At 36.7% G+C, this 57,671-nt stretch carries 46 protein-coding genes (2 of these 46 cut by a window edge); 23 read left to right on the top strand and 23 right to left on the bottom strand.

Going from position 1 to position 57,671, the window contains the following annotated elements; translation table 11 throughout:
- The 7 genes from FBT53_RS00255 to FBT53_RS00285 all read left to right on the top strand — a co-directional run.
- Window positions 1-1,049 carry the 3' portion of a sugar phosphate isomerase/epimerase gene (locus FBT53_RS00255; RefSeq protein ID WP_136949165.1) on the top strand. Its footprint begins 4 nt before the window's first position, so 1,049 of the gene's 1,053 nt are visible here — the last part of the coding sequence; the start codon falls outside the window, past its left edge; it ends in the stop codon at window positions 1,047-1,049.
- The gene (locus tag FBT53_RS00260; RefSeq protein WP_136949166.1) at window positions 1,046-1,786 is read left to right on the top strand and encodes a DUF1080 domain-containing protein; all 741 of its coding nucleotides are present in this window, start codon (window positions 1,046-1,048) and stop codon (window positions 1,784-1,786) included. The genes FBT53_RS00255 and FBT53_RS00260 overlap by 4 nt, the downstream gene beginning before the upstream one ends.
- 7 nt (window positions 1,787-1,793) lie before the next feature.
- On the top strand, window positions 1,794-2,609 hold the full coding sequence (locus FBT53_RS00265; protein ID WP_136949167.1) for a DUF1080 domain-containing protein: 816 nt from the start codon (window positions 1,794-1,796) through the stop codon (window positions 2,607-2,609).
- Window positions 2,610-2,680: 71 nt separating this feature from the next.
- The gene (locus tag FBT53_RS00270) at window positions 2,681-3,538 is read left to right on the top strand and encodes a YicC/YloC family endoribonuclease (RefSeq protein WP_136949168.1); all 858 of its coding nucleotides are present in this window, start codon (window positions 2,681-2,683) and stop codon (window positions 3,536-3,538) included.
- Entirely contained in the window at window positions 3,535-4,134 is a 600-nt protein-coding gene (gene gmk / locus FBT53_RS00275) for a guanylate kinase (RefSeq protein ID WP_136949169.1), read from the top strand. Before FBT53_RS00270 ends, gmk begins: the two co-directional genes overlap by 4 nt.
- Window positions 4,134-4,721, top strand: coding sequence for a nicotinate (nicotinamide) nucleotide adenylyltransferase (nadD, locus tag FBT53_RS00280; protein WP_136949170.1), 588 nt, complete (start codon window positions 4,134-4,136; stop codon window positions 4,719-4,721). The genes gmk and nadD overlap by 1 nt, the downstream gene beginning before the upstream one ends.
- Before the next feature lie 63 nt (window positions 4,722-4,784).
- The gene (locus tag FBT53_RS00285) at window positions 4,785-7,262 is read left to right on the top strand and encodes a zinc-dependent metalloprotease (RefSeq protein WP_136949171.1); all 2,478 of its coding nucleotides are present in this window, start codon (window positions 4,785-4,787) and stop codon (window positions 7,260-7,262) included.
- Between the two features lie 79 nt (window positions 7,263-7,341).
- Here the strand turns inward: FBT53_RS00285 and yiaA are convergent, their stop codons facing one another.
- Window positions 7,342-7,797 carry an inner membrane protein YiaA gene (gene yiaA, locus FBT53_RS00290; protein WP_136949172.1) on the bottom strand — a complete coding sequence of 152 codons (456 nt, stop codon included), beginning with the start codon at window positions 7,795-7,797 and terminating at the stop codon, window positions 7,342-7,344.
- Between the two features lie 155 nt (window positions 7,798-7,952).
- On the opposite strand from yiaA, the gene FBT53_RS00295 reads away from it, so the two are divergent.
- The gene (locus FBT53_RS00295; protein ID WP_136949173.1) at window positions 7,953-9,419 is read left to right on the top strand and encodes a hypothetical protein; all 1,467 of its coding nucleotides are present in this window, start codon (window positions 7,953-7,955) and stop codon (window positions 9,417-9,419) included.
- Here the strand turns inward: FBT53_RS00295 and FBT53_RS00300 are convergent.
- Window positions 9,403-10,116, bottom strand: a complete 714-nt coding sequence (locus FBT53_RS00300; RefSeq protein WP_136949174.1) for a DUF6503 family protein — start codon at window positions 10,114-10,116, stop codon at window positions 9,403-9,405. The two genes, FBT53_RS00295 and FBT53_RS00300, sit on opposite strands and share 17 nt — an antisense overlap.
- Complete coding sequence (locus FBT53_RS00305; RefSeq protein ID WP_136949175.1) at window positions 10,109-12,388, bottom strand: inorganic phosphate transporter; 2,280 nt, start codon at window positions 12,386-12,388, stop codon at window positions 10,109-10,111. The genes FBT53_RS00300 and FBT53_RS00305 overlap by 8 nt, the downstream gene beginning before the upstream one ends.
- Window positions 12,389-12,548: 160 nt before the next feature.
- Here FBT53_RS00305 and dgt point away from each other — a divergent pair, with 160 nt between their 5' ends.
- On the top strand, window positions 12,549-13,907 hold the full coding sequence (gene dgt / locus FBT53_RS00310; RefSeq protein ID WP_136949176.1) for a dGTP triphosphohydrolase: 1,359 nt from the start codon (window positions 12,549-12,551) through the stop codon (window positions 13,905-13,907).
- Here dgt and FBT53_RS00315 read toward each other — a convergent pair.
- Together FBT53_RS00315 and FBT53_RS00320 are read right to left on the bottom strand one after the other, a co-directional pair.
- Window positions 13,904-14,980 (bottom strand): DUF3078 domain-containing protein, encoded by a 1,077-nt coding sequence (locus FBT53_RS00315; protein WP_136949177.1) that lies wholly within the window; start codon window positions 14,978-14,980, stop codon window positions 13,904-13,906. The two genes, dgt and FBT53_RS00315, sit on opposite strands and share 4 nt — an antisense overlap.
- On the bottom strand, window positions 14,964-16,763 hold the full coding sequence (locus FBT53_RS00320) for a 1-deoxy-D-xylulose-5-phosphate synthase (RefSeq protein WP_240729721.1): 1,800 nt from the start codon (window positions 16,761-16,763) through the stop codon (window positions 14,964-14,966). Before FBT53_RS00320 ends, FBT53_RS00315 begins: the two co-directional genes overlap by 17 nt.
- Before the next feature lie 225 nt (window positions 16,764-16,988).
- Here FBT53_RS00320 and FBT53_RS00325 point away from each other — a divergent pair, with 225 nt between their 5' ends.
- Window positions 16,989-18,074, top strand: coding sequence for a hypothetical protein (locus tag FBT53_RS00325; RefSeq protein WP_136949178.1), 1,086 nt, complete (start codon window positions 16,989-16,991; stop codon window positions 18,072-18,074).
- 88 nt (window positions 18,075-18,162) lie between these two features.
- Window positions 18,163-18,612, top strand: a complete 450-nt coding sequence (locus tag FBT53_RS00330) for a nucleoside deaminase (RefSeq protein ID WP_136949179.1) — start codon at window positions 18,163-18,165, stop codon at window positions 18,610-18,612.
- A gap of 53 nt (window positions 18,613-18,665) precedes the next feature.
- Here FBT53_RS00330 and FBT53_RS00335 read toward each other — a convergent pair whose 3' ends face one another.
- From FBT53_RS00335 to aspS, 5 genes are all read right to left on the bottom strand, one after another.
- Window positions 18,666-18,857, bottom strand: a complete 192-nt coding sequence (locus FBT53_RS00335; RefSeq protein ID WP_136949180.1) for a cold-shock protein — start codon at window positions 18,855-18,857, stop codon at window positions 18,666-18,668.
- Between the two features lie 79 nt (window positions 18,858-18,936).
- Window positions 18,937-19,197 carry a hypothetical protein gene (locus FBT53_RS00340; protein ID WP_136949181.1) on the bottom strand — a complete coding sequence of 87 codons (261 nt, stop codon included), beginning with the start codon at window positions 19,195-19,197 and terminating at the stop codon, window positions 18,937-18,939.
- A gap of 76 nt (window positions 19,198-19,273) precedes the next feature.
- On the bottom strand, window positions 19,274-19,930 hold the full coding sequence (locus tag FBT53_RS00345; RefSeq protein WP_169630291.1) for a hypothetical protein: 657 nt from the start codon (window positions 19,928-19,930) through the stop codon (window positions 19,274-19,276).
- Window positions 19,931-20,126: 196 nt separating this feature from the next.
- Window positions 20,127-21,908, bottom strand: a complete 1,782-nt coding sequence (locus FBT53_RS00350; RefSeq protein ID WP_136949183.1) for a chloride channel protein — start codon at window positions 21,906-21,908, stop codon at window positions 20,127-20,129.
- Between the two features lie 56 nt (window positions 21,909-21,964).
- Window positions 21,965-23,713, bottom strand: a complete 1,749-nt coding sequence (gene aspS, locus FBT53_RS00355) for an aspartate--tRNA ligase (RefSeq protein WP_136949184.1) — start codon at window positions 23,711-23,713, stop codon at window positions 21,965-21,967.
- A 285-nt stretch (window positions 23,714-23,998) separates the two neighbouring features.
- Here aspS and FBT53_RS00360 point away from each other — a divergent pair, with 285 nt between their 5' ends.
- Window positions 23,999-24,349, top strand: coding sequence for a toxin-antitoxin system YwqK family antitoxin (locus tag FBT53_RS00360; RefSeq protein WP_136949185.1), 351 nt, complete (start codon window positions 23,999-24,001; stop codon window positions 24,347-24,349).
- Between the two features lie 51 nt (window positions 24,350-24,400).
- On the opposite strand, the gene FBT53_RS00365 is transcribed toward FBT53_RS00360, so the two are convergent.
- The 6 genes from FBT53_RS00365 to FBT53_RS00390 form a co-directional block, all read right to left on the bottom strand.
- Window positions 24,401-27,895, bottom strand: a complete 3,495-nt coding sequence (locus tag FBT53_RS00365; RefSeq protein ID WP_136949186.1) for an efflux RND transporter permease subunit — start codon at window positions 27,893-27,895, stop codon at window positions 24,401-24,403.
- Between the two features lie 3 nt (window positions 27,896-27,898).
- Window positions 27,899-29,092: an efflux RND transporter periplasmic adaptor subunit gene (locus tag FBT53_RS00370; RefSeq protein WP_136949187.1), complete on the bottom strand. Its 1,194-nt coding sequence runs from the start codon at window positions 29,090-29,092 to the stop codon at window positions 27,899-27,901.
- Between the two features lie 14 nt (window positions 29,093-29,106).
- A complete protein-coding gene (locus tag FBT53_RS00375) occupies window positions 29,107-30,444 on the bottom strand; it encodes a TolC family protein (protein WP_136949188.1) in 1,338 nt (445 codons plus the stop codon).
- The gene (locus FBT53_RS00380; RefSeq protein ID WP_136949189.1) at window positions 30,445-31,050 is read right to left on the bottom strand and encodes a TetR/AcrR family transcriptional regulator; all 606 of its coding nucleotides are present in this window, start codon (window positions 31,048-31,050) and stop codon (window positions 30,445-30,447) included. It lies immediately after the preceding gene.
- A 191-nt stretch (window positions 31,051-31,241) separates the two neighbouring features.
- Entirely contained in the window at window positions 31,242-31,667 is a 426-nt protein-coding gene (locus FBT53_RS00385; protein ID WP_136949190.1) for a hypothetical protein, read from the bottom strand.
- Between the two features lie 10 nt (window positions 31,668-31,677).
- On the bottom strand, window positions 31,678-32,199 hold the full coding sequence (locus tag FBT53_RS00390) for an RNA polymerase sigma factor (RefSeq protein ID WP_136949191.1): 522 nt from the start codon (window positions 32,197-32,199) through the stop codon (window positions 31,678-31,680).
- A gap of 135 nt (window positions 32,200-32,334) precedes the next feature.
- Between FBT53_RS00390 and FBT53_RS00395 the strand changes: the two genes are divergently transcribed.
- Window positions 32,335-33,309: a polyprenyl synthetase family protein gene (locus tag FBT53_RS00395; protein WP_136949192.1), complete on the top strand. Its 975-nt coding sequence runs from the start codon at window positions 32,335-32,337 to the stop codon at window positions 33,307-33,309.
- A 32-nt stretch (window positions 33,310-33,341) separates the two neighbouring features.
- On the opposite strand, the gene FBT53_RS00400 is transcribed toward FBT53_RS00395, so the two are convergent.
- The 4 genes from FBT53_RS00400 to FBT53_RS00415 form a co-directional block, all read right to left on the bottom strand.
- Window positions 33,342-34,481 carry a lycopene cyclase family protein gene (locus tag FBT53_RS00400; RefSeq protein ID WP_136949193.1) on the bottom strand — a complete coding sequence of 380 codons (1,140 nt, stop codon included), beginning with the start codon at window positions 34,479-34,481 and terminating at the stop codon, window positions 33,342-33,344.
- A 24-nt stretch (window positions 34,482-34,505) separates the two neighbouring features.
- Complete coding sequence (locus FBT53_RS00405; protein ID WP_136949194.1) at window positions 34,506-35,444, bottom strand: TerC/Alx family metal homeostasis membrane protein; 939 nt, start codon at window positions 35,442-35,444, stop codon at window positions 34,506-34,508.
- Between the two features lie 143 nt (window positions 35,445-35,587).
- Window positions 35,588-36,037, bottom strand: coding sequence for a thioredoxin fold domain-containing protein (locus FBT53_RS00410; RefSeq protein ID WP_240729723.1), 450 nt, complete (start codon window positions 36,035-36,037; stop codon window positions 35,588-35,590).
- Between the two features lie 47 nt (window positions 36,038-36,084).
- Window positions 36,085-38,436, bottom strand: coding sequence for a TonB-dependent receptor (locus FBT53_RS00415; protein WP_136949196.1), 2,352 nt, complete (start codon window positions 38,434-38,436; stop codon window positions 36,085-36,087).
- 159 nt (window positions 38,437-38,595) lie between these two features.
- Between FBT53_RS00415 and FBT53_RS00420 the strand changes: the two genes are divergently transcribed.
- The 10 genes from FBT53_RS00420 (at window position 38,596) to FBT53_RS00465 (ending at window position 54,743) form a co-directional block, all read left to right on the top strand.
- Window positions 38,596-39,252 (top strand): metal-dependent transcriptional regulator, encoded by a 657-nt coding sequence (locus tag FBT53_RS00420; RefSeq protein WP_136949231.1) that lies wholly within the window; start codon window positions 38,596-38,598, stop codon window positions 39,250-39,252.
- Window positions 39,253-40,074 (top strand): ZIP family metal transporter, encoded by an 822-nt coding sequence (locus FBT53_RS00425; RefSeq protein ID WP_136949197.1) that lies wholly within the window; start codon window positions 39,253-39,255, stop codon window positions 40,072-40,074.
- A 123-nt stretch (window positions 40,075-40,197) separates the two neighbouring features.
- Window positions 40,198-41,013: an AraC family transcriptional regulator gene (locus FBT53_RS00430; RefSeq protein WP_136949198.1), complete on the top strand. Its 816-nt coding sequence runs from the start codon at window positions 40,198-40,200 to the stop codon at window positions 41,011-41,013.
- Between the two features lie 67 nt (window positions 41,014-41,080).
- Window positions 41,081-43,555: a TonB-dependent receptor domain-containing protein gene (locus FBT53_RS00435; RefSeq protein ID WP_136949199.1), complete on the top strand. Its 2,475-nt coding sequence runs from the start codon at window positions 41,081-41,083 to the stop codon at window positions 43,553-43,555.
- Window positions 43,556-43,680: 125 nt separating this feature from the next.
- Complete coding sequence (locus tag FBT53_RS00440; RefSeq protein WP_240729724.1) at window positions 43,681-44,709, top strand: endo alpha-1,4 polygalactosaminidase; 1,029 nt, start codon at window positions 43,681-43,683, stop codon at window positions 44,707-44,709.
- 130 nt (window positions 44,710-44,839) lie between these two features.
- A complete protein-coding gene (gene pelF / locus FBT53_RS00445) occupies window positions 44,840-46,375 on the top strand; it encodes a GT4 family glycosyltransferase PelF (RefSeq protein ID WP_136949200.1) in 1,536 nt (511 codons plus the stop codon).
- Window positions 46,375-47,976 carry a hypothetical protein gene (locus FBT53_RS00450; protein ID WP_136949201.1) on the top strand — a complete coding sequence of 534 codons (1,602 nt, stop codon included), beginning with the start codon at window positions 46,375-46,377 and terminating at the stop codon, window positions 47,974-47,976. Before pelF ends, FBT53_RS00450 begins: the two co-directional genes overlap by 1 nt.
- Before the next feature lie 13 nt (window positions 47,977-47,989).
- Complete coding sequence (locus FBT53_RS00455) at window positions 47,990-48,769, top strand: endo alpha-1,4 polygalactosaminidase (protein ID WP_136949202.1); 780 nt, start codon at window positions 47,990-47,992, stop codon at window positions 48,767-48,769.
- 9 nt (window positions 48,770-48,778) lie between these two features.
- A complete protein-coding gene (locus FBT53_RS00460; protein ID WP_136949203.1) occupies window positions 48,779-50,761 on the top strand; it encodes a hypothetical protein in 1,983 nt (660 codons plus the stop codon).
- Complete coding sequence (locus tag FBT53_RS00465; protein WP_136949204.1) at window positions 50,745-54,743, top strand: DUF2194 domain-containing protein; 3,999 nt, start codon at window positions 50,745-50,747, stop codon at window positions 54,741-54,743. Before FBT53_RS00460 ends, FBT53_RS00465 begins: the two co-directional genes overlap by 17 nt.
- Here the strand turns inward: FBT53_RS00465 and FBT53_RS00470 are convergent.
- The 3 genes in view from FBT53_RS00470 to FBT53_RS00480 are tightly spaced (at most 24 nt apart) and all read right to left on the bottom strand, a layout consistent with a single transcriptional unit that may run on beyond the window.
- Window positions 54,740-55,219 (bottom strand): hypothetical protein, encoded by a 480-nt coding sequence (locus FBT53_RS00470; RefSeq protein ID WP_136949205.1) that lies wholly within the window; start codon window positions 55,217-55,219, stop codon window positions 54,740-54,742. The two genes, FBT53_RS00465 and FBT53_RS00470, sit on opposite strands and share 4 nt — an antisense overlap.
- A gap of 13 nt (window positions 55,220-55,232) precedes the next feature.
- Window positions 55,233-55,991, bottom strand: coding sequence for an SDR family NAD(P)-dependent oxidoreductase (locus tag FBT53_RS00475; protein ID WP_136949206.1), 759 nt, complete (start codon window positions 55,989-55,991; stop codon window positions 55,233-55,235).
- A gap of 24 nt (window positions 55,992-56,015) precedes the next feature.
- Window positions 56,016-57,671, bottom strand: the 3' portion of a protein-coding gene (locus FBT53_RS00480; RefSeq protein WP_136949207.1) for a S41 family peptidase. The gene runs 1,563 nt beyond the window's last position; only the last 1,656 of its 3,219 coding nucleotides appear in the window; its start codon lies beyond the right edge, outside the window; the stop codon is at window positions 56,016-56,018.

Here is a 57,671-nt window from a genome sequence, read left to right on the forward strand (position 1 = left end):
AAACAATAAAAGGCCCGGCAGTATTCTTGGCGCAATTTGTAGACAGTAAGGCACCTTTTAATTCTCTAGATGGCCTATGCGAATGGGCTTCTGGATTGGGGTATAAGGGCATCCAAATTCCTACTTGGGAAAACTTTTTAATTGATTTGGACCAAGCTGCAGAAAGTCAAGCTTACTGTGATGACTTAAAAGGAAAAATTAATTCTTATGGCTTGGAGATTACGGAATTGTCTACCCACTTGCAAGGCCAGTTGGTTGCCGTAAACCCTGCGTATGATAGTATGTTTGATGGTTTTGCACCAGAAGCGGTACGTAACAATCCTAAAGCAAGAACGGAGTGGGCAATAGATACGGTAAAAAAAGCAGGTACAGCGAGTAAAAGATTAGGCTTAAATTCTCATGCTACATTTTCTGGCGCATTACTTTGGCACACGGTTTATCCTTGGCCGCAACGCCCAGCAGGCTTGGTAGAAAAGGGTTTTGATGAATTAGCAAAACGTTGGCTGCCTATTCTTAATCATTTTGATGAAAATGGGGTAGATGTTTGTTATGAAATTCACCCAGGAGAAGATTTGCATGATGGGGTAAGCTTTGAGCGCTTTTTAAAAGCAACGGGTAACCATAAGCGTGTAAATATGTTGTACGATCCAAGTCATTATGTATTACAACACTTAGACTACATCACCTTTATAGATTATTACCATGAATTTATAAAAGCCTTCCATGTTAAGGATGCAGAATTCAATCCAACCGGAAAACAAGGAGTGTACGGCGGGTATTCTGATTGGATAGACCGCGCGGGTAGGTTCCGTTCTTTAGGTGACGGTCAAGTAGATTTTAGCGCAATATTCTCCAAACTTACCCAATACGGTTGTGATGTTTGGGCGGTTATGGAATGGGAATGTTGTATGAAAAGTCCTGAGCAAGGAGCAAGGGAAGGGGCACCGTTTATACAAAAACATATTATTGAAGCTACGGAGAAAACTTTTGATGATTTTGCTGGCGGAGACGTAGACGATGCCTATTTAAACAGTATTCTAGGGTTATGAGAAATTGGTTAATTGGAGCAGCTTTTTTAGCTGTGGTAGCCTGTAAGCAAGAAAAGAAAGAAGACCCGGTAAAAGAAGCGGTTGAGGAAGTATCCCAAGAAGTGGCAGCGCCAAACTGGGAGGTGTTATTTGATGGTAGCTCTTTTGATGCGTGGCATTATTACAATGGCGGAGCGGTTACAGAGCCTTGGAAGATAGAAGATGGTGCTATGGTATTTTACCCGTCTAAAGAACGTAATGGCGAAAGTTATAATCTGGTGACCAATAAGGAATACACTAACTTCTTATTACAGTTAGAATGGAAAGTGGTAGAAGGCGCGAATAGTGGAATTTTCTATGGAGTAAAAGAAATAGAAAAATTTGGACAGCCGTACCAAACGGGACCAGAAATTCAGGTGCTAGATGATGAAAATCATCCAGACGCCAAGAATGGAACCAGTCACCAAGCTGGCGCTCTATACGATATGGTTTCACCTTCAGAAAAAACGGTAAATCCTATAGGCGAATGGAATACAGTAGAGCTTTTGGTCAATCACAATACCAATCAAGGCTACGTAATCCAGAATGGGGTAAAAGTAGTAGAGTTTCCTGTTCATGGCGACGCATGGGATGAAATGATAGCGAATTCTAAATTCAAAGGTTGGGAAGGTTTCGGTACTTACCAAACAGGAAAAATAGGGCTACAAGACCATGGAGATCAAGTAGCTTACAGGAATATCAGAATAAAAGAATTATAACCTAATTATGAATAAAATTAAAATAAGTCTGCTGAGTTTAGGGGTGCTATTGGCTGCTTCTTGCAATGAAACTCCGAAAACGGACAAAACTGTGGCAGGGGAACAAGAAAAAGTAACCTCGGAAATGGATAGGGGTAAGGAGCCTACCAAACCAGAAGAGACGGAGATTTATGAACCTGTGCCGCCAAAAGTTACGGTATCTGAAAATGGAGTGCCTAGTGATGCCATTGTACTTTTTGATGGCGAAAATCTTGAGAATTGGGTTAGTAGTAACGATGAAAGTTCAGCAGCGAAATGGCATGTTAATGAAGATGGTTCCATGACGGTAAATGATAAAACAGGTAATATACAAACCAAACAAAATTTTGGTAGTGTACAACTACATATAGAATGGAAATCTCCATCAGAAATTCAAGGGGAAAATCAAAGTAGGGCCAATAGTGGTGTTTTTTTGCAGAAACGCTATGAAGTACAAGTGTTAGATAATAATGACAATCCAACCTACGTTAATGGGCAAGTAGGTTCAATCTATAAACAATCTGTGCCATTGGCAATGGCCTCTAAACCATCCGGAGAATGGAATACCTATGACATTATTTACCACGCACCAGAGTTTAATGCAGCTGGTGACAAGACTAAATCGGCTACCATTACCGTGCTTCACAACGGAGTGTTAGTCCAAGACCATTTTGAGATAGAAGGGACATCAGAATATATAGGGTGGCCAAAAAATATAGCACATGGTAAAGCGCCAATTATGCTGCAAGACCATGGCGATAATAGCCGTGTTAGCTATAGAAACATTTGGGTTAGGGAACTATAGCTTAGATTCTGGCAAGGGTAATAAATATACAATTCTATATTAGTTACCTTTGCCAAAATTTACCAACTCACATGATTCAATCCATGACCGGTTACGGAAAGCACTCACTACAACTTTCCAACAAAAAGATTACCGTAGAGCTTAAATCCCTCAACAGTAAAAATCTAGATATTAATGCGCGTATACCGCAAGGGTATAGAGAAAAAGAGTTAATACTAAGAAAGCAAATTGCAGATGCTCTTGTAAGAGGTAAAGTAGATTTTGGCTTATTTGTAGAAATTACAGGGGAAGAAACCACGGCAGAAATAAATGCAGGAGTAGTAAAAAAATACATGGAGCAACTTAATGCCATTGCTAGTGGCGATGACGTTAAGTTGTTAGAGTTAGCATTACGCATGCCAGACACCCTCAAGACAGATAAGGAAGATATAGATGAAGATGAGTTTCTTAAGATTCAAGAAGCGTTAGAAACAGCTTTGAACAATATCAATACGTTTAGGTCAGAAGAGGGTAAGGTGCTAGAAACAGATTTTCAGAATAGAATAAATGCAATTCAGGATTTATTAGCGCAAGTTAAAGCTATAGACCCAGAACGCTTAGGGAGTATTAGAGAGCGTTTAGAAAGGGCTGTTGCAGATTTGCAAGCAGATGTAGATGCCAATAGATTTGAGCAAGAATTGATTTATTATTTGGAAAAGTACGATATCACGGAAGAAAAAGTGCGCTTAGCCAATCACTTAGATTACTTTACAACCACAATGGCATCCGCAGATAGTAATGGTAAAAAATTGGGTTTTATAGCTCAGGAAATTGGTAGGGAAATCAATACCATTGGTTCTAAGGCCAATTATGCGCCCATGCAACAGTTGGTTGTTCAAATGAAAGATGAGTTAGAGAAGATTAAAGAACAATTATTGAACGTACTATGACAAAAGGTGGCAAGCTTATCATATTTTCAGCCCCTTCCGGTAGTGGTAAAACAACTATTGTAAGGCATTTGTTGCAACAGCCAGAGTTAAACTTGGCGTTTTCTGTTTCCGCAACATCTCGTGCACCTCGCGGTGAGGAAAAAGATGGGATTAACTACTATTTTATTTCTGCGGAGGAGTTTAAAAAACACATTAAACAAAACGATTTCTTGGAGTGGGAAGAAGTCTACAGAGATAACTTCTACGGTACGTTAAATAGTGAAGTAGAGCGATTATGGGCAGAGGGCAAGAACGTTATTTTTGATATAGACGTGGTTGGTGGTTTGCGTATCAAGAAAAAATATCCGGAACAGACGTTGGCGGTATTTGTAAAACCACCTAGCGTGGACGAACTCAAAATTAGGCTTAAAAAGCGCAGTACGGAAAGTGAGGATAAGATAAACATGCGTATTGCAAAAGCTTCGGTAGAATTGGCTACGGCGCCACAGTTTGATAAGATAATCAAAAACTACGATTTAGATACCGCCCTGCAGGAAGCACACCGCATGGTGGCAGAGTACGTAGGGGTAACCGCTAGCATAGATTCTGATAAATAATGAAAAAAGTTGGGCTTTATTTTGGAACGTTTAATCCCATACACATAGGCCATTTGATCATTGCGAACCACATGGCCGAATTTTCTGATTTGGACGAGGTTTGGTTTGTAATTACCCCTCAAAGTCCGTTCAAGGTTAAGAAGTCTCTTTTAGATAACCACCATAGATTGCGAATGGTAGAAGAAGCTATTGAAGACAATTACCCTAAGTTAAAGGCAAGCACCATCGAATTTAATCTGCCGCAACCCAATTACACGGTAGATACCCTTGTGCATTTAGGCGAAAAATATGGAGATAAATACCATTTTTCTTTGATGATGGGAGAGGATAATCTTAAAAGCTTCCACAAGTGGAAGAATTATGAGGTAATCCTAGAATACCATGATGTATATGTATATCCTAGAATTTCTGAAGGTGTGGTAGAACATCAATTTATAAATCACCCAAAAGTGCATCGGGTAGCGGCTCCTATTGTAGAAATTTCCTCAACCTTCATCCGTAAAAACCATAAACTGGGTAAAAATATTAAGCCTTTACTTCCTCCAAAAGTTTGGACCTATTTAGATGAGATGAATTTTTACCGTTAATATTTAGTTTTATTTAACTATTCTAGAGTGTTTTTCCTTTCTCAAAAGTTTCATATTTGAAAGATGAAAAATGTTCTACTACTGGGATTAGCTTGTCTTTTCCTAACCAACCAAACCCTAGAAGCTCAAAAAAAGAATAAAAAGAAGAAGAGCCAACAAGAAACTACTACTCCTACTAAGAAACCAAAAAACGGTATCAAAACTTACAAGGAGGTGATTACCAAAGATGCAAAAACAGATGATGGTATTTTTAAGGTGCATCAAGTTAATGACGCCTATTTTTACGAAATTCCCTTTGCTAATTTAAACCAAGACATGCTTTGGGTAAGTAGAATTGCCCAAATACCCAATGGTTTGGGTGGCGGTTATGTAAATGCAGGCTCTAAAACCAATGAGCAAGTGGTACATTGGGAGCGCTTTCAGAATAAAATATTACTTAAGATAAAATCCTACGTTAATGTAGCAGAAGAGGGTAAAGCTATACGTAATTCCGTTAAGGTAAATAACTATGAACCTATTCTGTATGCTTTTGATATCAAGACATTTTCTAAAGATTCTACTGCGGCTGTAATTGATGTTACAAAATTTTTCACCTCAGATGTGCCAGCAATAAGTGGTTTGTCTGCACGGTTACGAAAAACATACAAGGTTAAAAAATTAGATAGTGATCGTAGTTTTATCAATAGCGTAAAGAGTTTTCCTAAAAACATAGAAGTAAAACAAGACTTTACCTATGTGGCATCAGAACCGCCAACAGAGGGCAGGGCAGAGACCATTAGCCTACAAATGAATCAGAGTATGATTCTTTTGCCAGAAAAACCGATGCAACCTCGTTTGTATGACCCTAGAGTGGGGTTTTTTACGGTAAGTCAGTATGATTTTGGTTCCAAAGAATTAAAGGCAGATTACAAAACCTATATCCGTAGGTGGCGTTTGGAGCCTAAAGACCCTGAGGCCTATGCTAGGGGAGAATTGGTAGAGCCTATTAAACCTATTGTATATTATTTGGACCCAGGAACGCCCGAAGAATTGCAAAAGTATATTAAACAAGGAATAGAAGATTGGCAGAAACCGTTTGAAACTGCTGGCTTTAAAAATGCAATTATAGCTAAATATGCACCAACTCCAGAAGAGGACCCAGATTTTAGTCCAGAAGATATACGTTATTCTGTGGTGCGTTATGTAGCTAGTACTACCAGGAATGCGGTAGGGCCAAGTGTATCAGATCCACGTAGTGGGGAGATAATAGAAAGTGATATTATTTGGTATCATAACCATTTAAGAAGTTACCGCAACCGGTATTTGTTAGAAACGGCAGCGGCCAACCCTTCTGCTCGTACCTTAGATACACCAGCAGACGAAATTGGAGAGATGATGCGTATGGTTATTGCTCACGAGGTTGGGCATGCCCTTGGTTTTCCTCATAATATGGCTGCCAGTTATGCGTATCCTGTAGATTCGCTTCGTAATGGGGTGTTTACACAAAAAAATGGTATAGCAGCTAGTATAATGGACTATGCACGCTACAATTATGTGGCACAGCCTGGAGACGAGAATATTCGTTTTATACGCCAAATGGGCCCTTATGACCATTATGCTACCAATTGGGGATATAGGTACTTGCCAGAAGCTTCTTCGCCAGCAGAAGAAGTGCCTACTCTAGATCAATGGATTTTAGCAAAGGCAAACGACCCTGTCTATAAATTTGGAAGACAATCAAGTAGGTTCGACCCACAATCACAAACAGAATGTATTGGTGATGATCCCGTATTGGCCAGCACCTATGGACTTAAAAACTTAAAGTATGTAGCCGAGCATTTGCCAGAATGGACATCTGACCAAACCAATGATTATACCGATTTAGAAGAACTGTATGGTGAGTTGTTGGGAGTTTATAGTCGTTTTACGGGTCATGTAACCACAACCATAGGGGGTGTTTTTGAAAATTTGAAAAAACCCAACCAAGAAGGAGTAGTATACAGTGCTGTGCCAAAAACGCAACAGCAAGAAGCTATGCGTTGGCTACACAAAAACGTATTTAATACGCCAGATTGGTTGCTTATAGAAGATGCATTGCCCAATATAGACCATGCGGGTTATTTTGAAACCTTACGCAGCGTACAAGCTAGGCAGCTGAATGCCTTGTTGAGTTTTGATAGACTAGGCAGGCTTATAGATAATGAAGAAAGGGGAGGGTACACAGCTTACGATATGTTAAAAGAGCTAAGAGCTGGTCTTTTTAAAGAGGCTGCACAAGGAAAAAACGTTAGCCTATACCGAAGAAATTTACAACGGAGCTATGTAGACCGCATGCAGTATCTAATGACGGAAGAGGACAAAGGCTACAATTATTCCAGACCTGGTTTTGAAAGTAAACTCGTGTATAATGTAAATACATCTGATGTTACGGCTTTGGTACGTGGAGAGTTAGAAACACTTAAAAGACAGCTAAATGCCGTTAAGAATAATGGTTCTACCTTAAGCCATTATCATTACAAGGACCTAATAGCTCGCATAGACAAATTGTTGGCCGTAGATTAGGTTTATGTTTATAAAGAGATAGAGCACCTTTAGTGTAGCTTGCAAAGCACTAAAGGGGCTCTTGTATTAGTAATTGTCACTACTTTTCTGAATCATCATAATATTTCATATCCCTTGTATTCTTTTGTACCGCAACGGCGGCAAAAATACTTAGGGTGTAAGACATACCGTAGAATCCTTTTTCACTCAATTCCATATCTGCATTCCATAATCCTATCACTAAAAGGATAATACTTGCAAAGGTGGTAAACCAGCTAATGCTGTAGTAAGCATCCGTAACGGGTAAACCCTCTAGCCTGTCCCGAACACTTTTTTGAACGGAGACCACAGAGAATAGGCCAAATAATAATAACGTAAAATAATAGCCTTTTTCGTTTAGCCAAAGAGATGAATTCCATAAGCCGATACAATACGATGCCATGCCGATACTCAAAGCTGCCCAGGAGGCAGAAATAAATGCTGGAGATGGTTTTAGGGTAAATTGGTTTTCTTTTCTGGTTTTTACTTCTTTGTTGTTTTCTAAAGTATTTTCCATAACTAAAGTTTATAAAATTAGTATGGGGCAAATCTATTTTAGGACCACGCACTACGCAATGGTAATATTTTTACTATACTTACGATATAATTATTAATATTTATTCTTTTTTATACTATTAATAGGAGTTGATATTTTAAAAAACTTACGAATTAATGGAGTTAAAAATACTCGTAGATAGTCTTTCTGAACACGAATTGCATGAGTTTTTGCAGTATTTAGCAAAGAAGAATAGGCGTACAGATATAAAAAATATTACACTAGTAAAGTTTTTGGCCAAAGGCGATGTAACCAATTTAGATGTTAAGCTTTATGGTAAAGGCAATAAAAACGCTTTTTATGTGCTTTGTGCTAGAGTACAAGAGGCATTGATAGAATTTATTGGGAGTTATGGTTTTGAGCATGAAAGCGCAGAAGACTTTCATGCTTTGAAATATTTATTAGCTGCGCGAATACTATTTGAAAAAGGAGCTATTAAAATGGCTAGTAAAGTACTATTGAAATCCGAAAACCTTGCCAACACCATTGATGCCTATCCTATCTTGGCAGAAGTAATACAGACCAAAATACAATTTGCGCATCTGATACCAGATTATTCTTTATCTAGCTTAGTGCTAGAATTGGAAGCAAACAATAAAAAACTGCAAACAGCAACACGATTCAACATCGCTTACGCTCAGATTAGGGCACGATTAAAAAATGATAATTCACCAGAGGTATCTAAAGAACTGCAGCAGATTTTTACCAATCTGGATCTTGTTCTAGAAGAGGATTTAAGTTATAAATCGCTTTATCAATTAATGACCATAACGGCAACAGAAGCCAATCTGCAACGTAATTTTTACGCTATATCACCCTATATAGAACAACTTTTTATCGCACTTAAAAATAAAGGAGAAGTTCCCGCCAAATACAGCTATTATTATGTACGCATGCTGCACTTATTGGCACTATCTTTTTTTAGAAATAAAGAATTCAAAAAGTCGGCTAATGTGTTGTCTGAATTAGAAGATGTTTTGGTAGGCTTAAGTGCTGTAGAGCAGAAATCTTTTCTTAAAAATAGAACACTCCTCAAAGGACTTTTACTTCTCTATACTGGAAAAGTTATGGAGGCAGAAATACTGCTAAAAGGTCTTTCTACCACTTCTTTAGATGTAAAATTGGTGTTGGTTATGTGTCTTTTTCAACAAGGGAAATACAAAGAAGTTTATCGAGAATTGCGCTTACTTAAAAAATCTGATAATTGGTACGAAGAACGTGTGGGTTGGGCGTGGGTGCTCAAAAAGAATATCATAGAATTATTGACGCTTATAGAACTACAAGAACATGATTTAGTGCACGCTAAAGGGCAACAATTTAGGCGTAAGTTTAAAAGGAAATTGGTAGCGGTACAAGAAGAACGTGTGTTGACATTTATAAGATTGGTGTTGGCGTATGCTGAAAACCCTAGTTTGGCCACTACTCCAGATTTTGAGGCTAAAGTAGAAAACGCGTTTGATTTTAAAGGGCGTAGGCAAGAAGATATCTTTGTAATGAGTTTTTATGCGTGGCTAAAATCAAAATTAACCCAACAAGAACTCTATGCGGTAACCCTAGACTTGGTGTCTAATTTGGATGGCTAAGAATATCCGTGCCTAAGAATTTATCATCTTTATTGTAATACCATTTGCGTGTTTTGGGCATTTTAATACCCTTAAATGTTTCAATACCAGATAAAAGAATGTATTCGCCATCATTATCTGCCTCTTTGTGGTAAAACTGATATACTTCCATGGCATAGGTGGTAGGGTCAAAATAAAAATACCAAGTGTCTTTACCTACTACAGCATCATAGGTCACCTTTAAAACTAAATACGTTTTGCCTTTAAATGTTTTGGTAGCCACCTTGGGGTCTAGGTTAGTGCCAGGGTCTTTTAATTTCATTGGCAAGCCATATAGGTAGGTGTAGTAATCCTTCATCATAAAAGCGCGGTCACAATCTAATCTGTAGGTTGCTTTTTCTTCTTCTGTAAAGTTGCGTTTACCATTAAAACTAATGTTGCAATTATCTTGTTCTATTTGGTATTGCGCAGTGTTTTCCTCTTTTTTTACCGTAAGATTAAACACCTCTTTTGGTAAATTTAGATAGATAATACTTTCTCGAGAAGAATTATTTGGGGTTTCCATAACCACTTTTAGGCTGTCTTTAAAAGTGGGCCATTGGCCGTTTGGGTCATGATATGCAATAGCTTTATCTAATAATTCTGAACCCGTAATCGATTGTGATTGTACCCCTAAAACACCACATATAAAAACAGCAAAGTATAGAATTTTATGCATTTTGTGGAATCTTAGCAGGTTCAATAGTGCTATCGTGTTCAAAATAATAAAGTTCCATCAGCTTCATTGTGGCTTTGATAATATCTTTGGTCTCTGTTAACAAAGAAAAATACAATGTAGTGTTTTTTGGACTGGATTCTTCCGTTCTAGTTCTTGCGACCTGTTTTTCTATTTTTTGGTCTATCAGTGTAAAAAGTTCTTCTTTACGGGCCAATAAAGGGCTTAATTTATCAAAAGAACGTTCTGTAAATACTTGAGCTGTGTTGCTAAATAAAGACTCTAACTGTTGGTCTAAATCCTTCAGCTCTTTAATCTGATTGTATTTTAATTTCTTGTGGTTATTATTAACGTGTTTGTAACCAACTTTGGCAATATGTTCTAGGGACTGTGAAACATCTTGTAAGCTACCCAATAAATTGATATAAAAATTAGACGCACCACCAACACTAGATTCGTCTAAATTTTTGATAAAATAAAAAATGTTGTTCTGTAAGCTTTCTATTTCTGCAGACATTTTTGCCACCTCTTTATGATTTCTACGAAGTGATTCTAAGTCGTGCCTAGCCAAACCGTTTATAGCTCCTGTATATATTTTATTACTTCTAGAAATCATGTTGCCAATGTTGTCAGCACTTTCTTGGATAACCCCTTGTATGGAACTGCTCTCTGCTTTTCTAAGGCTATCTTCGGCTTTAATTTCTTTAGATTTTTTATTGTGAGCCATGTAGTTGCGTAGTAATAATACTGCTGCTGCAACCAATAGAATTATCAAAGCAACAAAACCACCAATATGTAAGATGTAAGCTATAATGGCTGCTGCGGTAAACGCAGAAAAAGCAGTAAAAAACCAACCTCCAATAACATTAAGAACACCTGCTACTCGGTATACCGCACTTTCTGCTCCCCAAGCACGGTCTGCAAGAGAAGTACCCATAGTCACCATAAAAGTAACGTAGGTGGTGCTCAAAGGCAATTTCATAGAGGTTGCTAATGAAATAAGGATGCTCGCAACCATCAAGTTTACGGAGGCTCTCACCATATCAAAAGCAGGCATATCTTGTGCTTTTTGCTTAGGTAAGTATGTTTTAGGCATTTTAAAACGTTCATCAATTTTTTTAACTAAACTAGGAGGTAAAGCGGCCATGACGTTGCTGCTCGCAGTTATAGATAATTTTACAATTTGCCTAGATAGATAATTGGGTTGAAAGCGTTCATCACCCTCGTCTTGTCTTGCTAGGTCAACACTGGTTTTTACAACACTACGTGCCTTAGAAGATAACCAAAGGGTAACCACCATAATGCCGCCAGAAAGTAAGAGTAAATAGGGTTTTGTGCGTACTGCGGCGGTTAATCCTTCCATCGTAAATTTAGCAGGATCTACACCAGAGCTACTCCAATCTTGGTAAGATTGTAAGGCAGCAATAGGTACTCCAATAAAATTGACCAAGTCATTGCCAGCAAAGGCCATAGCTAAAGCAAATGTGCCCAGAATAATAACTATTCTGTAAATATTCCATTTAATTACTAACGCAGCTGCCCAAGAAATAAGCGTCCAAATTGCCAAGTTGGCAAGTAAAAACAAGAAAGTATTGGCGTTAATCATTGCCATAAAAGAAGGGTCAAAAATGGCAGCACTTTTAAGGCCTTTGACCAAAATAAAGTAGACAATTGCGGTAATAGCTATACCGCCAAAAATGGCTTCTACCCATTTAGGTTTCTTGTTAAAATCAAAAGAAATAAGTATTCTAGTGACATACTGTACTAAGGCACCAATACTAAAAGCTACCACAACAGAAAGTAAAATACCAAAAATAATTTCGGTGGCTTTTTGCGTATTAATGTAATTTACTAATTCTGAAAAGCTACCGTCTGCACCTGCTATTTTTATTAAAGAAACGGCCACCGCAGCTCCAAGTAATTCAAAAACAATGGATACCGTGGTAGAGGTTGGCATACCAAGCGTATTAAAGAAGTCTAGCAGTAAAATATCGGTAATCATTACTGCCATGAAGATGATCATGATTTCTGCAAAGACAAATTCGGTAGGATTAAATATTCCTTTCCTGGCTACTTCCATCATGCCGCTAGAAGACATGGCACCAAAGGCTACGCCAAGACTAGCAACTATCATCACCGTTTTAAAAGAAATGGCTTTAGAGCCAATCGCAGAGTTCAAAAAGTTTACAGCATCATTACTAACCCCAACCACTAAATCGGTTATGGCAAGGATAGCCAATGCAACAACCATAAACAAGTAGATATTCTCCCCCATCTTAATAATTCAAATAGGGCAAAATTGCTATTATAAATCGGCATACAGGTTAATAAAACGTTACGATATAGGCTGGTTTTGAGCTTTATGGTAAGGGTTATTAAATTAACTTGAGCCTCAAAAGTGCAATTGCGTTATCTTCGTTGCAAAATTTTAGGCAATGAAGTGGGAAAAATTACTCTCCCTTAAGCGTTATGGCGATACGGAAACAAGACATAGAAAATTGCAAGATGAAACCCGTTTGGGGTTTGAGGTAGATTATGACCGTATAATTTTTTCTTCTGAGTTTAGAAGTCTGCAAGATAAAACGCAAGTAATGCCACTGCCTATAAATTTGGCGTCTAAACGCAACTTTGTACACACACGCTTAACTCATAGTTTAGAAGTTTCTGTAGTGGGTAGAAGTCTTGGTAGAATGGTAGGCAAGGAACTTTTAGAAAAATACCCACAGTTACATACAGAACTGGGTTATAAGTTTAACGATTTTGGCGCTATTGTTGCTGCGGCTGCTTTGGCACATGATATTGGTAACCCACCCTTTGGGCATAGCGGTGAAAAAGCGATTGGTAATTTCTTCTCTAATGGTAAGGGTTTGCAGTACAAAGAATTGCTAACAGCAACAGAATTTCAAGATTTGATAGATTTTGAGGGGAATGCCAACGGATTTAGATTGCTTAATGCTTCTAGGCAAGGAATAGAGGGTGGTTTGCGCTTAAGCTATGCTACCCTAGGGGCGTTTGTTAAATACCCCAAAGCATCACTGCCAAAAAAACCAACCCAGCATATATCAGATAAAAAATACGGCTATTTTCAATCAGAAAAAGCTTTTTTTAAAGAGCTTGCTGCAGAACTAGGCTTGCCACAAAAAACGGAAGGCGAACAACCTTCTTATCACAGACATCCTCTCGTATATTTGGTAGAAGCTGCGGATGATATTTGTTATACCATAATTGATTTTGAAGATGGAATTAATTTAGGATTGATTCCAGAAGATTTTGCTTTAGAATACATGATTAATTTGGTAAAGGACCGGATTAACTCTAGTAAATTTAGAGCAATGGACTCAATTAGTGACCGTCTTAGTTATTTGCGAGCTTTGGCTATAAGTACTTTAATTGCAGATGTAGCCAAACTGTTTTTAGCAAATGAAGAAGCTATCCTTAAAGGAGAATTTGATGGTGCATTACTAGACAAATCTCAATATAAAGCACAAATTAAAGACATTATTAATCTTTGCGTAAGCAAGATTTATCAATCTCAAGAAGTGGTAGAGAAAGAACTGGCGGGATATAAAATTATCTCTAATTTATTGGATAGTTATAGTGCTGCCATGATGAACAGCAAGGCTGGTAACGCTAGTAATTATGACACCTTGTTGGTAGGTACCTTACCCAAACACTTTGCAAATACTAATGCTACTAGTTATGAGATTTTACTGGGTGTTAGTTCTTTTGTCGCAAGCTTATCAGATAGTGCTGCGGTACAATTAAACAACACCTTGCTAGGCAAGCATCTCTAGAAACTATATTTTAATCCAAGACCCAGTGTTTGCTTAAACTGTACTTTTGGAATTCCAGGGTCTATTACGGTACCATCTTCAGCGGTCACTTCATCAAACTTAATATCGTCGTCATACAAAAGATGCCCACTAATATTGGCTTGGATAAATTTGTTTACCTTAAAGAGTAAGTTGATTTCCCAGTCTACATCAATATTGCCAAAGCTATTAATATAGTCTGTGTAAAGGCTTAAACGATGATTTAGAAAGATATTCTCAAACAATTCTTCTTCCCAATTGTTGGTTAATAAAAATCCGAACTGCATAAACAGTCGTTCTCCAGGTTCTACCCCAAAGGCACCTTGATTAGAAAGATTTTCATCTAGAACAAATGTGGCTTTCTGTGTGATTGGAGATAAGTATAAATCGAACTTTTTGCCTTCCGGATTAAAAGTGGTACCTGCACCTAAAAGTAAATATCCTGGAGCCATAAAACGAGAGATGGGATTTTCTCTATTCGGATATTTATAACCGTTAGAAAACTGGGTATTAAAATTAAGTTTTGCAGACCAAAACCATTTAGAAGTAGAGTCCTTACGGAAACCAAAGGTAGATGCAAATTTTATGAAATCGTCCGTTTTTCTGAGTTTACGTCCCTTTTGAGCGTTTATACCGTACCGCAAACGCAATTCGCTATCCCAGGTAGTATGGGCAAATTTATATTTACGGGTAAAGTTTAGATTGCCTAAGGCAGAAACGGCGTTTTCACCACCAGCATTCCAATTTACAAAAGCGGTTTCTGTTAAATCTAGGGTAAACTGATTGCTATTTTCCCAGAAACTGGTAGGCGATGCAAAACGCGCACGTTGCGCTAAAGTTTTAGATTGAATACGGACTTTAGGTGCTTGCAAATTAATGCCTTTTCTAATGTTGTCTATCTTCTTTTGTTCCCACCTTATGACAATAGTATCTATGGCCATAGAGTCTATAGCAACTTGGGTACTGTCTTGTGGGGTTTTTTCCCTTTCTTGGCCTAAGCAAGTAATACTTGCTAAAAGGAAGCATCCGAGTAATAATTTAATTGGTCTGGTCAAGGTATTTTTTTAAATGTTCCCAACTAATGCCACAAATATCGTGCAATTCTTTGATAGAGCCATGCGGAATAATAACATCTGGTACACCAAATGGTTTTATTTGTATACTGATACCCTGTTTATTAGCATATTCTAAAACGGCACTGCCAAATCCACCAATTAGGCTGCCATCTTCTATGGTAACAATCTGTTTGTAATTCACAAATATAGTATCTAACAGTTTTGTGTCTAATGGCTTAGCAAATTGCATGTCATAATGTCCAACGTGTTCAGGGTTATTGCAGTGGGCTATCGCTTTAGTAACAGCATGCCCTATAGCCCCAAAAGATAGAACGGCGGTATGTGTTCCTTTTTTTAGTTCTCTTCCTTTACCAATTGGTATTGTTTTAAAAGGCTGTTGCCAATCCATTGTTTCTCCTCTGCCTCTAGGGTATCTTATAGCAATAGGGTGGGTTAAACCTTTTTGAGCGGTGAACATAATATTCCGTAAGGCTACCTCATCCATAGGGGCAAAAACGATTAAATTAGGAATGCATCTCAAATAAGAGATATCATAAACTCCATGATGGGTAGGGCCATCTTCGCCAACCAGACCTGCGCGGTCCAAACAAAATATTACGGGAATGTTTTGTAGGGCAACATCATGTATTACTTGGTCATAGGCGCGTTGTAAGAATGTGGAATACACGTTACAGAAAGGTACAAGTCCGTCTAAGGCCATCCCCGCAGCTAGTGTAACTGCATGTTGCTCTGCGATGCCCACGTCAAAAGCGCGTTCTGGCATAGCAGCCATCATGTATTTTAAAGAGCTGCCAGTAGGCATGGCGGGAGTTATCCCTACTATTTTATCATTTTGTTCAGCAAGTTCTATAATCGTTTTGCCAAAAACATCTTGGTATTTGGGTGGCAAATTTTCTTGGTTGTGGGATAAGCGCTCACCTGTTTGTGCATTAAATTTACCCGGTGCGTGATAGGTGACTTGGTCTTCTTCTGCCGATTTTAGACCCTTACCTTTTGTTGTAATAACATGTAATAATTTTGGGCCTTCTATTTCCTTTAGTCGGTTTAATTCATTTATTAATTCGGGTAGATTATGACCATCTAAAGGTCCTGAGTATGTGAGATTAAGGCACTCAAAGATATTTTCATCTTTAGCAGTACCTTTTTTTACGTTGGTAAGATATTTTTTAAGTGCACCAACGCTGGGGTCAATACCTATAGCATTATCGTTGAGGATGACCAAAGTATTGGTGTTAGTTTCTCCTAAGTGGTTTAAAGCTTCGAATGCCATACCACTTGCAATAGATGCATCCCCAATAACAGCGATGTGCTGCGTAGTAAAATCTTTTTGCAACTGTGCTGCCAGCGCCATGCCTAATATAGCAGAAATAGAGGTAGAGCTATGCCCTGTTCCAAAAGCATCATACGGGCTTTCTGTAATTTTGGGGAATCCGCTAATACCACCTAGTTGTCTGTTGGTGTTAAAAATATCTTTTCTGCCGGTTAAGATTTTATGGCCATAGGCTTGGTGACCCACATCCCATATAAGTTTGTCTTTTGGAGTGTCAAAAACATAATGTAGCGCTATGGTCAACTCAATAACACCAAGACTAGCGCCTAAATGCCCTTCTTTGGTGGCTATAATGTTAATTATAAAGTCACGTAATTCTTTGGCCAGCCCTAATAGTTGGTCTAGGGTTAAATTTTTAAGGTCTTCGGGCGAGTTTATATGTGCTAACAAAGGTGTCAAAATATGCGTAAAATTAGTCAATTCTAGCGTCAATAAATAGCTAAGTTTTTAAACTAGAAAGCCTGCTGTTTTTATTTAAAATTAACGTTACTAAACTTAAAATTAAAAATTAGCTTGCAATAAGTCTTATCGCCTTCCGTTAACTAAGCTGTACCTTAAAAAGAGGCCTGCGTATAAGGGCTAGTGAAATTGGTGATGTGGAGAGTACAGATTAATAAGCATATAATCAATTAAACATAAACCAAAATTACTAGTATTATGAGAAAACATTCATTGTTGTCCTTAGGTCTAAGTCTATGTATTTTAGTAGCATCTTGCTCTAAAGACGAAACTAATGATTCCCAAGAAGGGATAGACCAAGAATCAAAAGAAATAAGAGAAACACCAATCGCTATAGCACAAGTAACGTCTGGTGTTACTGTAGAAAGTAGTACGGTAAAAGAAGGTATGCCGCCAGCACCAACGGGTCAGTTAGATATTAGTATGGATACAGATGACCAACTAGGGTATTTGGATGCTGGTTTTAATATTAGGGTAAGTTCTACTGGAGCACCAACAGGGGCTTATATTGTTTTTAAAGATAAAGACGGCAACGCACAAGATTCTTATTTTGATGTGGATTTAAGCGGTACTGGAAATAAAAAATCTACTCAGCGCCGTAAGAAATTTGGAGCTAATACCTCTATTTTTAATAAAGATGGAGCGGAAGAGCAAGAAATAAGAGTGGTTTTTGAGAATACCATACCAACCGGTACTTTTTGTTATGACTTGTGTTTGTACGATGCTACAGGGAATATTAGCCAAATTGTAACTAGATGTGTAGTAATTGATGAGTGGGGTGGTAATGATAGTGTGGTAGGAGAATGGAAGTTCGAAGCCTCTTATGAAAATGGGGAACGTATGGATGAATCATCTAATGAAGAAGAATTTCCTTGCGTTAATGGGGGGAGTGTCTTAGCAGAATACTCAGATATAGTTACGGATAACTGGTTGTTAGTTTTTGAAGCTGATGGGGATTATTACGAAGAATATGAGTATGAGGCCTACAATATAGATTATGAAGCCACTACGAATGAATGTACTGCTATTTATGAGACAGAAATCTATGGTTATCACGATAGATATTTAGGTAAGTGGGCGTACAATATGGTGGATGGTTTGTCTGTTGTAGATTTTGCTTATACAGATTTATTAGACCCTACTGAAAATGAAACGTATGAGACTGGCGATTTATATTTTGAAGGAGTTGCAGTTGCTTTTGAAGGTGATAAAATGATTTTAACGGAAAGCGTTAACGAAGAAGGTATTACTATTGAATATAAAGTGGTGTTTGTGAAAAATTAAAGAACAGATATTAATTTGTTTAATACAAAAAGGTAAAATTCAATTTTGAGATTGGGTTTTACCTTTTTTGCATTTTATCTTTGATGAGATGGAAAACCCTTTTGATGATACGTATTTTATGAAGCGTGCCTTGCTAGAGGCAGAAAATGCTTTTGAAATGGGAGAGGTGCCTGTAGGTGCTGTGGTTGTAGCTGATAATAGAATTATTGGTAAAGCTCATAATTTAACGGAGCGCCTTAATGATGTTACCGCACATGCAGAAATGCAAGCCATTACGGCAGCAGCTAATTATATTGGAGGTAAGTATTTACACGGTTGCACCTTGTACGTTACCTTGGAGCCTTGCCAAATGTGTGCAGGTGCATTATACTGGAGTCAGATTTCTAAAATAGTTTACGGAGCTAGAGATTTAGAGCGCGGTTTTAGCGTTACGGGTACTACAATACACCCTAAGACAGAGGTTATACAAGGTGTAATGGAACAAGAAGCGGCAGAGTTGTTAAAACGCTTTTTTATTCAGCGTAGAAATAGAAACTAAAAAAGCCCCAGCAATTGCTAGGGCTCGTAAGCTTCAAAATAAAATATATATTCTTAGATTACCTGCACTTGTGCGGCAACCATACCTTTTCTACCTTCTTCTTCTTGATATTCTACCTTGTCTCCATCGTTCAAGACTAAACCATTTAGCGCTGTAGCGTGTACAAAAATGTCCCTACCTGTTGCGTCGTTTGTAATGAATCCATAACCTTTAGACTCATTGAAAAATTTTACTGTACCAGTCATTAAAATAAATTATTATAAAGTGCGAATGTAATATTTTTAAAATGGAAAAAGTTTAAGTAAGGGTTATATTTATCGAAAATTATTGATTATCAGCTTTTTCAGCTTCATTTTTTCGCATTTTCTCAATATTTTCTTTGGTAAGCATGTAATCTTTCATATTCTTTCCCCTACTTTCCTTGTAAAGGAATAGTGGCATCGCTATTAAAAAAAGTCCTATAACTCCAGCGCCTATGTATTTTTCTGCACCGTTGGGTACACCATGCTCTTGTATATATAGGCCATAACCCATAGCTGTGAAAGAAGCAAAAAGAACCAAAAGGGTAAGGTGTTTTAATTTCATGCTTAAAATTTTAATGGTACAAAGATACTTCTTGCTTTTGTAAGCACTATTCTTTTGTATTAACGGATATCTAATATTAATTTTCCCAGCCTCCAGACCAACGACCAAGGCCAGTACGGCGTAAAGTAGGTCTTCCTTTGTTAAGGATATTACTAATGTATCCTACTATTGCTAGGGTTAAAATAAGAATAAAAAATAGGAGTATAATAATCCCGAAAAGTGATATTCGGTTTCCATAGAAAAGCGCGTAAATCAGTAATGCATCAAAAGCAATCATTAAAAAAGGAATAAGAAAATTGAATCCTACTTTAGAAAGTAGCTCCTTTAGCACTCCAACGTCTTTACCCAACACCAAATGTATTTGTGCATAAAAGAGAACAGAGAAAATTAAAACAAAAATAAAGCTTCCAACTAAAGTGATAACCAAGGTAAATCCCATAGTGATGACCATATCGGTTTCTTCATTGTAATTAATGGTATACGTGTCACCTACAGAAATTTCAGATTCGGAATGGTTTAGTTTACGTTTTATTCGCTCCCCATTTTCGGTTGTAAATTCAACTATGGGCGCATAGCGCCTTTCATTATCACCATTGGTATGGCTATACTCGGTGCCAATTACTAGGGCTTTGTAGGTTGTGCCACTTGTGAGGACCACATAGGTGTTGGCCACGGATTGTGAAAATATACTCCAAGAGGTTAAGAATAATAGGTTAATACTGATAAGTACCAAACCTATAAAGCCATAACCTATGCAACCTGTTTTTGTTTTAAGTTTTTTTATGAGAATATGGGTGATGCCAATACTTAGTAGAATGAAGAAAAGAATAAATAAAGTTGCATACTTTTAAAATAGTAACGGTTAAAGTATGAAAATATAGCGTAAAAGTATTTAGATAAATGAATTTAGGCTTTAAAAACGGTGTTTGTTATGGAGTATGCTTTATAAGTTTTCTTCTGTAAGCAGTTAATAGTTTGGATTTGCTTACAAATCCAATATATGTACCGTCTTTTACTACGGGTAGGTTCCAAGCGCCGCTTTCTTGAAACTTCTGCATAACCACCTTCATGTTATCTTTATCTTGAAAAATGTACTCAGGTGGGGCATGCATCATATCTTTAACAAAGGTGCAATGGTACAATTCATTATTAAACATAATTTCTCTTATGTCGTCTAGAAGAACAATACCAACCATTTTACTGTCCTTGTCTACCACTGGGAAAATATTTCGGGTAGACTTTGCTACCGACTTATGAAGCATTTCTCCCAAAGTCATTTCTGGATAAACCGTTTTAAAATTCTTTTCTATCACCTCATCTAATTGCAATAAAGTAAGTACCGTTTGGTCTTTGTTATGCGTTAATAAAGCACCTTTTTCTGCTAATTCTTTGGTATAGATATTATGGTCCATTACATTTTTAGTGACCAAGTAAGAGATAGACGCAGTAATCATTAAGGGTACAAATAACTGATAGCCTCCCGTAATCTCTGCAATTAAAAAAATGGCCGTTAAAGGAGCATGAATCACCCCTGCAATAAGACCTGCCATACCAATAAGCGTAAAATTGCTTTCGGATACCGTAAATCCTAACCCCAATTGATTTATCAATTTGGCAAATACGTTGCCCAAGGCGCTACCCATAACCATGGTTGGGATAAATATCCCGCCAGCACCACCTGCCGCCATAGTGGTGGTCATAGCTATGGCCTTAAAAATAGTGATACCAAAAAGCAGTAAAATAACTACCCAAATATTAGAAGTATACGCATCAAACGGTGTTTTGCCAAGCGCTTTTAAATCGTCTCCATGCAATAGATTATTTATAAAACCAAAACCTTCTCCATATAATGGTGGAATAAAATAAAGCATAATACCTATGGCAAGGCCACCTACGAGTAATTTGTATTTGGGGCTACGCAGTTTTTTAAAAAGATTGTGAATCCAAAAGAACATTTTAGTAAAGTAGATAGAGGCAACGGCAGTACCTGCGCCTAAAAGAATGTAAAAAAAGGTGTCTTCTAGTTCAAAATTTTCGGTAAGAGTGTAGTTGAATAATACTTCATTCCCCAAAAAAAAGTAAGAAGTGAGTACCCCAGAAATAGATGCTAATAAAAGGGGCAGTACCGATAACATAGTTAAATCTAGACTAAAGACTTCTACCGCAAATATGATGGCTGCAATAGGGGATTGAAAAATGGAAGCAATAGCACCAGCAGATGCGCACGCTATTAATAAGGTTCTTGTTTTGGCATCTATATGTAGAAACTTACTTAGATTAGAACTTAATGCAGAGCTAGACTCAACTGCAGGTCCCAATAAACCTACAGACCCTCCAAAACCCACGGTTAATGGCGCAGCTATCAATGGGTTGTAAATCTTTTTTAAGGATAGTAATCCATTTTTTTTTGAAAGGGCAAATAGAATAGAAGAAACAGCATTGCCTAGCGGATGCTTGTTTACAAACTTGGTATATAAGTACACCAAAGTAAGGCCCACAATAGGCAAAATAAAATACAGTTGATTCTCAGAAAATACGATGCCTTCTTCTAAAAGCGCCTCTATAAAGTAGGTAATGTTCTTAAGTGTAACTGCAGTTAAACCCGCTAACAAACCCACCACAATACTCACCAACTGCACAAATGTCTTGTTATTGATGTTCTTGTAGCGCCATTTCAAGAATTTTTTGAAATAGACTTTGCTATCCCTCATACACTATCCGATTCTTAATAAAAGTATTAAAAATCTCGGCCTAAATGTAATAACAACTACAAATCTAGCTTTATGTTCAGCTCGCTTAGTTGTTCATTATCAATAGTAGCAGGGGCATCTATCATAACATCTCTACCACTATTATTTTTAGGAAAAGCAATAAAATCTCTAATAGTTTCTTTACCTCCTAAGATGGCAACCAATCTGTCTAAACCAAAAGCGATACCACCATGCGGAGGTGCACCATATTGGAAAGCATCCATTAAAAAGCCAAATTGTTCCTTAGCTTCTTCTGGAGTAAAACCAAGATGCTTAAACATAATGGCTTGAGTTTCCTTATCGTGAATACGTATAGAGCCACCACCAATTTCGTTACCGTTCAGTACCAGGTCATACGCATTAGCTTTTACGGCACCTGGCTGTTCATCTAGCAATTCAATTTGTCCAGGTTTAGGAGATGTAAATGGATGGTGCATGGCGTGGTAGGTATTGGTTTCTTCATCCAATTCTAACAGCGGAAAATCTATAACCCACAGCGGAGCAAATTCATCGGCTTTACGAAGTCCTAGACGTTCTGCCATTTCCATACGCAAAGCACTTAGTTGCGCTCTTGTTTTATTTGTTTCTCCAGAAAGCACGCAAATTAAGTCGCCTTTTTGTGCTCCGGTAGCTGTTGCCCATTTAGCTAAATCTTCTTGGTCATAAAACTTATCTACGGAAGATTTGTAAGTGCCATCTTTATTGCATTTAACATAGACCATGCCTTTTGCACCTACTTGTGGGCGCTTAACCCAATCTATAAGTTTGTCTATTTCTTTGCGTGTATAGTTAGCAGCACCTGGTACCGCAATACCTACTACCAATTCTGCGCTATTAAATACGCCAAAATCTTTATGCTGTGCTACGGTATTTAGCTCGCCAAATTCCATTCCAAAACGGATGTCTGGTTTGTCATTACCGTATTTGGCCATAGCCTCATCATAAGTAATGCGCGGAAATTCTGCTACATCAACACCATTAATTTCTTTAAGCAAATGTCTTGTAAGGCCTTCAAAAATGTTTAAAATATCTTCTTGTTCCACAAAAGCCATTTCACAATCTATCTGTGTAAACTCAGGTTGCCTGTCTGCTCTAAGATCTTCATCTCTAAAACACTTAACAATCTGAAAATACTTATCCATTCCGCCTACCATAAGCAATTGCTTAAAGGTTTGTGGCGATTGTGGTAAAGCATAAAATTGCCCCTCATTCATACGGCTCGGTACTAGAAAATCTCTTGCGCCTTCTGGTGTAGATTTAATCAAATAAGGTGTTTCTACCTCTATAAAATTTTGGTCCGATAAATATTTACGAACCTCCATAGCCACTTTGTGTCTAAAGATGAGGTTGTTTTTAATTGGATTTCTACGAATATCTAGGTAACGATACTTCATACGGATGTCTTCTCCGCCATCTGTTTCATCTTCAATGGTAAACGGTGGTAGCTTGGCGTTATTTAAAACGGTGAGTTCGCTCACCAATACCTCTATAGTGCCTGTGGCTATATTGTCGTTCTTAGACGCTCTTTCTATAACAGAGCCTTTTACCTGTATTACGGTTTCACGGCTAATTGTTCTAGCTAAAGCCAATAGTTCTGGCGTGGAGCGTTCTTCATCAAAAACCAATTGGGTTAATCCATAGCGGTCTCTTAGGTCTATCCAAACCACAAAACCTTTGTCTCTAGACTTTGCGGCCCAACCGCTAAGACTTACTTCTGTTCCAATATGAGATGCGCGCAATTCGCCGCAAGTATGGCTCCTATACATAATAAAGAAATTTGCTGGGCAAAGGTAAGGTCTAGGACTACGCAGATGCAAGTATTTTTATAGATATGATGCTAACCATTCATCTACACTTTTAAGCGATTAATCCATTTAATGAGGTTTAATAGGGTTAAAAAGAAAAATATAAAACACTAAAAAACAGACGAATAGAGATCAAATGTTAACTAAAGGTTATGTAAAAGTAAATCAAACATGTATTTAATGTAAAATATTTACTATCTTTGTAACGTTAGTGTAAAGGAATATAAGAACTTTAAACCCCATACAATGAAGAAAATTACAATTATATTGGCAGTGATGATGATTTCGGCGGTGACTTTTGCACAAGAAACTAAACCGAAGTTTGAAAAAGAGGGTAAAATGGTAAAAGCAACCTATTTTCATGATAATGGAGAAGTTGCACAATCTGGTTACCTTAAAGACGGTAAACTACATGGACAATGGTTTATGTATGATGTAGATGGCAAAAAACTGGCTACCGGAAAATATAACGAAGGCGTTAAAGAAGGTAAATGGTTGTTCTGGAAAGGAGAAATGTTGAAGGAAGTTGATTTTGTGGACAACCGTATTACCAACGTAAAAAATTGGAACCAATCTGAAGTGGTTTCGATACACTAATAATTAGGGTAAGTGTTAAAAACCCCGACCATTTGGTCGGGGTTTTTTTATTTATGCTAATTCTGTTTTACTAGAACTTCTTTGTTTATAATCGCCGCGAATCCTAATCTTAATACGGTACACAATATTAAATAGTACCGGCACTATAATCAATGTTAAAAAAGTAGCTACAATTAAACCAAAGATTACGGTCCAAGCTAGTGGTCCCCAGAAAATTACGTTGTCTCCACCCATATATATTTGTGGGTCGAACTCAGAGAATAGGGTGACAAAGTTGATATTTAAACCGATAGCTAATGGTATTAAACCTAAAACGGTAGTAATTGCCGTTAATATTACAGGTCTTAATCTTGCTTTTCCACCTTTAACCATGGCTTCAGTGGCTTGATCTATAGTCAATAATTCATCATCACTAATCTGTAAGTCAACCTTTTTTCTATCTAATAAAATCTGGGTATAATCTAAAAGTACAACCCCATTATTTACAACAATACCTGCTAAGGAAATAATCCCCATCATGGTCATCATAATAACAAAAGGCCAGCCTGTAATAATTAAACCACCAAATACACCTATAAAACTCAAAAATATGGCCATCATAATAATGGCAGGTTTAGAAATGCCACCAAATTGAAAAATTAGAATTAACATAATCAACCCTAAACCACCAAAGAAAGCTCCCATCAAAAACTGCATTTGTTTATTTTGCTCCTCTAACTGCCCAGTGTAATCTATTTTAACTCCGTCTGGTAACCCTTTAAATTCGGTCATTTCTTTCTGAATTTCAGCTACAATAGCTCCAGCATCCGTAAATCCAGGTTTTAAAGCAGAATATACGGTTACCACACGTTTGGTGTCTACGTGTTTAATTGCGCTAAAGCTAGAATTGTTGCGTTTGTTAGCTACCGCAGAAACGGGAACTTCCATAATTCTACCATTAGAAGGGTCTCTAAAAATGATGTTTTGATTAAAAAGGGCGCTAGTGTTGTAGCGTAAATCCTCATTAAAGCGTACGTAAATATCATAATCATCTCCATCTTTCTTAAAAACTCCAGCCTTTTCACCAAAAATGGAACGTCTTAACTGTTGGCCAACTTGCCCTACAGCTACGCCTAACTCACCCGCTTTTTCTCGATTCACAACTACCTGCATGCCAGGTTTGCTTTTATTCACATCCACTTTTAATTCCTCTATCCCAGCAATATTTTTGCTATTGATAAAGTTACGCATACGTTCTGCGGTGTTGATTAGAGTATCGTAGTTTATACCTGCAATTTCTATGTTGATAGGATAACCAGCAGGTGGTCCCACAGCATCTTTTTCTACAGAAATAGTTACACCTGGATAAACACCTGTTAGCGTATCTTGAATTTTAAGACGAAGCTTTTCTGTATCTAAGCCATTTCTATACTTAAACTCACGCATGGAAAGGGTTATTTTTCCCCTATGTGGCATTTCTGCCGCAGAACCCCCTTCTGTAAACGGATTTTCTGCTCCCTTACCTACTTGAGATACACTAGATTCTACCAAATAATTAAAATCACCCTTGTTATACTTTGGTCTGCCAACCACACCATACACTCGTTCTTCTATTTGCTTAGTAATGGTGTTGGTCTTCTCTATATCTGTACCTTGCGGGTATTCTATATAGACGTAAATTTCGTTTGGTGTATTGTCAGGGAAAAATTCCACTTTAGTACGTTGACTACCAAGAGACATTCCAAAGAACACAAAAGCTAAAACCAACAGTAATGCGGTAAAGCCAAAGTACCAATACACATTTTTGCCTCTTAAAGCACGTATTAACTGCTTTTCATAAAAATTCTCAAAACGTACCAAAGTCTTAGTTTGAAAACGAACCGCCCATTTCTTTAAAAAGTATTTATAAATCCAAAGTAGACCAGCAACCACAATCATTAAAGAACCCAAACCTCTTACCGCTCCCCCTACAAAAAAGATGAATAAGCCAAAACCAACTAAAATCAAGGTGCTTCTAATTAATTGTTTCTTGGTAAGGACACGTTCACCAACATCCATAAACTGAGAAACGAGCATGGAGTTCATAAAAATGGCTACAAAGAGTGATGAGCCTAAGACAATAGAAAGGGTAATTGGGAAATATTTCATAAACTGCCCCATAATACCGGGCCAAAACGCTAAAGGAACAAAAGCAGCCACTGTTGTTAAGGTTGATATGATAATGGGTATGGCAATTTCTCCAATCCCTTTTTTAGCAGCCTCTTTTCTAGAAAGGCCTTCTTGGTCCATAAGGCGGTACACATTTTCTACCACCACAACACCATTATCTACCAACATTCCTAGTCCCATGACTAAGCCGAAGAGAATCATGGTGTTAAGCGTGTAGCCCATCAGGTTTATAATCATGAAGCTCATGAACATAGACATGGGGATAGCAAAACCTACAAACAAGGCATTACGGAATCCTAAGAAAAACATTAAAACGGTAACCACTAGAATAATACCAAAAATGATATTGTTGACCAAATCATCTACTTGGTTTAAAGTTTTGCTAGAGGAGTCGTTAGCTATGTTAACATCTAAATCTTTAGGGAATACATTTTCTTTGGTGTCCTTAACAATAGCTCTTATTAAATCTGCAGCTTCAATGGTGTTTTTTCCAGAGCGTTTTTTAATATCTAGCATTACCACGGGAGCACCATAATCTCTGGCGTAGGTGGTTTTATCTTCTTCATGAAAACTAACCTTTGCAATGTCTCTAAGATATACCGCTCCGTTTTCTGATTTTACTACAAAATTGTCTAGCTCCTTTGGGTTCTGTACTTCGCCCAGAATACGAATAGTTCTGCGCTGCCCAGACGTAATTAAATTACCCGCACTCATGGTTACATTTCCGTTGGCGATGGCTTGTATAACGTTGTCAAAATTTACCCGAGCAGCCATCATTTTGTATACATCTACGGCAACTTCTACCTCTTTTTCTTGAGCCCCACGAATGTCTACACCTTTAATTTGCGGCAAATCTTCTATTTCGTCTTGTAAATATTCAGCAAAATCTTTTAAGCGTTCCACAGGGTAATCTCCTGTAATATTCACATTCATTATAGGAAAAGATTCTGCGATATTCAGGTCAAAAACATTGGGTTCCACCTTTGCATTGTTAAACACAGGCCAATCTTCCCCAGCTTTTTCACTGTCAACTTCGTCTTTTACTTTTTGTTTTGCATTTTCTACTGTAATGCCTTCATCAAACTCCACCACAATCATAGAATAATCTTCTTGCGATGTAGAGGTAATGTCTGTAACGTTGCTGATATTTTTTAAAACATCTTCTAATGGGTCTGTGACCAAGCGTTCCATATCTTCTGCGGTATTGCCCGGATATATGGTGCTGATGTAAATTTTGGTTTCTGATACCTCTGGAAAATCTTCTCTAGGCATGGCAAAATAGGCAGATAGACCAAAAATGAAGAAAAGGGCTATCATTACATATACCACCGAAGGATTTTCAATGGCCCAGGAAGATGGGCCAAACAGCTTGTTGGCGTTCTTTTGTGCTTTTTCCATGCCTTATTTTTTAGCTACTTCGGTTGTATTTTTAACTCGGATTTCTTGATTATCTCTAACACTTCTTGCGCCTTCAGAAATGATTTGGTCACCTTTACTTAGACCAGAAAGTACTTCTATATAATCGCCTTGAGTTTTACCTGTTTCTATCACCTTTCTATGGGCTAAATAAGTGTCTCCGTTTGCGCTTTTACTCGCCAAATACACGTATTGGTCTCCATCTGCATTTTCAGAAACAATAGACTGAGGGATTAGGAGGGCCTCTGAATTAGTATAGTCGTTAATTTTTACTTGTGCCGTTAGGTTGGGCTTTATGTTCCCATCTTTATTTGGGACAGGGATTTCTACGCTGAAGGCGCGGTTCCCTGGGTTAATAAAATTACCTGTTTGGCGCACTTTAGAGTTTATGCTACTCCCCAATACAGGAATATAAACTTCTACACTTTTGCCTGGTGTTACATTAGGTAGATGACTTTCTGGAACTTCTACCGTTACATACATTTGGTTAAGGTTAACTATTCTAAAAACCTCTGCGCCAGGTCCTGGTGCTACAACAGTACCTTGGTCTTTTATAATAGCATCTATAATACCACTGAATGGGGCTCTAATACTAGATTTACCTAATTGGCTCTCCATTTGTTTAACAGCGCTTGTTTGTGCTTCGTACTGAGTTTTAGCTTGTAGGTATTGTATTTCTGAACCTATGTTTTGCTCCCAAAGTCTTTTTTGACGTTCAAAAGTGGTTTTTGCTAGTGCAACTTGGGTACGCATTTGCTCTAGTTGACTAGACATGCCTCCGTCATCTATTGATGCTAAAAGTTGCCCTTTGGTTACTTTTTGGCCCTCTTTTACATAGATTTTGTACAACGTGCCCGCCATTTCTGGGTAGATTAACACATTTTGGTCTGTCATGATATCGCCTTGCAACTCCAAATAATGGTTAAATTCTTGCGGTGCAATTGTAAGTGTGCTAACCAAAGGAAATTTACGATCTGGGTCTTTAGAAACTATGGCAGAATCCAAGGCTTTAATTTGGCTTTCCAATGCTTTTAATTCTTTGTCTAGTTCTTCTCTTTTTTTGTTCATTGCAGAAACGTCGTTGCCAGAAACCAAACTTTCTACAGAGGCTGTTTTGCTATCAGAACCACAGGAAACGGCTAAGATGGCAAGTGTTAGTATCGTTATTGTTTTTTTCATTTTGATTGATTTTTTTAGTTGTTATTCAAAACCGTCTCCAATTCGGTTTTCTGGTTAATGACATCTACCATGGATTGCAGATACTCTTGTTGTGAACTGTATAGCTGTGTTTGTGCTTCTCTAAGTTCAAAGCTGGTTGCAATTCCTTCATCATATTTAATTTGATTTTTCCTTTCTATACGTTCTGCAAGCGCTAAATTGTCTTTGGAAGTTTGGTACTCATCAATGGCCAGGGTGTAGTTGCTTTTAGCGCGTTCCCATTGCAGTTGAAGCATTTGTTCTGTCTCTTGCATTTGTGTTTTAGCTTTATCTAGCGCTATTCTTGCGCGTTGAGTGCTGGCAGAGCGTTTAAAGGAACTAAAAATTGGGATGTTCATTTCTATTCCTAAAACAGAACTATCGAACCACTCTTGGTCTCCGTTAAAGAAGGTAAACTCATTGCTAAAAGCAGAAGTTCCATAATTTACAAAACCACTAAGAGTAGGTAAAGCTTTACTTTTGGCTAATTTGAGCTCTAATTGGCGTTGCTCATTTAAATTAGTCATCAGCTTGTAATCTACATTGTTGCTAAGACTAAACGGTGTTTCTAGTAGTTTAAAATCTATCTGTTCTTCTGTTAATTCATCCAAATTTTCTTCAAGAATAGTTGGCGTTTCAATCGGTAGTCCAATGATTAGATTAAACATCTGTAGGGTTATTTCCTTTAGACGGATGGCGTTTTTAAGCTGACTGTTAATAGAGGCTAGAGTAATTTTTAGTTGATCCAGATTTTCTTCTTCCGTTAATCCGTTTTCTAAAATTTTCTCTGTCTCATAAACATTTTTTTCTAAGTTACTTTTGTTCTTTTCTAGAATAGCCACACTTTCTTGAGCCAATAAAACATTGCCATAGGCTTCTACTACCGACTTTTTCACCTCCAAATCGGACTTTTCTTTGGTGTTTTGAGTGTAGTCTACAAAGGTTTTTGCCGCTTGTACTCCCACAATATAGCTGCCATCAAAAATAAGCTGGGTAAGCGTAGCAGTAGCAGACGCACTTTGCTTAGTGCTAAAAACAACCTCTTCAAAAGTGCCTGGCTCTCCGCCAAAAAACTCCGCAGGTATTACAGAAACTGGTTGTTTTAATTGATTTTGATAAGACACATTACCATTTATCTGGGGTAGTCCGGTAGCAATGGTTTCCCATTTTTGTTTTTGAGCATCTACCATATCCCGATTAGAATTAATAGCCGTGTAATTGTTTTCTAATGCATATGCTACGGCCTCTTGTAGCGTAAAGCTTGTTGGCACCTCTTCTTGTGCTAGTGTTACCCAAGAAAAGAGTAGAATTGGTATGTAAAAGATTTTTTGCATTTATTGTTGATTTGAGTTGATGATTTCATTTAAAATTTTACGGCCTTCTGGCGTCACAATTCCTCTTAAGTGGTACTCTAGATAGTCGTCCATAAGGTTGGCCATGGTAAAGTGTGTAGACGGAAAATAAGATTCGTCTTTTAAGTTAGAGACACCTACAAAGTAAATGCGAGAAATAAAATCGGGGTTAAGGTTTTTTCTATAGATACCCTCTTTAATTCCTGTCTCTATATTTTCTTTAATGCAACCTTGGGTTATTTCAAACTGTTTTCGCTTTATATTTTCAAACAGCTTAGGATAGTATTTTTGCAGTTGATAAATAGGCGATGATTTTTCATTTTTTAATCGCAATAGCAACAGTTGTTTAATTTCATACAATTCTTGGATAGGATTTTTTTTTAGACTTACGATGTAATCAATCCCTTCCGTAATTTCTTGGAACATTTTAGACGTTACCTCCTCTACTAGCATGGTCTTGTTTTTAAAGTGCGAGTAGATGGTTTTTTTAGAAATCCCCATTTCTTGGGCCAAATCGTCCATGGTAACACTTTTAAAACCAAGGGTTAAAAAAAGGTCCGTTGCTCTATTTAAAATTTTTTCTTTCATATTTAGGCGGCAAAATTAATACGGAAACTTTAAAAACAAAAAAAGTTTCCGTCGTTTTTACCTTTTTTTAACTTAGAATTTAGGATTTCGTATTTTCTGGGTCTATCGAAATGCTTTTCGGTAAAGAATTGTAATGTTTTTCTTTTGATTTAGGAATGTTGTAAAAGCCTAAAAATCTAAAAATCTTGGGTTTAGGATTGTTTTTGTTCATTTTCATGATGTCGTTTTTTGTGATTTTCTATATATCGCTTAAAGGCGGCCTCGCCCTCTACAGTCCAAAATTCGTCGTACAATTTCCAATCAGAGAAATCATTACGCATATCGCACTTCATCTTCCATTTCTTCTTGTTTTTCTTTCCTTTTTTAGGTTTACAAGCCCCTTCACCGCCAAAACCGAAAATTATTTTGGCTAAGACAAAGAGACCAAGTGCTTGCCAATAGGTAAGGGTAGACCAGCCCCATAGTTCTGGAGTAAGCCAGTTCCATAAACGCATGAGCACATAAATGGCCAAGCCAAAAACTATAGCGCCAAAAACTATAGCGGCAATCACTTTAAACACTTTTTTTGCGTAGTGCTCGGCAGACTTTTCTAACTGTTTTTCTTTGTAATTATTCATAGGTTTTACTTTATTTTTTGTTCAACTGTTTGTGTAAATGAGAAAGTGCGCGGTGTCTTCTAGACATTAGGGTTCCTTGTGCAATCCCTGTCTGTGTTGCAATCTCCCGGTAAGAGTATCCTTCAAAATCTACCGCAATAATAATGTCTCTGTAAACAGGCTTAAGTTGTACTAAGGCATCTTTAAGGGTCTGTTCCAATTCTGGTCGCTGACTTTCTGGTTCATCGCTATAAAAAAGAGCGCTAAATTCTTCCCATAATTCTGCTACACGGTCTTCATCGTATTGTTTTTCTTTACGAGTACGTAATACATCTATTATCTTATTACGGATGGCATTGTACACATAAGCGGCAATATTATTTATAGGGACCGCATCTTCTGCTCTAGAAAGTACTTTTAAGGCCACCTCTTGCAGAATATCTTCTGCGTTGCTATCTGCAGTATCGTCTATTTTAGAGCGTACATACCCTTTAAGGGAATGGTACTCCTCTTTAAAAAATTGACTTAGGTTATTGTTAGTAGTGGTTTTCACAAGCTGGTTTACAGTGCTTTCTATTTATAAAGACGAAAGATTTTATTTCTATTGCATCTTTTTTTGATATATCTGACGAGTACAATCCGTTTTTGTTAATCTTTTTGGATGTATTTTTGAGCAAAATCCCATTTTATGCACAGCTTGGATGCCTACAGGGCAGCATTCTTATCGTATTTAGAAGAACATGAAATTACCAAAGAACCCAAACAGTTATATGAGCCCGTTAACTACATCTTACAATTGGGAGGTAAGCGAATGCGTCCAATCCTGGCACTTATGGGGTGCGAGTTATTTGGGGTAGATTTTAATAAAGCATTACCCGCAGCAATGGCCGTAGAGGTTTTTCATAACTTTTCTCTGGTACATGATGATATTATGGACGATGCTCCGCTGCGAAGAGGAAAAACCACAGTACACGAAAAATGGGATGTCAATACCGGAATTCTTTCTGGTGATGCTATGCTTATTAATGCGTACCAACACTTGGCACAGTATGATGGAGATACCTTAAAAAAACTATTGGTATTATTTAACACCACAGCTTTAGAAGTATGTGAAGGTCAACAATACGACGTGGATTTTGAAGTTAGAGACGATGTTACTTTACAGGAGTACTTGCAAATGATTGCCTATAAAACATCCGTTTTGGTAGCAGCAGCATTACAGATGGGTGCCATTGTGGCCGAAGCTACTATGGAAGACCAAGAAGCTATTTATGCTTTTGGTAAAAATTTAGGAATCGCTTTTCAACTGCAAGATGATTATTTAGATGCTTTCGGTGACCCAGAAACATTTGGAAAACAAGTTGGTGGGGATATTATAGAAAATAAAAAGACCTTCTTGTATATCACTGCTATGCAAAAAGCAAAGGAAGCAGACCAAACTACTTTACAGCATCTCTTTAGTATACAACCAGCAGATCCTACTAGTAAAATAACGGCAGTTAAACAAATATTTGAGCACAGTGGTGCCGTTGCAGCCATTTTAGAAGAGGTGGAAAAATATACCCAATTGGCCTTTAACCAGCTTAAAGCTCTAAATGTGCCTGAAAATAGAAAAGATGCATTGCTTGCCTTTGGTAAAAGTTTGATGACTAGAAAGGTGTAGATTACCTTGTTCTGTTTGGTTTATTATTTAGATTAAAATCCTGATTTTACCCTTTTTAGTAAGGCTTGTATAAAAGGTTTTTTGGGGCATGCCCAAATAAGTTGCAGGTCTTCCCAAAGGTTAGTTTCCTCGTCTAAAAATTTCAAGATTAGTTTTGCTGGTCTTTTTTGAAACATTTGACTAAAGATGGGGCTGCCTAGGTTATTTTTTTGGTCTAAAATATCTAACAACAACACATCATAAAACCAGAATTTTTTATGGGGTTTTAAGTGATGTAAAGGTTTTTCGGACTTTAGTAAGTTTACCAACTTAGTAACTTGTTTTTTACTGTTGTAAAAGGTATAACCGGTACTGGGTTTGGCCCATCCGCCAGCAATTCCGATTTTTAGGTAACGCCCAGTATTTTCTTTATGGAACGGGTGGCATGTCATAGGTATATTGCCTTTTTCTTTGGCAATAACCTTATAATAAGTAACACCCAATTTAGAAAGGTAATTTGTTATTGCTGATTCGTATTCGTCTGTAGCTAAGGGAGTAGCAGAGAATAGGGTATACTCCACTAAAGCTTCGTTTTCTGCAAACGGAAGCACATACATAAACCTAGTATTCTCTTTTTGAGGTACGCTAAAATCCATAAAGGTAGCTGTATCTGAGCCAAACACAGCTTGGTCTGTCTTAATATGCCAACCTATAAAGTGTTGTTGTAAGACAGGGAATTTACTTCGCGAAAGCAAATCCTTATAGTTAAATCTACTATCAAAAATTTTGTCCGCTCTAATGGTTTGGGTTTGGTTGGCTAGTTTAATTTGATTGTCTACAATTGCTGTGACAGTACCCTGCAGAAACTCTATATTTTCTTTTGCCTTGAGCTTGGGAATTAATTTATTGTAAAAATCAATACCCCTAATCATTTTGTAGTAGTATGGGCTAATATTTTCTTTAGTATTGAACGTAGTATTCTTAAAGCGAATATTTGACCATTTTTTATACGTGTAAGCATCTAAATCACTCTGGTCTTTTTCCCAAAAGCACCAGGTTCTATCGTTTTCTGTTTTGGCACTTTTATCGATAACAAGAATGGAGCTAGCATTAAAAAATGAATCTTCGGCTAATGCTTTTAGCAAAAGAAGACCAGCAGCTCCTGCGCCAACAATTACGTAGTTATAATGCATGTGCTAAAGGTACAAAAGCAACACCTACTTTTTAGAGCGGACCATGGACACCCAAATACCAATACCTAAGGCAATTGCAATTACGGTGAGGGAAATCCATTCTGGAATCTTAATCCAATTGGCTAGCATTAACTTAAAAGCTACAAAAATAAGGATAGCAAATACGCTATATTTTAAATAATGGAAACGCTCTAGCATGTTCGCTAAGAAAAAGTATAGCGACCGTAGGCCCATAATAGCAAAAATGTTAGAGCTAAAAATTAGGTATGGGTCTGTGGTTATGGCTAAAATAGCTGGGATGCTATCTAGAGCAAAAAGTAAATCTGTGAATTCTATGGTGATTAAAGCTCCAAATAGCGCGGTAAATACTTTTTTGCCATTTATGGTAGTACGAAATTTATCACCATCTAATTGGTCAGAAATATTAAAGAATTTGGCTATGCCTTTGTTTTTTTGGCTTGGTTCATCTTCCTTATCATTTTTCTTAAACATGGTAATAGCTGTGTACAACAAAAACAAACCAAAAATAATGGTGATGTTATGGAACTTATGAATAAGTAACAAGCCAAAACCAATAAGAAGCGCCCTGAAAATAATAGCGCCTAAAATTCCTAAGAACAAGAGTTTGTGTTGGTATTTTAAAGGAATGTTATAACCAGTAAATATGATGGCAATTACAAATAAGTTGTCTACACTTAAAGACAGTTCTATTAAGTAGCCAGAAATATATTTGAAAACAGCCTCTGTAGCGGGTATTTCTGTAGGATTGGCGACCATACCATTTGTATAAAAATAGTAGACAGCGCCAGTAAAAAGTAAGGCATTGGTAACAAAGAAAACAGTCTCCCAAAGTGCTTTTTTATTGGTAACAACTTCATTCTTTTTATGCAAGACAAAAAAGTCTATAAACAGTAATAATAGCACATGACCAATAAGAATAATCCAAGGCAGATTGCTTTCCATAGCGCATAATATATTTGCTCAAATGTACTGGGTTTGCGCCAAAAGGATTAACTCTTTTACACTTTTATTTTAGTGAAATTGAAGGCAAGCATAGTGGCCTTTTTTACTGCAATTCAGGGTCTATCTATTATTGTTAGGCTTATTTAATTTAGAATAGATAGTAATTTTTGGGGAGATAGATATTCAAAATATCGTTGTGTAATATTAAAATCTTTATCTAAAATAATCGTGGCAGGCAAGGAAAAAGGCGTCTCAGGTCTCGACGCTAATACTAAGGCAAGTTCATGTGTGGGGTTTCTATGCGTTTCCAATTGTTTATTGGTAAATAGTTCTCCTCTGAATGCTATTGCTTCCTTACTTTCTGCATTCATCTTTACGGCATAAAAGTCACTATTAAGTTTAGCGATAACCTCTTTGTCTTTAAATGCTGCGGCATCCATTTTTTTACAGTACGCACACCAATCAGCGTAGAAGTTGATAAATACTTTTTTTTGTTTTACTGCCAAAGAATCTTCTAACTGCTCAAAACTTAGCCAGTTTATGGTGGATTTTTGTGCGTTTACAGTGGAGTTAACAAGTGCTACTAATGCCAAAATTAGTAACGTTTTAAAGGGTTTAATTGTAGGTGTTGATGCCATTATTAATGTAGTTTGCCAATTTTAAGGCCAAAGAATAGGGCTCTTGGCGCATCTGGTCCATAGATGTAATCAGAATCACGAGTTGCACCACTGTCAAAATCATTTTGGTAGCTGTTAAAAATGTTGGTTACACCACCAGAAATGGTAATCATAAAAGATTCACTAAAATCAAAATGCGTTTCTAATTTTAGGTTCATATCAAAAAAATCACCAGATTCCCTAAGTTGTAAAAAGCCAGTATCGCTAATTACTCTAGGGACGGTCATATTACCTGTATACGTACTGGTAACATCAACATTAAAATGTTTGTTAGGTAGCCAAGTTCCATTTATGTAACCGTAAAAATTAGGAACACGTACAAACTCGTTTACAGTAATATTAGTTTCACCAGGGATGCCATCAGTTTCAAACAACAATTGTGTTTCATCGTATTTTGTACGCTGTAACGTTCCCCCTGCCTGAAATTGCCATTTAGGATTGGGAGAAACTCCTATTTCAAAATTAGAACCGTAAACTGTTGCACCTTTCCCATTTCTTACTTCTTCTAAGATAGAGCCGTTTTCTAAAACTGCACCAGTACTAACCAAAGTAAATGGGTCTTGTATATTGGTGTAAAATCCTTCTAATAAAACGTCTAACTGTACTAATTTTTTTGTTTTAGCATAGTTTAAGGATGCTGTTAAAGCGTTAGAGAATTCAGTCTTTAAATTTTCTGATAGTATTACAAACTGTTGTTCTCCGCCCACACTAGAAATGTGTAAATCTTCATTAAAAGCTTGTGGAGCGCGGAATCCACGAGCGTACCCTCCTCTAAACTTTAAATCATCTGTAATTAAATAAGATAACGTTAATCTAGGAGAAAATGCAGTTTGGTTAAGGTCTACTGTTCTAGCAATAGTGCCAATAGCATAATTGCCATCTACAGATACGTGGTCTAGACGGCCCCCTAATAGTGTGGTAAATCTCTGGGTAGGCTTCCATTCGTACTGAGCGTAGGTACCTAGACTGTTTACACTTTGGTCTATTAACCGATTGTAGCCTGCAATATTATCTTCGGTATTACTGTAAGTATATTCTACCCCGCCGGTAAGAACATCATTGTTTTTAAAAGCTTTAGTTAATTGCAAACCATTTACCCAAGCTAAATCTTTAGTGTCCCCAAATGCATTGTTAGCTGCGATACTATCGGCTCTAGTCCGCTCTCCTCCTAAACCACCATAATAACTATCTCTAGCAGTGTAAGAAGCAGAGGTATAAAGTTGACTGTTAAGTGTGCCATCCTTACTACGAATATCATAGTCCAATCCGCCAATAAAAGTATCGTGGTCTAACTGCTCGGTTATATCTGTAAATTGAGGCGCTAAGTCTAAACGGTCTCCACCTCTACGTTGTTCACGTATTGCATTTAAGTTTAAAGATAAACGGCTTTTGTCTGTAGGCTTAAAAAAAGCTTTAGCTCCTAAGGTATTATTGCGTAATTCTACTATTTCTGTGAAGCCATCTCCATTTGCATCATATGAGTCTCTGTTACGGTACATGCCAAAAAGCGTTATGCCACTTTTTAAATCATCCGCAACAATAGAACTATTGAAATTTACAACACGGTCTAAAGCTTCGCCATCTATAATAGCTAGGTTGCTGCCAACTTCCCATAAGTTTAATATAGGGTCCTTGGTAATTATATTCACGGTTCCTGCTATGGCATTAGAGCCAAAAAGTGCAGAGCCACCACTACGGATTACTTCTACGCGCTCAATACTATTTGTAGGTATCTGTTCTAAACCATAAACCCCCAATAGAGAGGAGAATATAGGTCTACTATTTAAAAGAATTTGTGTGTAAGCACCATCTAAACCATTTAGTCGTACTTGTGTAAACCCACAGTTTTGGCAGTTTGTTTCTACTCGTACGCCTGGCGCAAAATTTAAGCCCTCTGCAACGGATATAGATTGCGTTGCAGTGAGCAGTCTTGGTTTTAAAGAAGAAACAACAACAGGCGCACTTTTACGTTCCACTCGGTTTCTAGTAGCACTTATGACAACCTCATCCAAGCCTAAAACATCTTCAATCAAATTAAAGTCAAGTTGGTTGTTTTTGGTACTGCTGATATCAACCTTCTTTTCCAAACTTCTAAAACCCTGACTTTGTACAGTAATGGTAGTAATGCCTTGTGGCAGCTTCAAAGTATATGTTCCGTTTTCATCAGAAGTTGTGCCCAGCGTTGTTCCTTTTACAAAAATACTAGCAAACGCAACGGGTTTTTTTTGACTTGTAACAGTACCACTTACCAGTTGATCTTGAGCGGTTAAATAGGTAAATAGTAAACAAAAATGTACTATAAAAAAGGTTTTCATTAAAAAGAGGTCTCAAAATTAAATTGCAGTCTAAAACTGTTAAGTGGTAAAAAGATTAACGTAACATGAAATTTAGTTATCATGTAAATTAAATTTAGACAAAGCTAAAAATTGATTTTGATAAATAAAAATGTATTTTTGAAAAAAGCTTTTAAGAGCGTGACAAAATCTGAAGAGAATTACATTAAAGCAATTTATCATTTGGGTGGACATAGAAGTCAACTCATTACGACCAATGCCATTGCAGAAGAGATGGATACGAAACCCTCTTCTGTAACGGATATGGCTAAAAAATTAGCAGATAAAGGCCTGGTAGATTATATAAAATATAGGGGTATTTCTCTTACAGAGAAAGGAACAAAAACGGCTTTATCCATCATAAGAAAGCACCGACTTTGGGAGGTTTTTTTGGTAAAGAAATTAGATTTTTCTTGGGATGAGGTTCATGAAGTTGCGGAACAGTTAGAACATATTAAGAGCGAAAAACTAATAGATAAAATTGACGAACTATTAGATTTTCCAAAGTTTGACCCACATGGAGATCCTATACCTTCTAAAGAGGGTGAGTTTTTTGAGCGCGATAAACAATTACTAAGTGAGGTTAGTAAGGGTCAAAGGGGGATTTGTGTGGGAGTAAAAGATACTTCTTCTGCTTTTTTAAAGTTTTTAGATAAGAACAAAATAGCGTTAGGAAATCATATAGAAATTTTAGAAAAAGAAGATTTTGATAATTCACTTTTGGTTAAAATCGAAACAAAAGAAATTCATATTTCTAATATGATAGCTAGTAATTTATACATAAAAATAAACACTTAGATGGAACAGGTAATTGCTTATTTTGAAACCATAGATCCCATTTTGGCCGCTTTGTATGCAACTTTATTTACTTGGGGCCTAACTGCTGCTGGTGCAGGATTAGTTTTTTTATTTAAAAGTCCTAATAGAGCTTTAATGGATGGTATGTTAGGTTTTACTGGGGGGGTCATGGTGGCAGCAAGTTTTTGGAGTTTACTGGCGCCAGGCATAGAAATGAGTCCGGGGGAAGGTTTTGTTAAAGTGATTCCCGCCGCGGTAGGCTTTTTATTAGGTGCTGGTTTTATTTTTGGGTTAGATAAAATCTTACCCCATTTGCATATAAATTTTAAAGTAGATGAAGCCGAAGGTATTAAGACCCCTTGGCACCGAACTGTACTTTTAGTTTTAGCTATTACCCTGCATAATATACCAGAAGGTTTGGCTGTGGGTGTACTATTTGGAGGGGTAGCTTCTGGTTTTGAGGGTGCTACTATTGGTGGGGCGGTTGCTTTAGCTCTTGGTATTGGCTTGCAAAATTTTCCAGAAGGGTTTGCCGTGGCAGTACCAATGCGCAGACATGGCTTAAGCCGCAGAAAAAGCTTTATGTACGGGCAGGCTTCTGCTATTGTAGAACCTATCGCTGGGGTTTTAGGCGCTTGGGCGGTTTTGACTTTTGAGCCTATTTTACCTTATGCATTAGCATTTGCTGCAGGAGCCATGATTTTTGTGGTAGTAGAAGAAGTAATACCTGAAACTCAGCAAGATAAGTATACAGACATAGCAACGATGGGCTTTATAGGCGGATTTATCATCATGATGACCTTAGATGTAGGGCTAGGATAGGTGTAAAAACAATTTGTTTTATTGTTTTACACATTTATTTAGCTTCCTAGCCGTTGAGAATGTTTAGTTTTAAGGATATATCAATGCTTTTTTACGATATAACCACAGACCAAAAACTAAACCATGCAAGCAACAATACAGGTTAAGGATAAAAGTGAGCGTAATACACATTTAAAAATTGCACCGTTCGATGTACGTAAAAGATATACCAAACCCCATAGGCATAACAAATATCTAGAGCTGGTATACTTTTCGGATGCGCAAGGAGTGCACCATGTAGATTTTAAAGCATACCCAATTACATCTCCCGTAGTTTTTGTAATTACCCAAGACCAAGTGCATCATTGGGAAATCACTACGGAACCTAAAGGGTTTGTTCTAATTATTAAAGCTTCTTTTTTAGACTTTAGTACAGATCAAGAATTGGCTATTTTGTTGCGTAGTATTTTTGATAAGCCAATGATTAACTTATCCAGAGAAGAAAATATTGGTACGCTTTTTAGTTTATTGGAGAAAGAATATGCAAAAGGTGTAGCGGGGAATACTATGGTTTTTGAAGGTTTATTAAAGGCATTATTTGCAAGCATAAAAGAAGAAGCAGAAAAAGACGGCCAAAAGGTACACAGTAAAGGCGCACAATTGGTGGCCTTATTACAAGAGCGTTTAGTAAATAGTGTGGCCTATTACGCAGGAGTGTTACATACCTCTCCAGAGAATCTTAATGCCATCTGCAAAAAGGAATTTGATAAAACCGCATCTCTTGTTATTGCAGAGGCTATAATTAAAGAAGCAAAAAGAAGGCTATGCTATACAGACGCTTCGATTGCGCGGTTGGCTTATTCTTTTGAATTTAACGATGCTTCTAACTTTGTAAAATACTTTAAAAGGCATACAGGCTTAACCCCTTTACAATACCGTAAAACGGCAAGAATACCATAATTTATAGAATGCTACCATTTGTCTGTTATTATTAAGCGTAATTTTGACACTTTATAATTAATTGACCATGTTAAAACAGACCAAACTTCTACTATTTCTATACGTAATACTTTCTTATGGATATTTATCAGCTCAGGTTAAAGGTTACATAAAAGACGCACAAGACCAAAGTGCATTAGAATATGCCACTGTAGCCTTATACAGTGTAGATAGTACCTTGGTATCTGGAGTAGTTACGGATGAAAATGGCTATTTTTTTATAGAACATCCTAATGATGGTGATTATTATCTAGATGCTTCTTTTATTGGTTACCAAAGCAAAAAATTTTCACCAATACAGGTCAGGAGTGCTAGGGCTTTAGATGTAGGAACTATTTTCTTAAATTCTGGGCAAATGGCGCTGCAAGAGGTAGTAGTACAAACTGAACGAAATACGGTCAATAACCGTATTGATAAACAAGTTTTTGAGACTAAAAAATTTCGGAATGCTTTAGGAGGTAGTGCCGCAGCTATTTTAAAAAACTTACCATCAGTATCTGTAAATGGACTTGGAGAGATAAGTGTGCGTGGAACTACGGGTTTTGTCGTTTTGTTAAATGGACAACCCGTTCAAGGCAATGCTGCTACTTTACTAAACCAACTACCTGCAAATGCAGTAGAGCAGATTGAAGTAATTACTGCACCTTCTGCTAAATATGATCCAGAAGGTAAGGCTGGTATTTTAAATATTATTACTAAAAAGGGTAGCAACCTGGGAGATTTTGCTCAGATTAATATTAAAGGAGGTTTCCCTTCTATAGAAAATTACGGGAACGCAGAAGATGCACATCGTTATGGTATAGATGCAACCTATAATATACAAAGAGAAAAGTGGAATGTTTCGCTTGGTGCCAACTATCAACGTCATGATTTGGCGGGTAGAAGAGAAGGCGATGTATATACCATTCTTAATGAAACTAGAACGCAATTTCCATCTGATGGAGAGCGTAGTTTTGATGAAGAAAACTATTCTGGAAGATTTACCGTGGATTTTACTCCAGATACTATAAATACGTTTTCTGTAGGTTTCTATGCTGGGAAAAGGTCTAAAGACCGGACTGCAGATATTGTATATTTTGATAATCACGCAATTTCCACAGCAGAGGGCGGTACAAGAAACTATACTTTTCAATATTTTAATAAGAACCTTAGGATTAGAAAAAGTGATTTTGTTTTAGGTAGTATGGATTATACCCATCAATTTAAAAACACTTCAAAATTAGCTGCTTCTTTTTTATATGAATATACATTACTTGGAGGGCCTACAACCAATAGAAATTTAGGATATCCAGACACAACAATTCTTTATCAAGATGAATACAATACCAATGACAACCCCTTAAATGGATATCGTTTTCAATTGGATTACGCTCTAAATCCATGGGGTTTTGGTCAATTAGAACTGGGTTATCAATACCGAATGCTTGATCATAAAGGAGATTTTATTTATGAGCGACGAACAGAACCAACAGCTTCTTTTGAGCTGGTTCCAGAATTTTCTAGTGAAGTGGACTTAAAACGTACCATACATGCGGGTTACTTACAATTTACCGGACAAAGAGCACAATGGGAATATGCAGTAGGTGTCCGTATAGAAACTATGGATAGGAGGTTCGATTTACGTGATAAATTAGGGGTGATAGATACTACATATACCTACGATTTTGTAAAACCTTTTCCTTCCGCATCTTTGCAATACACTTTTAAAAACAGGATAAAGGTAAAGGCTGCCTATAGCAAGCGTATAGAACGCACTACTACGTTTAAGATGAATCCTTTTCCAGAAAGAGAACATTCAGAAACCTTAGAGCAAGGGGACCCAACGTTGACACCTGAATTTATAGATTTGGTAGAATTAGGAGTGTCTAAAAACTTAGGCAAAGGCAATTCTATTTTTGCAACGAGCTATTATAGAAAGGTAAAAAATGTGGTAAACCGGGTAAACACCATTTATAATGATACTATCTTGAACCGAATCTATTCTAATGTTGGGGACGCTCGCTCTCTTGGGTTAGAGCTAGGAGCGCAAATAAAACCTACGGAAAAGTGGAGCAATTTTATAGGGTTTAATATTTATGACCACCAGATAAACGGTAGTTTTGACGGTGAAAAAATAGCAACTAATAGTACCGTTTTTAGTCTAAATACCAATAGTACGTATGCCTTTACAGATACCGCATCTTTACAATTCACGTTTAATTATTTATCAGCAAAGAATACAGCTCAGGGAGAAGATTCAGAGTTTTTTGCCCCCAACCTATCTTTTAGAAAATCGTTTTTAGACAATCGTTTAGTTGCAACATTGCAATGGCAAAATATAGATTTGGGATTGCTAAATACTAACGAACAAAGGATTACAACCTTTAGGCCTGGTGCCTTTTTTACCACTACCAACTATGTTTATGAGGTAGATATGGTGTTTTTAAACCTCTCTTATTCTTTTAACAAACGTAAAAATAAATCGCGTTTCATAGAGAGTGAGTTTGGTAAACGGGAGTTTTAGGTAATACAACTCACTATTTCTTAGTATTACTTGTGGCGTTTTGCGTAACTCCCTAAAGTTTAATGAATTTTACCTTAAGATAATTTGTGGTCTAAAATTTGCATTTATCTTTGAAAGCTGAATTTATGAAAGATATGCTACACAGAGGTTTTATTTTTTCAGTATTGATGGGGGTCTTCTTCCTCACTTGTTCTCAAACCACTCAAGAGTTTGAAGAGACAGTAATGATACCTACTGAAGAAGCGCCTTTGAGTGCTACCTATTATAAGGATGAAATGCGAGCCTTTGTTATAGAGATATCCCGTTACGCAAAAGAAAAAAATCCAGAATTCAGCATAATTCCACAAAATGGTATAGAATTAGTAACCTTAGATGGTGCAGAAGAGGGTGTATTAGCTGTAGACTATTTAAATGCTATAGACGGTCACGGGCAGGAATCATTATGGTACGGAGATCCAAGGGATAACTCGGAAACAGGTAATAGCAGAACAAGGTATTTACTAAGTTATCTAGAAAAATCTCAGGCAGAAGGTAATGCCATATTGGTAACCGATTACTGCCGTACGACCAATAAGATAACTACAAGCATAAATAATGCAAAAGAGAAAGGATTCACTCATTTTGTAGCTACTGAAAGAGAATTAAATGTAATACCTACAGAAGCTTACGATATACCAAATGAGAATGCCAATGATATTGTGAAATTAACAGATGCTAAAAATCATCTCTTCTTCTTAAACTATTCTGCATATCCATCTAAAACTGCTTTGTTAGGGGCATTACAAGCTACTAATTATGACGTTTTAATTATAGATGTTTTTTTTGCTACAGAGCAGCAATTCACTGTAGAGGACATCACCGCTTTAAAAACCAAAGCTAATGGGGGTAAAAGAAAGGTGATTGCCTATATGTCTATTGGCGAAGCAGAAGATTATCGCTTTTACTGGGACAACAATTGGGACTTTGAGCCCCCGGTGTGGTTATCTGAAGAAAATCCTGATTGGCCAGGTAATTTTAAAGTAAAATATTGGGAGCAAGATTGGCAAAACACTATTATTTACAATCAAAACTCCTATTTAAATTTAATACTGTCATCGCAGTTTGACGGTGTTTATTTGGATATTATCGATGCATTTGAATTCTTTGAGGATTAGCGTTTTTCCTACAAATTAGCCCCCCATTTGCTTTTTATAGATGTAATGTGCTTATAAACTTAAAATTTTGTTGATCCTGATTAGCAAAGTGATTTTTGTATAAGCGTTAACTATTAACTAAAAGTTTCCTTTGAGCAATAATAAGAACATACTTCTTGTTACAGAAGGTACGTACCCATACAAAGGCGGCGGAGTCTCTACGTGGGCACATTACCTTACCCAAAATATTAAGGATTTTGATTTTAGCCTGTATGCGCTTACCGCAGATGTGGAATATAAACCTATATATGATTTAGGAACCTCGGTTAAAGAAATAGTGCAAATCCCTGTTTGGTCTCCAGAAGAACCGTATGACTGTGTAGATTATAATGAAGAATATAAAACCATTCTTATGCGTAGGGAGATGACCACCTATGAGAATGTTCAAAATTTATTTGTACCCCATTTTAAACTCTTTCTAGAAAATACGTTTAAGGACGCTCCACAAACGGATGCAGATTTAGAAGCGATTAAAAAGGCATTCATAAAAATGTGGCAATTTTTTAATAATTACGATTACAAATCTACTTTAAGAAGTGAGTCTGTTTGGAACAGTTTTAATCATTGTATTTCAAAAATTTGGCCACAGAAAGAATTTAAGGAGGCAACTTTGCAAGATATGAGTATGGGTATCCGATTAATTTATCGGTTTTTAATTCCATTAGCCATAGATCCCCCAAAGTCAGATATTACCCATTTAACCATTGCGGGGACTGGAATTATACCAGCGCTTAAGAATAAAGAAAAATATGGCGCTAAAACAATGTTAACCGAACATGGTGTTTTTATTAGAGAGCGCATGTTAGCAATAAGTAAGACCGCTTATTCTCCTTTTTTAAAAAGACTATTAATTGTTTTTTCTGAAATGTTAACTCGGTTAACCTATAGAGAGTGCGACCGTATATTAACAGTGAGTAAATTTAATATAGAATGGGCACTACGTTATGGAGCAAAGAAAGAAAAAGTAAATGTGGTTTATAATGGGGTAGAGTCGGCTAAGTTTATTCCTGCAAAAATTACCATTAAAAAAGACCGGCCAACAGTTGTGGCTGCCGCTAGGATTTTCGATTTAAAAGATATCATTACGATGATTAAGGTTTGTGCAGAAGTGCGCAAATCTATTCCAAATGTGCTTTTTCTGGTGTATGGTAATAAAGATGCTGTTCCGGAATATACAGAACAATGCGAAAATTTAATCTCAGAGTTAGCATTAGAAGACCATTTTAAACTTGCTGGTTTTCATAATAAACCGCAAGAATTGTTTTTAGAGGGTGATATCTCTATTCTCACCTCTATTTCTGAAGGGTTCCCTTATACTGTTATAGAATCTATGAGTTGTAGCATACCTGTAGTAGCTACGGATGTTGGTGGTGTTACAGAAGCGCTAACAGAAGAATGTGGGTTTGTTTGCAAGCCTAGAGACTTTATTGCTATTGCGGATAAAGTTGTAGCGATATTGAAAGATGATATACTTCGTAAAAAAATGGGAGAGGCAGCTAGAAAAAGAGTTTTAGAACTTTTTACTATAGAACAATTTATTGCATTGTTTGAAAAAGAATATCAAGCTTTGGTAACGCCAGTATCTCAATTAAAAAAAGAATCACTAAAGCAGATTCAGATAGCTTAATGGATACAGTAGATAGGTACAATGAACTAAGTGCAAAAGTAATTGCACAAGTGGGCAAACCCCAAGGGTTATTGGTGGTGTACGCAGCATTAGAATCTTTTGGTATTCGCAACCAAGATACCAAAGAAGATTACGGGTTTGCATCTTTACAAGATTTGGCAGCTGCTATTTACAATCAAATTGTAGCCATGCCTGCGGAAGACGTTAAAAATACGGTAGAAAAAAAAGAACAATCAACGCAAGCCTACCTGCCAGTTAATGAGTATTCTAAGGTGAAATTGAACTGGTTTGCTAAGTATTATGGGCTGGGTTTGTTTTATTTGCTACCTATCTTTATACAAGTATTTGCCATTATTTACTTTAATTATTCGCTTTGGACCTACCTTAAATTTAATATTGTACAATCTACCGCAGTGGTCCTTGGAGTCATCTTTGGATTTGTAATATCTGGTGGTTTTGTGCAACTTATGGGAAGACAAGCCTTTTTCTATTGGGAGCATAAAAAATATGCTAAGACCAGGCATCTCATTTATTCCTATACGCAAGCAGGAATAAAATTGTTTTTGGTAGCAGTGCTACTCCTGTTTCTAATTAATTTTTTGCTTCACTGGTTTCCGTTGCCATTTATGTTTGTTTTGTGTGGTTATACCTTTATGTTAGCTACATTATTACTAACTATAGCACCTTTCTATCCCCTTAAAAAGAGATGGGCGGTCACCATTACTATAACATTAGCAACGGTAATAGCTTTGGTCTTGCACGAGGGTTTTAAGATGCATGTTTATGTAAGTCATTTTTTGGGACTGGCTGCAGCAATCACCTTTAACCTAGCATTTACTTGGTATTTTTTTAGACAAAAAATAGGTGCGGATAAAAAAGAATACGAGCGTCCATCTAAAATAAAAGTGTTTTACAATAACTACCCATACTTTTTTTACGGAATGCTTTTATATGTGTTTGTTTTTATGGATCGTATAATTGCTTGGTCTGCCAATTGGACAAATAATTTTAAGTTCCCTTTGCTTTATGAAAAAAATTATGAGATAGGTATGGATTTAGCTATTCTTATGTTTTTTGCGCTTGTAGGTGTTGGAGAATATGCCATTGCAGAATTTAGTAGAAAATTGGACCAGAATCAGAAAGGCTTAGCTTCTACAGATGGTAAGGCATTTGGTAATCATTTTAAAAAATTATACCGTAGCCATATCTTAATTCTTTGGATTACCGCAATAATTTCAAGTGTTCTTATCTACATTTTGGTAACCGAACCTTGGGGTTATATTGCCAAGTTTGGAGAGGAGTTGGCAACTACAAGCATGCATGTTTCTATTGCCGGTGCATTAGGCTATATTTTCTTGAGCTGGGGTATGCTCAATGTACTTTATATGTTTACACTCAATGTTGTAAGGCCTAGTTTGCGTGCTCTAGCAATTGCGATAGTTGTTAATTTTTGTTGTGGATTTCTTTTAAGTAGAGCGTTTACGCATGATTTAAGCGTATATGGTATGTTGCTAGGGGCGATTGTATTTACCATACTTACCTATAAACACTTGCATAATTTTTTTAACCGTTTAGACTTTCACTACAGTGCTGCTTATTAAAAAAAATATTGTGATGATAAGCTTTTTGAGTATGGCTAGCCTTTGGACTACAAAAACCAATGCGCAGCAAGATTTTGTGGTAAGTTATGCTAAGGTGAACCCAGAGGCATTACCAGAAAATATAAAGTTATTGATTGTAGAAGGGAGTTTATACAATGTAGAAGAGGTTAAAGCACTAAAGGCAAAGTGCAATTTAGTGCTGGCATACATTAGTTTCACAGAAATAAGTAAGGACGATTCGAGTTATGATTTATTTGCTCCCTATACAATTGGGGAGAATGAAACTTGGGGAAGTTGCTATATTAATCTTAAAGACAGAACAGCTTTAGGTCTTATGAAAAAACGGGCCTTGTCTCTTTTGCAAAAAGGGTTTGATGGTTTGTTTTTAGATACTATGGATAATGTTGGTGCTTGGGGAAATGTGCCAGAATTAAAAGGTGAGGTACTGCACTTAATCCAAACCATTAATGAGGAGGAGAAACCCAAAGTATGGGTGCAAAATGGGGGCTTGGATGTATTGCCACAAACACATCAACTTATAACTACGGTATTGGTAGAATCGGTTGCTACGGATTACGACTTTAATAAAAAAGTATACCGATTAAGAGGCCAACAAGACTTTAACCAAAGAAAACAGCAACTATTAAAAGCCAAAAAAGAATTTAAAATAGAGATTTTGGTGGTAGAGTATGCTTTAAAAGAAGCATTGAAACAACAAATCAAAGAGCGGTTAAGTGGGCTGCCATTGTCTTACTATGTAAGCAATATTGCCTTAAATCAGTATAAATATTAAGCATAATAGATGTTCGATAATTTTTTAATAGCGCCGTTTAGACTTATCCTATTGTTATTAGGCTTATTGGTGATACATCAATTTGCGGTTAGACAACATTTGCAAAATTATACGTATTCTTATTTTGTTAGGCGTACAGCTATATATGGTGCGGCACTAATAGTGGGGATGTTTGTTTTAGTACAATTAAACATGTATAGTACGTTTACCCTAATTTTACTATTATTTGGTATTTCTTTTTATAAATATTTTAGAATAGGTTCCTTATTAAATCCTGGAGAAAAAGATAAAAACCTTAAAAGGCGTATGCTAATCACGTTTTTCATTTTCTTGGAAAAAAGGGAGCGTAATCTTAAAAAATTATGGCATAAAGAGCTAAAAAATTACCTACCCAAACAATTTCATAAACCAACCATGTTATTATTGAGTATTGGTTTTGTTGCTATTCTTATGCGTTTTGGTTATGTAAGCTTAGATAGTTATACTTTATCTAAATCTTGGTTAGAATCATTAGACGTTGTAAAAAACTTTGATGATAATTTTTGGCTTATAGATGATTATAAAGTTGTTGGTGAATTAGCGCTTGTAAATGTGTATGCCAAACTAACAGGGATTAGCAAGGAAATGGCGTTGTATACCTTTGGTTTTATAGAGGCCTTTATGCTTTGTACGGTCATTTTTTATTTGATTGCAACGTTTACGCAATCCCGATGGAAATTGCCCTTTATAGGCACTATGTTTTTTGCTGCTGTATTTTATCTTTTGCCTTTAAATCCTAGTATTATTATGGAGCATTCGCCTATTTATTTGGGTCTTTTCTTTGCTCTAATATTTTTTGTTTTTCTGTGTAGACCAAAGCAGATAGCCCATTTTGAGGCAAAGTATTTTTTAGTACAGTTTTTATTGGTTAGTGCGGTTGCTTTAATAAATTATTACGTGCTATTTATGTTAATGCCAATTCTGTTGGTTGCATCCCTTGTAGATTTTGGTAAAAACAAGAAATTTATTGTCAAAAGTATTTTAGCTTATTTATTAGCAACATCACTAATGGTAGGTATAAAGTTATTTGTATGCTATGCCAGACAAATTGATATTTATACATTCTTTACCAGCAACATACTTAGTGTAGATACCTATTCTTACTTCCCTACTTTGTTGGTAGACTTTAATACTCTATTATTACTTTATCAAATCACGGCTTGTATAGGGCTATTGGGACTTATATTTTTGAGATTAAGTAAAAAGAATATAGGGCCTAATTTATCATTTACAATTTTCTTCCTTTTAGCATTCAATATTAGTGTTATTGGTTTTAAATGGATGGATATAGATTTGTTTTTTAAAGCACTTGGGGTGCTATATCCTATACAATTTGCCATTTCTTTATATGCTGTTTTGCGCTTGTTAGATATGATTTTAATCAGGAAAATAGTTTGGTTAAAATTCAAAAGAGTGGGCACCATACTGCTACTTGCGTTTTTAACGATTACTACCTTGATGGTAGATGTAACTGCTGCTAAGTCTACTAAAACAGGCGAAGTAAAAAAGGAAATTGTACACCTTTATGACAAGTTATACCGTAATCAATTTCAAAATAGTTACATCGTAGTAAATAATTATTACGGCTATAAACTGGCACAAAAAGAGCATCTGTTTCTAACGCATCAACAATTTATTAAGGATTACGCCCAAAGAGATTCCATTTTTCATGCTAAGAAAAATTTGGGTGCGCAGGTAGCATTAGAAGATGATGAAATTCTTCCAGAAAGTGTTTTTGTTGTTGTAACCAAAGATAACGCTCCAGAGTCTTTATTCCATACAAAAGAAGAGGCGTCTACTAATATTATGGCCTTATTAGAGCAGCTAAAAGGTAGAGGGCGTTCCATAAGAACCTACCAGGAAACAGAACATTTAAAAGTTTTAGAAATAATCAATGCTCCTAATCTTAGTAGCATTAATGAAATGATATTTAATTATGACCAAGGGATTTAAGTATTTATGTCTTGTTTTGGTGTTGCTTTATGGTTGTCAACCAGGTAAGGATTTACAAAAAGATTGGAGTAATGTTAAACGTAATAACTCCAATCCCGTATTGGCTTATATAGGACAAAAAAACAATACGTACACCAATTTGGCAAAGGTTACGGATTATGCAAAATTGCCTTTAACAACAATTGGTAAAGATCAATTTAACCTAACCACAAAAATACCTAGTTCTGTAAAATTACTATGTGTTTCTAATACATTTGAGTTAAATGAAAGAGCGGTAGATACCTTACATGCCTTTGTAGCCAGAGGTGGTAGTCTCTTTTTAGTAAATGTTAATGCAGATGAACGTATGGCTTATTTAATGGGTATGGACCCCACATACAAACTTAATAGGGATGCATCTGCTAAAGGTTATTTTTTAAAAGAAGAATTGTTTCCAGAAGCTAAAGGTAAAGTACATCCGGGATTAAATTATGTACATAATGGTTTTGCTGCTGACAATTTTAAAGATGATATAAAAGTATGGGTAACTGCTAAAAACAATAAAGCTTATCCATTAATTTTTGAGCATAGGATTGGGAAGGGAAAAGTTATTGTGCATAATACGGACGATAATTTTTATAAGGTCTCTAGAGGCGTGCTGTTTTCTAGTCTACTATTAGGTTTAGAAGGTATGCCTTACCCGGTTTCTAATGTGGCTAATGTACATTTAGATGATTTTCCTGCGCCTGTATACAATATCTACAAAGAACCTGTAAAAAGCAATCAAAACATTACCATGGCCAAATACTTTACAGATGTTTGGTGGCCAGATATGTTAGATTTAGCAAAACGGTTAGAACTTAAATATACGGCCTACCCGGCTTTTGATTACAATTATAATGTAAAACCACCTTTTATTTTTACAGAATGGGAGGCCAATAAATTTAGGCGTAGCGGTTATGAAGAAGAAATTAGCAATTGGTTTGGAAGAGAGCTGTTAAAAAATGGTCATGAACTTGGTTTGCATGGCTACAATCACGTTTCCTTAACTAAAGAAGAATGGCCTAATCCAGACTATATGGTTACGGCTTTGAATTCAGCAGAAAAGAAATGGAAAACGGCAAAGTTTGGGGCGTTGCCAGTGTCTTACGTGCCACCCTCTAATGTAATAGATAGTGTGGGGTTGGCTAAACTAGAAGAGGCGTTCCCTTCTTTGAGGTACATGCAGAGTCAATACTTAGGAGATTTTGATAGGGGCAGTAATAGAGAATACGACCCAGACAGGTGGAATCCCCATTTTTTTGATTATCCAAGGATTAGCAGTGGGTTTGAAATATCGGACGATTTAAAAATTGAAATTCATTCGTTGTTTTTATTTACAGGAATATGGAATCATTTTTTGCATCCAGACGATGTTTTTCAAATCCCAGATGGCTCTAATAAAAAAACAAGTGGTCATTACAGCTATAGAAATGCCAACCAACTACCTTGGCGTAGTAGCAATGAAAAAAAAGGATTGTATGAAACTTTTGAAGAAGAGTTATTATCCTTTAAAAGTAAATACCCTTACACGCGTTTTGTTACCGCTAAAGATGGTTCTGAGTTTACTATTAAATGGCGATATGCCAAGTACGAACACACCGATGAAGACGGTGTTCATATGGTATTTTCAGACAGTTATGGTAAAGAAGAAAAAGAACACCTATGGTTTGCGTATGTGCCAAAAGATAAGGCTACTAAATTTGAACAAGATTTAACTGGAAATGTTCTAGAATTCTCAAAGCTACCAATATTAAACGGTCATTTGTATCAAATAAAAACACACGACCCATTTATTGCCGTAGGAGAGCTTACAACTAAAACAGGTGAAGATGATTTTGCCGTTATCTCTAGAGTTAAGGCAGAGAGAAAAACGTTCCAAGATTTTAAATTCCAATTTTTACCCTTAACCATGAAATTAGAAAAATTGGTTAATACTGGGGAGTATGGAAAGGCTGCGGAAGAATTGGAAAAGCATGTTACCGCAGGGAATAGGTTAACGACTTCTCATTGGAAAAAATACGCAGATTTAATGTTAGGTGCTAACAGACAAGAAGGTATGTGGGATTATTTTGATACGTATTTTAAAACTTCAGAAGATTACGCTTTTTTACATACAGTACATCAAATTGGTAAAGAACACGGATTTAATAATGATGCAGTACAGAAACTTTGGTTTGATAGAATCCTTAAAGCTGAACAAGGTAGTTCAGATTTGTTAAAAGAATATATTTCTTCATTTTATACGGATGGTAACCTCAAAAATATCAAAGAAGCTTATAGACAATTAAGTCGTATTTCTGGTAACACAGAAGACCAAAGGGCCTACATAAAATTTTTACTAGATAATAAAGATGCTGATTTAAGTTTGGCCTTAGCAACTGTTGAGCCTTGTGAAGCAACCTATAGAGCAATGGCAACAGAATTGGCTTGGTATTACGCAGATGCTTTAGATTATACCAATGCTTTAGATTGGGCGTATTGTTCTGATGCTATTGATAAGGATACTAAAGATTTTTGGTTTTTAAAATCTACGCGTTTTGAAGCGTTGAAAGAAACTAACCCAGCTGAATATTATGGTATTTTGATAAGAACGGATGAGGATAAAGCTTATGCAGAGTTAATGTCTAAATCTTATTGTGCAAAAGAACTAGTGCCAATAGCAGATAAAATTGCAATACTCTTTGGCGCTAGAGAAAATTATAAAGGAGCTTTGGCATGGACAGACTGCGCAACAACAGTACCGGTCAAAAATTTGCTCACTTGGAATTATGAGGTAAGGCGCTACACTAAGATGAAGCGTATTTATCAGGATTATATGGATTTATATCCAGAAGATAATGAGGTAAGGTACCATATGGCTACTTTACTAATGTATACAGGTGATTTAAACGGTGCAGCAAAAATCACCAATGAAATAGCAAGTGGAAAAAACTTTATTGACCTACGGGGAAAAATTAATAAAAACATAGAATACCTCCCTGTTAGTGAGCAAATATATTTGGTTGGTAAGTATCCTAAACTGTTTAGCGATAATACCAAAACAGCATTGCGGTCTAAAGAGCGACTTTTAGAAGGCCACGATGTGTTTTTTAAAGGTAATTCTATGAATGATAGATTAGACCCAACAGTTCTTAACTTTAAGGGAGGGTATAATCTAAGAGACAAGAAGAATAATATCCATGCCTTGGCAGGTGTTAGAGGTTTTGTGTACCCCATAAATTTTATTGGAGATACTTTAGATAATGAGGAACGGAATTTATTAGGCTTGGAATATATTTTTAAGAATGATAGGAATAAAGAATACGATTTAACCCTAAGTGCAAGAATAGAAGGGGATAATTTTAACAATACGTTTTTCCACGCTGCTGCTAGTGTTAGCTTTGCTAAGGAAAAAAACTTTTATAGTAATAAATTGAGTTTTAATCCAGTACCTACTGGGCCAGGATATGTGCGTGGAATATACATGGCAACAGTAGAAAGTTATAATGAGCTGCAGTTATTGCCCAAATTAACACAAATAATAAACATAGAAGGCAATTACTTTACAGATGCTGCCTTTATGGCTACGGGTACCGCTAGAACCTCTTATAATCTGCTTGATGTAAACGCTAATTGGCAACTGGGGCCTTTGGTAGAAGCCTCTTACGGTGTTGCTAGTCTAGATCAAAGGGATGGTTTTCCATATTGGTTGGCAGATAAGCGTTTTATTGGGGGAGCTGGTGTAAGTCTAATCATAGGGAAACAAGAAAATAAGTTTTACTTGGATAGTAGTGCAACTTATTTTTATGAAAATCAGAATCAGCCAAATTTTGAAAGGTATTTAGCCAACATCAACGCTAATTTAGGAAGGTATTTTACTGTAAGTGCGGGAGCAGAATTTTATACTATAGAAAACTTTTTCTCAAATGCTTTTAACTTAGGTTTTACCTACCATTTAAAGCCATTTAAGTATAATTTTTAATTAGATTGATGCACTTCTAGCAGTTGTAAATAGTCATATTGCAAGTCTTCATGGAGCGCATCAATTTTTTTCTTCGCCATGGCTAATTGGCGGTCGTAAATATTCATTAGCATTTTATTGCGTCTTATACTGGGCTTAATAGCTATAAGTTCATCACAAAAATGAAGTAGAAGGCGTACCTCCGTTTCTTTATTTCCGGAGTATCTAATATTCTTTTTAAGTCCTCTTAATATCTTCCTAACGCTTTTTTTTATGTAGAAATAACTACTAGTGTTAATTTCAGAAAATTCGTGACTAATATCGCCTTTTACCTCTGCTACATAATCTTCTTCATCATCTGCTAAGAACAATAAATAAGAGAGTAATTCTTTATTCTCTAGTTTAAATTTAGCAAGTCGTAAACAAAGCTGCACCAATTCTTCTTGGTCTTTGTATTGTAATTCTTTTTTTAATTGTGCTATTGTTGCTGCTTTCATTACATCAAATCCATTAACTTCTTAAATAGCTGGCTCCATTTACATCTATAATGGTACCAGAGGTGTATGCGGCTTGTTCTGAAGCTAAAAATAATATAGCATGAGCAACCTCTTTTGGTTGTGCCATGCGTTTAAAGGGAGACTCACGCAAAAGGTTGTCGCGTTCTGCTGGTGTAAGTGTTACTGCGGCCATTTCGGTCTCTGTAAATCCTGGAGCAACCACACCTAGGTAGATTTTATGCGGGGCTAACTTTTTGGCCAAAGACTGACTCATAGCATTTAAGGCTGCCTTGCTGGCTCCATAAGCGGGTTTGGTAGGTTCTCCTCTAAAAGCCCCTCTAGAAGATACGTTTACTATGCGGCCACCACCGGTTTTCATCATGGCCTTTGCCGCACAAAAAGTTAAGTTGGCGGCAGCAAATAAATTGGTTTTAAAAGTTGTTTCCCACGCAGAAGACCATTCGTCTAAATTTACCTTATCTACTTCGTGAAAAATTGAAATGCCAGCATTGTTCACCAACACGTCTAGTTGCCCATAGATACCAATAAATTCTTCAATTAATTGCTCACAGTTTTCTTTTTCTGAAATATCTTTTTGAAACAAATAATGGCCTTCTCCAGGTAAGTTATCTAGTGTTTTTTGGGCCTCTTCTTTGTTGGTTTTAAAATTGATGCCTATCTGGGCGCCCTGTTGGGCAAAGGCTAAAGCGGTTGCTTTGCCAATGCCTCTCGAGCCTCCTGTTATCAATACCTTTTTATTTTGAAAATTCATTTGGATTAAAAGTCAATTTTGTACTTACTGTTTTACTCTAATTGGATATGTTGGTGTTATCGTCTTTTTGATGGGTTTTTCTTTAAGTTCTTTAAGGACTATTTCTATCGCTTTTTCCAATTGTGGGTCATGCCCTTTAATTACTAATTCTGGTAATTGTTCTACATCTACATCTGGAGCAACCCCTTCGTTCTCTACTCTAAAACCTTTATCAGAATAGAACGCTACATTGGGTGCGGTAACCACCCCACCATCTATAAATTCAGGATAACCCAATACACCTACAAGACCACCCCATGTACGTTTACCTACTAAGGTGCCCAATTCAAATTTGCGAAACATCCATGGTAAATAATCGCCACCAGAACCGGCCATTTCGTCTATCAACATTACTTTTGGCCCTTGAATAGAGGCGCTGGGCGATTTTAAATCTTTTCCATACCTAAAATTCCAATGTGCTTGCACGGGTCTTTTAAGAATATCTATATAATAATCTGCCAACTGTCCACCGCCATTATAGCGCTCATCTATGATAATAGCTTCTTTATTGGCTTGTGGGTAAAAATATCTTTTAAAATATTCAAATCCTGCTTTCGCGGTATTGGGCACATAAACATAGGCTACTTTTCCATTTGTAGCTTCGTGTACCTTTTTCATATTACCTTCTACCCAATCACGGTTGCGTATGGCCCATTCTGTAGCCAAGGGCGTTACTTGGTAAGTTCTGGCATTACTGCCATCTGGCGAGGTACTCACTTTTAAGTCTACCAAGGTGTTGGCGGTGTTTTCAAAAAAGCGGTATAAATTATCGGTCCCCAAAACATTTTTACCGTTTACGGCTAGGATATAATCACCTTGGTTTACATGTATTCCAGGTTCTGTAAGAGGCGATTTTAAGTCTGGAGTCCAGTTAAGGCCGCCGTAAATTTTGGTTATCTGATAGCGATTGTTTTTTACTTGGTAATCTGCACCTAGCAATCCGCCCGATATATTTTTGACCTCATTAAGCGCATCTCCTTCCCGATCAAACCTGTGGTGCCCCACGGCCAACTCACTAAACATCCATCGCATTACGCGGTACAAGTCATCTTTGCAAGAAAGGTGTACCAAAAAGGGTTTGTATTTCGCTTTCATGGCATTCCAATCTGCTCCATGCATTCCCGGGTCATAAAAATAATCTCTATTAACCCTCCAAGCTTCGTTAAAGATATTGTTCCATTCTTCTTGCGGATTAATTTTTACAGTGATGTTGTTTAAGGGCAAGGGAGAATGCTCAGATTTTTTACCCAAATTGGACACGAACCAAGAGCCACCACTGTTATAAAACATTTTTTTACCTCCGCTGGCTACCTCAAAATAGTCTAAAGGAAATTGTGCTTCGGCCTTCCGTTCGTCAAAGGTAAATTTGAAGAGTTGGCGTTCTCCGTTGAATATATCAGCAGAAACATAAAATAATTCACCCTCATTAGCCAAGGCAAGGTTACGGTAAGAACCTGTTTCAATGGGCAGCGCAAGCATTCTATTTTGTAGGCCATCCCAATCTATTTTCAAGGTTTCCGGTTTTTTTGCTTCCGCTGCTTTGTTTTCACCTAATTCAACATCGTTTTCCTTTTTTAAGGGTGAAACAACATCTTTTTGAAGGGTTAAAAGGTATATAGTGTTGGTACTTACTTTGTCTTG

Source organism: Flavobacterium sp. ASW18X (genome assembly GCF_005144745.1).
Lineage (GTDB): Bacteria > Bacteroidota > Bacteroidia > Flavobacteriales > Flavobacteriaceae > Croceivirga.

What these genes read in the sequence shown, in the direction of transcription:
- FBT53_RS00400 (WP_136949193.1), bottom strand. Translation starts at nt 34,481, where the DNA reads ATGCATTATAACTACGTAATTGTTGGCGCAGGAGCTGCTGGTCTTCTT.
- FBT53_RS00470 (WP_136949205.1), bottom strand. Translation starts at nt 55,219, where the DNA reads ATGAAAGCAGCAACAATAGCACAATTAAAAAAAGAATTACAATACAAA.
- FBT53_RS00450 (WP_136949201.1), top strand. Translation starts at nt 46,375, where the DNA reads ATGGATACAGTAGATAGGTACAATGAACTAAGTGCAAAAGTAATTGCA.
- FBT53_RS00475 (WP_136949206.1), bottom strand. Translation starts at nt 55,991, where the DNA reads ATGAATTTTCAAAATAAAAAGGTATTGATAACAGGAGGCTCGAGAGGC.
- nadD (WP_136949170.1), top strand. Translation starts at nt 4,134, where the DNA reads ATGAAAAAAGTTGGGCTTTATTTTGGAACGTTTAATCCCATACACATA.
- FBT53_RS00335 (WP_136949180.1), bottom strand. Translation starts at nt 18,857, where the DNA reads ATGACTGGTACAGTAAAATTTTTCAATGAGTCTAAAGGTTATGGATTC.
- FBT53_RS00360 (WP_136949185.1), top strand. Translation starts at nt 23,999, where the DNA reads ATGAAGAAAATTACAATTATATTGGCAGTGATGATGATTTCGGCGGTG.
- aspS (WP_136949184.1), bottom strand. Translation starts at nt 23,713, where the DNA reads ATGTATAGGAGCCATACTTGCGGCGAATTGCGCGCATCTCATATTGGA.
- FBT53_RS00435 (WP_136949199.1), top strand. Translation starts at nt 41,081, where the DNA reads ATGTTAAAACAGACCAAACTTCTACTATTTCTATACGTAATACTTTCT.
- FBT53_RS00455 (WP_136949202.1), top strand. Translation starts at nt 47,990, where the DNA reads ATGATAAGCTTTTTGAGTATGGCTAGCCTTTGGACTACAAAAACCAAT.
- FBT53_RS00260 (WP_136949166.1), top strand. Translation starts at nt 1,046, where the DNA reads ATGAGAAATTGGTTAATTGGAGCAGCTTTTTTAGCTGTGGTAGCCTGT.
- FBT53_RS00295 (WP_136949173.1), top strand. Translation starts at nt 7,953, where the DNA reads ATGGAGTTAAAAATACTCGTAGATAGTCTTTCTGAACACGAATTGCAT.
- FBT53_RS00350 (WP_136949183.1), bottom strand. Translation starts at nt 21,908, where the DNA reads ATGAGGGATAGCAAAGTCTATTTCAAAAAATTCTTGAAATGGCGCTAC.
- FBT53_RS00395 (WP_136949192.1), top strand. Translation starts at nt 32,335, where the DNA reads ATGCACAGCTTGGATGCCTACAGGGCAGCATTCTTATCGTATTTAGAA.
- FBT53_RS00330 (WP_136949179.1), top strand. Translation starts at nt 18,163, where the DNA reads ATGGAAAACCCTTTTGATGATACGTATTTTATGAAGCGTGCCTTGCTA.
- FBT53_RS00380 (WP_136949189.1), bottom strand. Translation starts at nt 31,050, where the DNA reads ATGAAAGAAAAAATTTTAAATAGAGCAACGGACCTTTTTTTAACCCTT.
- FBT53_RS00305 (WP_136949175.1), bottom strand. Translation starts at nt 12,388, where the DNA reads ATGGGGGAGAATATCTACTTGTTTATGGTTGTTGCATTGGCTATCCTT.
- FBT53_RS00340 (WP_136949181.1), bottom strand. Translation starts at nt 19,197, where the DNA reads ATGAAATTAAAACACCTTACCCTTTTGGTTCTTTTTGCTTCTTTCACA.
- FBT53_RS00405 (WP_136949194.1), bottom strand. Translation starts at nt 35,444, where the DNA reads ATGGAAAGCAATCTGCCTTGGATTATTCTTATTGGTCATGTGCTATTA.
- FBT53_RS00265 (WP_136949167.1), top strand. Translation starts at nt 1,794, where the DNA reads ATGAATAAAATTAAAATAAGTCTGCTGAGTTTAGGGGTGCTATTGGCT.
- FBT53_RS00440 (WP_240729724.1), top strand. Translation starts at nt 43,681, where the DNA reads ATGAAAGATATGCTACACAGAGGTTTTATTTTTTCAGTATTGATGGGG.
- FBT53_RS00415 (WP_136949196.1), bottom strand. Translation starts at nt 38,436, where the DNA reads ATGAAAACCTTTTTTATAGTACATTTTTGTTTACTATTTACCTATTTA.
- FBT53_RS00385 (WP_136949190.1), bottom strand. Translation starts at nt 31,667, where the DNA reads ATGAATAATTACAAAGAAAAACAGTTAGAAAAGTCTGCCGAGCACTAC.
- dgt (WP_136949176.1), top strand. Translation starts at nt 12,549, where the DNA reads ATGAAGTGGGAAAAATTACTCTCCCTTAAGCGTTATGGCGATACGGAA.
- yiaA (WP_136949172.1), bottom strand. Translation starts at nt 7,797, where the DNA reads ATGGAAAATACTTTAGAAAACAACAAAGAAGTAAAAACCAGAAAAGAA.
- FBT53_RS00325 (WP_136949178.1), top strand. Translation starts at nt 16,989, where the DNA reads ATGAGAAAACATTCATTGTTGTCCTTAGGTCTAAGTCTATGTATTTTA.
- FBT53_RS00425 (WP_136949197.1), top strand. Translation starts at nt 39,253, where the DNA reads ATGGAACAGGTAATTGCTTATTTTGAAACCATAGATCCCATTTTGGCC.
- FBT53_RS00270 (WP_136949168.1), top strand. Translation starts at nt 2,681, where the DNA reads ATGATTCAATCCATGACCGGTTACGGAAAGCACTCACTACAACTTTCC.
- FBT53_RS00430 (WP_136949198.1), top strand. Translation starts at nt 40,198, where the DNA reads ATGCAAGCAACAATACAGGTTAAGGATAAAAGTGAGCGTAATACACAT.
- FBT53_RS00375 (WP_136949188.1), bottom strand. Translation starts at nt 30,444, where the DNA reads ATGCAAAAAATCTTTTACATACCAATTCTACTCTTTTCTTGGGTAACA.
- FBT53_RS00365 (WP_136949186.1), bottom strand. Translation starts at nt 27,895, where the DNA reads ATGGAAAAAGCACAAAAGAACGCCAACAAGCTGTTTGGCCCATCTTCC.
- FBT53_RS00300 (WP_136949174.1), bottom strand. Translation starts at nt 10,116, where the DNA reads ATGCATAAAATTCTATACTTTGCTGTTTTTATATGTGGTGTTTTAGGG.
- FBT53_RS00370 (WP_136949187.1), bottom strand. Translation starts at nt 29,092, where the DNA reads ATGAAAAAAACAATAACGATACTAACACTTGCCATCTTAGCCGTTTCC.
- FBT53_RS00285 (WP_136949171.1), top strand. Translation starts at nt 4,785, where the DNA reads ATGAAAAATGTTCTACTACTGGGATTAGCTTGTCTTTTCCTAACCAAC.
- FBT53_RS00465 (WP_136949204.1), top strand. Translation starts at nt 50,745, where the DNA reads ATGACCAAGGGATTTAAGTATTTATGTCTTGTTTTGGTGTTGCTTTAT.
- gmk (WP_136949169.1), top strand. Translation starts at nt 3,535, where the DNA reads ATGACAAAAGGTGGCAAGCTTATCATATTTTCAGCCCCTTCCGGTAGT.
- FBT53_RS00460 (WP_136949203.1), top strand. Translation starts at nt 48,779, where the DNA reads ATGTTCGATAATTTTTTAATAGCGCCGTTTAGACTTATCCTATTGTTA.